A 52,217-nucleotide genomic window follows, 5' to 3' on the forward strand; every position below is an offset into this window, starting at 1 on the left:
GTCTTACTTCGTCACGCTGGAGACGACGCCTGCACCGACGGTGCGGCCGCCTTCGCGGATGGCGAAGCGCAGGCCCTGGTCCATGGCAATCGGCGCGATGAGCTCGACTTCCATTTTGACGTTGTCGCCTGGCAGAACCATTTCCTTGTCCGCTGGAAGCTTCACAACACCCGTCACGTCCGTCGTACGGAAGTAGAATTGTGGACGGTAGTTGGTGAAGAATGGCGTGTGACGGCCACCCTCTTCCTTGGTCAGGATGTAGGCTTCTGCCTCGAACGTCGTGTGCGGCGTGATTGAACCTGGCTTACACAGCACCTGGCCACGCTCGACGCCTTCACGGTCGATACCGCGGATCAGCGCGCCGATATTGTCGCCGGCCTGGCCCTGGTCGAGCAGCTTGCGGAACATCTCGACGCCGGTAACCGTCGTCTTCTGCGTGTCGCGGATGCCGACAATCTCGACTTCCTCGCCAACCTTGATGATGCCCTGCTCCACACGGCCGGTCACAACCGTACCGCGGCCGGAGATCGAGAACACGTCCTCGACCGGCATCAGGAACGGCTTGTCCAGCGGACGCTCTGGCGTCGGGATGTACTCGTCGACAGCGGCCATCAGCTCGATGATCTTGTCCTTGCCGATGTTCGCGTCGCGGCCTTCAACAGCGGCCAGCGCAGAACCGGCAACGATCGGAATGTCGTCGCCCGGGAAGTCGTAGGAGGACAGAAGCTCACGAACTTCCATCTCGACGAGCTCGAGAAGCTCTTCATCATCGACCTGGTCGACCTTGTTCAGGAACACAACAAGCGCAGGAACGCCAACCTGGCGGGCCAGCAGGATGTGCTCGCGCGTCTGCGGCATCGGGCCGTCAGCAGCGTTCACAACCAGGATCGCGCCGTCCATCTGCGCCGCACCCGTGATCATGTTCTTCACATAGTCAGCGTGACCCGGGCAGTCGACGTGCGCATAGTGACGGTTCTCAGTCTCATACTCGACGTGCGCGGTGTTGATGGTGATGCCGCGGGCCTTCTCTTCTGGCGCATTGTCGATGTCCGCATAGGACTTCGCCGCACCGCCATAGGTCTCCGCCATCGTCATCGTGATCGCTGCCGTCAACGTCGTCTTGCCGTGGTCAACGTGGCCGATCGTGCCAATGTTCACGTGCGGCTTGTTCCGCTCAAACTTCTCCTTGGCCATGGGAGGCCTCCTCTAGCTATGTCCGGCCCGCCGGACGGGGTTCAGGTTCCTTTTACCAGCGGGCCTTTGATTCCCGTTGAAGCGGGCGACATACACACGCGCGCGCGAGCTTTCAAGCACCCATGACAATTCCAGCGCAGACGGAGGGTAACGGACTTGACAGCGAGCCGGTGCGCGTGTCCCTGCGCAGGCATGACATCAGGCCCTCAATTCCACACCTTCAGCGACCGCGAGACCTTTGAAGCCGATGCGGCGCATTGGATCCGGCAGAGGATGGAAAACGCATTGTCCCGCCGTGGGCGGGCAAGTCTCTTCTGTTCTGGCGGCTCGACACCGGGGCCGATTTACCGGTCCCTTTCGGGCGCGGAATTGGACTGGGCGAACGTCACGATTGGCCTTGCCGATGAGCGATGGGTGCCCGAAACGCATGAGGCATCAAACGCAGCCCTCATCCGGCGGACGCTGTTAAGGGACAAGGCCGGGAAAGCCCGCTTCCTTCCGATGATGACAGGCGGCGAGTCCGCCTTTGGCAGCGAAGCGGCGCTTCACAAGGACTATGGCGCCCCTGCCCGCACCATCGACGTTCTCGTTCTGGGGATGGGTCCGGATGGACACACTCTGTCCTGGTTCGCTGATGCGAAAGGTCTCGGCGCGGCCACCGACCCGGGCAATATGCTGAGCGTGGCACCCATTGACGCACCGAGAACCGAGGTCACAGGCGAAATTACCGAACGTATGACACTGACCTATCCGGCGGTAGCGCATGCGCGGCACATTCTGCTCCTCATGACGGGGGACGGCAAACGCGCCGTCTATGAGCGCGGCGATCCGGCCCTTCCCGTAAACCTGATGCGCAAGGCCGCTGGCGACGCGCTCACCGTTTTCTACCGATCCTGAGAGGTTACTTGCATGGACCTGAAGTCTCACGCTGACCGGCTGCGCTCCAGAACGCTCAAATCCGTTGTCGAGGCAGGTCGAACCATTTCCGAATTCGACGCATGCGGCTGGAATATCAATGTGTCCCGGCAATTCCTTGACGCGGACGCGGAAACCGCCCTGGCAAAGCTTGCCTCCCAGAAGGATCTGCCTGGCGCCGTGGAAAGACTGTTCACCGGCAAGACAGTGAACCCATCGGAAGGACGCGCAGCGCTCCACTGGGCACTTCGAGCGCAAGAGACGGAATTTGCAGACGCAGAGCGTGTTCGCAAATCGTCAGAAGCCGCTGAAGCCCTAGCCAGTGATATCGCCAACGGTCGCAAGACCGCAGCAAACGGCCACCCCTTCAAGGCCATCGTCCACATCGGTATTGGCGGGTCGGATTTCGGCCCACGGCTCATCGCCGACGCTTTCCATGACAGCCGACTTCCAGACGTCGAGCTGCGCTACTGTGCCAATCTTGATCCACTGGACCTTGAACTGGCGCTTGCCGGGCTCGACCCTGCCGAGACGCTTGTGGTGGGGGTATCCAAATCCTTTGGTACCGAAGAGACGCTATACAACCTCACACGCGCGAGAGACTGGGTGCGCGCTGGTGTGCCAGCCGACTGGGCAAAGCACTTCGTTCTCGTCACAGCCAATCCCGAGCGCGCAACAGCCTGGCTCAACGGTGCGAAGGGGCTGATCCTGGACCTGCCGGAAAGCGTTGGCGGACGTTTCTCGATCTGGTCGGCTGGGTCGGTTGCCTGTTCGATCACACTGTCCAGCGATGTCATGAAGGGCTTCCGGCGCGGCGCAGCCGAAATGGATGCCCATGTCCAGACTGCGCCAGTTCACGAAAATGCCGCGATTCAGCTCGCCATGCTCGATTACTGGAACGCCTCCTTCATGGGTTTTGGGGCCCGCGCCCTGCTTGCCTATTCGCGGCGGCTGCGCCTCCTGCCAGCCTATCTGCAACAGCTGGAAATGGAATCGAATGGCAAGTCGGTGGGCCCGGCCGGGGCGGGCGTCGGCGGCGCGACGACCCCCCTTCTCTGGGGCGGCGAGGGGACGATTGGCCAGCATTCCTATCATCAATGGCTGCACCAGAGCCCGTCCATTGTCGCTGCAGAATTCATTCTGGCGCCGGGTTCGCGAACCGATGAAGCGGGCGTGACGGGGCTCACGGCACACGCGCTTGCTCAGGCCGAAGTGCTGGCCAATGGGCGCACACTGGAAGAAGTGCAGAAGGAAGAGCCGGACCTGCCGGCGGAGATCGCGGCGCAGAAGGTTCATGCGGGCGGGCGCCCGTCGACCTTCATTTCGACATCCGAGCTGACACCGGAAAAGCTGGGCTCGCTTATTGCCCTTTATGAGCATCGCACCTATCTCGCCGGCGTGCTGTGGGGCCTCAACAGCTTTGACCAGTGGGGCGTGGAACGGGGCAAGACGATGGCGAGCCGCCTGAAGCCTGACGGCGAGGGATCAAAGGATGCGGTTACCAATCATCTGATCAAGCGGCTCCAAACATAAAAAGCGCCCTTCAACCGAAGGGCGCTTTCAAATTCACTTTCAAGGCTGAAGGCCTAGCTGATCTTGTCGACCTGGGCATAGTCGAGATCGACCGGGGTTGCGCGGCCGAAGATGGAAACCGACACTTTCAGGCGACCAGCTGCTTCATCGACTTCCTCGACGCCGCCCTCGAAGCCCTGGAATGCGCCTTCATTGACGCGGACCTGTTCGCCGATCTCAAACGTCACCTGCGGACGCACGCGCTCTGCAGCCGGCTCGTCGGAGGTGCCGAGGATACGGTCGACTTCACGCTGTGGAACGGGGAGCGGACGCTTGCCGCCGTCACCGCCGAGAAAGCCTGAGACTTTCGGCGTGTCGCGAACGAGGTGATAGACGTCGTCAGTCAGTTCAGCCTTGAGCAGGACGTAGCCCGGAAAATAGCGCTTTTCGACCGTCTTCTTCTTGCCACGAACCACTTCAACGACTTCTTCCGTCGGCACTTCGATCTCTTCGATCAGGCTCGACAGGTTTTTCATTTCAGCCTGGTCGCGAATCGCCTGCGCGACCTTTTTCTCGAAGTTCGAGTAGGCGTGAACAATGTACCATTTGGCAGCGGCCATGTTGTGGCTCTCCTTGAAAATCTATGCGCCGAGACCAGTGATCAGGCGAATGAGGACCGCGATGATCTGGTCGGTAAAGAACAGGAAGAGCGCGACGATGATCGACATGATCACAACCATGATCGTCGCCTGAACCGTCTCACTGGGCGAGGTCCATGTCACTTTGCGGCCTTCGGCTTCGACCTGCCGGGCAAAAGTGATCGGGTCCACGCTTTTTTTCTTGTCCTTATCGGCCATCCATCAAATCCTGAATATCGGGGGTTTAAGCGGTCAGGGACGCTTTCGCCAGTGCCTTACTCCGCATTGCGCCCATTGTGAAGCCATCTGGGTGCAGGAAGTCGCATTCGCAAGCAGGCCTGGGCAGATAAATGTGCTCGCTAGCGACCTGACCATTCTGCGCAAGGGCGGCCGGCTATGTCGGTCCGGATGGCGAAGAGGCTGCCCGCGAAAGGCTGCATGTCGAGCTGGAAGGCCGTCAGGCCGGTGCGCGCCGTGGTGACGTAGAGCGTCTTCAGATCCCTGTCGCCAAAACAGCATCCGGTGATACGGCTGACCGGCAGCTTGATCGCGCGGTCAATCGCCCCTTCGGGTGTATATCTCACGATACGCGCGCCATCCCATTCGGCATTCCACAGATGACCTTCGCTATCGACGGTCGATCCGTCGGGATAGCCCGCGCCGGAGCTCGTCGTAGTGAATATCCGCCGGTTTGTTAGCCGTGCCCCCTCCTCGACATCGAAGGCGTGGATTTCCTGTTCGGTGGTATCGCAAGTGTAGAATACCGATCCATCCGGTGAAAAGCAGGCCGTGCTCGGGATGACGATGGGCTTCACATTGAGCGGATGGATCGAACGGTCGGGTGCGAGCCGGTACCAGGCGCTTCGTGCGTCAGCTTCATGGCCGTCCATGGTCGCAAACCAGAAACTGCCATCCGGCGCGACACCGCCGGCATTGATACGGTTGCCCGGCGCTTCATTCTCAAGCGTGATGAGCCTCGTATACTCTTCGGTGGACGGATCGAAAAAGCCGACTTCCACTTCGCCGGCCATCAGCAGCTCGCCTTGCGACAGCGCAATGACGCTGGCCTTGAGCGGCAAGTCGTATCGGCGCGCATTGCCCGTCTTCGGATTATAGCGGTGCAGCTTGGCGCGGTTGGGGTCGACCCACCAGAGGAGGCCTTCAGAGGGGCTCCAGACGGGGCTCTGCCCAAGAAGGCAGCTCGTCGGCGCGACACATTGAGGCTCGAACAGGTGCATCTCACTTCCTTAGGCGGTTGCCGGACAAAGAAAAAGCCAGCCCATAAAACGGACTGGCTTTGCGCACTAGGGCGATTTCGTCACCGATCAGTGAAAATCGACTGAGGTGCGTTCGCCAATGTCAGGCTTCTGGTCCTTGTGATTGGCCTTTGCGATTTCCCAGGCGAAGGTGATCGGGTTCTTGTCTGACGCCCAGATGGACCCGTTTTTCGGGCGGAAGCAGAGCATTGTGAGGTCTGGATCGGTCTTGTCGCCTTCGAACCATGCAGCAATGACAGAGCTCCAGAACTGATCGATTTTCTGCGGGTTGTGGTCGACGGTGAGGTCGCCAAGCAGGCAGGCCTGATAGTCCTTCTCGACAATGCAGAGATGGACTTCGCCGCCATCCTGGCCGAGCGCCTTCACGAGATCGGAAGACTTGTTCGTGTAGAACCAGACAGTGCCCGCTTCCTTGTCGACCTGCGGCGCCATGGGCTGCATGTGCTGGTGATGAACGGGCGAGCCAAGCATTACGGCGCGAACGTCATCAAGATGCTCGAAGAGCTGCTCTTTTGGGTTTTGCTTGAGTTTGTCGAGATTTGCCATTGGGGTTCTCCTTCTGAGAATCATGAGTTTGAGTGTGGGGAAGCAGGGCTGGGCTCACTCGGGGCGAGCGGCAAGCCAAACAGCGTGAACCAGACCGGGCACGTAGCCGAGAACGGTCAGCAGGATGTTGAAGACGAACTGCTTGCCGATACCGCGCGAGAGGGCCACCCCAAGCGGTGGCAGAAGAATCGACAGCAGGATGGTGATCAGCCCACCAGATGAGGGGGCGGTATCAGAATGTGTGGTCATGTAACTGGCTCCTTGAAAGAAAACGGGGCGGTGCCTGAAGACATCCGCCCCGCTCGATTTTCGGGTCTGTTGCGTCCCTATAGTACGCTTCGGCCTCTCAGGGCGCGTGCCACAAAGCTCAGGACGAGCAGTGCGAGGAACACAAAGAAGAGGATCTGCGCGATACCGGCAGATGCGCCTGCGATACCACCAAAGCCAAATATTGCGGCGATGATCGCCAGGACGAAAAATGTAAGTGCCCAACCAAGCATGATAAACTCCTACGGTTAGTTTGTTTCTACGGCCTTTCACCGATGCCTAACCAACGGACGCCCAGCGCTTCAGGTTCCTGAAATTATTCTGGGAACCATTTACCTTATTGGCTCGTTTACCTCTCTCTGTAAGCAAGTCAGGAGCACTCCATGAAAAAGAACATCTTTCTTGTTGCCGGCCTAAGCCTGATGGCCATGCTGGCCGCAGCATGCAACACGGTTGAAGGCGTCGGCGAAGACGTTGAAGCAACCGGAGGCGCCATTGACGAGGCCGCTGAGGATGCTGGCGCGAATTAAAAGCGCCGGGGTCAGGATTCAGAAAAGCGCAGCCTGATCGCTGCGCTTTTTTTGTGTCATACGTCCAGACAAATTGGGCACCGGCTGTGGCGCGACAAGGCTGTGATGGCCCCTATTCTGCGAGACCCTGTATCGGGTCGCTCGGAATGTATGTGAGGAGACAGACTGCTGGCTTCATCGCCACTGATGTTGCCTTGCGCTTGCCGGACATCAGGCATGACCAGAATGCGACGCATGCCACGCCCAGCATTGAAAACACGACATCGAGACGGGAGAGGCCACCCAGCCTGCGGAAAATCTGCCCCACATCACCAATCGGCCCGGTGGCAGGGTAAAATGCTGGTTTACAGGGTCTTAATGCGGTCGTCATGAAAATGATACGCGCCGCCAGATGGAGGAGTTCCGGAACGGGAACAAAAAAATTGGCCTGACGTTGAATTGTCACACACACAGACAAGGAAAACCGGAGTCCCATGGCCAGATCGCACGGTCCCTCAATCAAGGATGACGAAACATATGAAGCTCTCCGTGATGATGGCTATTCGAAGGGCACTGCAGCGCGCATTGCGAATGCGAAGGCCAATCCGGATATGCACCCCTCGAAGAAGGGTGGAAAATCACCGCCCTATGAATCGTGGACGAAGGACGATCTTTATGACAGGGCGGCTGAACTCGGCATCGAAGGTCGCTCATCCATGAACAAGGATGACCTGATCAAGGCGCTGCGAGACAGTCGATGAGCGGGATCGCAGCTTTGATCAACCCGCATTCCGGCAGCGTGCCGCCGGACGCCGCAGCAAAATTGACCGGCGCGATGGAAGCCCTTGGCAAACCGTGCGACATCAATGTTCTGGGAGACGAGGATTTCACCCAGGCGATTGCTGACTGCATCGCCTCCGAGCCCGATATGATCATAGTGTGGAGCGGTGACGGAACGGTCGCCTGTACCCTCGAACACGCCGGCTCTGACGGACCCCCTATCCTGCCACTTCCGGGCGGCACGATGAACCTGTTTCACAAGCAGATACACGGCGGCGCCTGCGCTTGGGACGAATGCCTGTACAGGGCGCTCAGTGAGGGAAAGATCATCGACGTCCCCGCCGGCTGTGCAGGAGAGAGGCGGTTCTATGTTGCCGCAATGGTGGGCAGTCTAACAGACCTTGCCACGCCGCGCGAAGCGATACGGGAAGGCAAAATCCTGAAAGCATTTGAAACGCTTGCCGGCAGCGATATCCTCGACCTGCGAACCAATATGAGTTTCAGACTGCTCGACGAACATTCGAGGTCGGTCGAGGGATTTGCGACGGCAACAGCGCTATTCGTCGGGCACTCTGGCGATGACCTGCTCGAATATGCTTTCATCGATCCCGACAATCCGCTCGAGCTTGCAGCATCGGGGATCGGCGCGCTCTTTTCGGACTGGAGGGACGCAGCCGGTGTGCAGACCCTACAGGCGCGCGAAGTGATCATTGAAGAGGAAAAGGGATACGAGCTGAGAGTGACGCTGGACGGAGAACCGGTCCGGCTAAAGTCCGGAACCAGGTTCAGCCGAATTGCGAAAGCCGGCAAGGCCATCTCAGCCCAGATCGAATGACCAGAATTATCCAGGTTGCCGACATTCATTTCGGCACAGAAGACCCGACTGCGCTGGAGGCTTTTCAGTACGCCGCTGAAGCGATTGGCGCCGATGCCATGGCGGTATGCGGGGACCTTACCCAACGCGGAAAGCGGTCGGAATTCCGGGCCGCGCGACAATGGCTGGATAGCTTTTCCATGCCGAAAGTTGTTGTGGCCGGAAATCACGACACGCCCCTGCTCAACCTCTATGAGCGCGTCGTCTCGCCTTTCGAACGGCATGATCGCCATTTCGAGGACGTGTCCGGACCTGCCGTCCTTGACCGCGTCAAACTGGTCGGACTCAACACCTCACGCGGGTGGCAGACACGCGGGAACTGGGCCGAGGGTTCGGTTGACCTTGAAGACCTCGAAGAGGCAATTTCGGACATTGCACCACTTGATGGCAAGTACGGCTTCCTGGTCTGCCATCACCCCTTCCTGTCACCCCCGGATGCCCCGATGAGAACGGCAACGCGCCGTGGCCGCCGGGCGAGCCGGAGGCTGGCGCAAAGCGGGATCAACTTTCTGCTGACAGGCCATGTGCACTCGCCTTCTGTGACGGTGGTGGACCACAAGAAGCAGTCCTATGTCGCAGTCTCTGCTGGCACCTTGTCGACGCGCCTGCGCAACCATCCGGCAAGCTTCAACCTGATCGATGTGTCGGGCGATATGTGTCAGGTCACAGTCTTCACCCTACAGGGGGACCATTTCGTGCCGGCAAAGCCGCATGCGCTTACGCCCGAGGCAACAGCTTCGGACACGCATGTCGAAATTGACAGCGAAGCCGGCTAGAAATTGCCAACCTTCTTTTCTGCGGTTTCCTTCGGCATTCGCAGCTCTACCACAAAGCCTTCGCCTGGTTTGGATGTCTGGCTCAACGTGCCCCGCAACTGCTTGGCAAAGGCAGTCATCAGGCGTGATCCGAGCCCCGTCGACCCATTGTTGTCGGCGTCACTCTGCTCGGCGCCAAATCCATCATCGATAATCTGCAAGACTATCTCGTCGCCAGCCTCCTGAAGGCGGACCGTGATGGTCCCGCCATCGTCGCCAAAGGCATATTTCATCGCATTGGTAACAGCTTCCAGAATGAAGAGCGCTACCGGGATCGCGTCGTCGGCGGGACGGTCGATATCTGCAATGTCGCTCTGGATATCTACACCGCTCTCCCCCATGCCGAGTGCACCGGCAAGGTGAGACAGCAGCGCCTCGAGGAAAGGCTGCATGTGCACGGTTTCAAGACGCTCATGCTGGTAAAGCGTCTGATGCACAATCGAGAGCGCATCAATGCGGTGACGGGCAGCAGAGATGACTTCCCGAGCATTCGGGTCTTCGACCTGTCGTCTCTGCAGGTTGAGGAAGCTCGCCACGATCTGAAGATTGTTTTTAACCCGGTGGTGGATCTCTTTGACCGCAGCGTCCCGAGTGGCGATTGCGCTGCGCAACTTGGCATCGCGTTCCGCGATCCGGTTAGCCATGCCATCGAAAGTTGTAGCAAAATTGGCGATTTCGTCCGGCGCGTTCTCGAACTCATCGCCAATGCGGAAATTGTAGTGCCCCTCACCATAAATGAGCGCGAGTCGTCGAAGCCGCGCCAGCCATTTCAGGACCAGCCCGTCGACGGCCAGCCAGGCGGCGACCAGTGCGAGGCTAAAGGAGAGGAGCGGAATACCCACCGTCTCGATCGGCTCCAACGTAAATTCGCTGAACAGTCCAGGCGATGGACGCGAAATGATGGCATACATCCTGTCATCGACAATGGCGCGAACGACCACGTCGAGCGATCCGAGGTCATCGTCCTGCGCGACGAAAAGCTCGCCATCGTCGTCACCGGTTGCGAGGCGGATCCATTCCAGTGGAAGTTCGACAAAGCGTGAGCTGCCAAAGATCTGACCTTCGCCATCAGAAATTGCGAGCTCAACATCATCCGGAAGGTTAGTGAGCTGGAGGGTGCGGATAATGCCTTCCGTCTGTAATGCAAAACTGATGGCACCGGCATATTCGCCGTCAACGTCATTGACGCGACGCAGGGTAGAGAAGACCCAGGCCTGGCTATGTGGGCCATAGAAGGCGTCGGTACGAACCGACATCTGACCTTGCCTGAGCTGCTCCATGGCGGCTGGCTGCACAGTCGATCCGCCAACCTCGCCGAGAGCGATACACTCGGTGACGTTCTCTTCGTTGAAGTAGGCAACGTTGGAAAGCTGCGGCATGCGTGGTGCGATGTCCTCGAAAACGCGCTTGCACCGACCGGCAACAATATCGGCAGAATAAATCTGCTGAAGCGTATCGACTGTGGACAGGACCTGCTCAATCTCGTCGAGCGCGCGATCAGCAATTTCGACCAGCATGTTTCGCCGGTCGGCCCTTGAGTCCTGCGCATTAAGATAGGTCCGAAATCCCGCAAAGATCAGGATCGGAGTCAACGCCATCGCGATCGTGAACAACAATCGCAGACGAAGCGAGCCGCGGTGCAGGGGCTGGTGATTTTCAGGCGTCTGCCGGGAGGTCACGCGATAACTCGTCGGCCTGTCTCATGATGTCCTCGAAAGCATCGGCGGCGCTGAGGGAATCATTGCCGGTGAGCCCTGACATCTTGCTCTCGAGGATTTCGGTGATGGCTTTGCGGGCGCGACTGACGCGGCTCTTGATCGTGCCGATGGCACAACCGCAGATCTCGGCCGTCTCTTCATAGGACAGGCCACCCGCGCCAACGAGAATGAGCGCTTCACGCTGGTCTTCTGGCAGTTCATCCAGCGCATTGCGCAGGGATAGAAGCTCAATCGCGGAAGATGGATTGTCGTTCGACACCAGCGTCGCTTCCGCAACTTCAGGATCGAGCTGCTGACGGCGCCAGCTTCTGCGCTTCTCCGAATAGAAGAGGTTGCGGAGGATCGTGAACGTCCACGCCTTTAGATTCGTGCCGGCCTGATAGCTCGCCCGCGCTTTCCACGCCTTCAGCATGGCTTCCTGGGCAAGGTCATCGGCAGCCGTCGCATTCCCGCAAAGGCTGCGTGCGAACGCTCGAAGGTGGGGGATGAGTTCAGCAAGTTCAGTCTTGAATGCCTGATCATCCATGGTCGGCTTGGTCAAAACTGTCTCTATTTCTGCTTGGAGGATTTGTCGGCCTGTTCAAGAAGGCTCAAGAACTCATCAGGCACAGGCTCATTGGTGACGTCGTCGTACAAACGGCGAAGCTGATCGCCGATGCGCTTTTGCCGAATCTTCTTGGATCGGCTCGCATCTGCATCAGGCTTTTTGGACTGACTCATTTGGCTCGCTTTATAATTCATGGAATTCCGCATCATCGATAATATGCTGGTATAACGCATGGTAGCGGGAAAGTTCCGGGGTTTGAAAAAAATAACTGCAGAAGCTTGCAACCTTTCACGAGAAGACAAGTTATTGGTGTAACGAAAATTACGAGGGTAATTATGAGTCTTGTCGAACAATTTGGTCCACACCTGCCATACTTGCGCCGATATGCGAGGGCGCTGACAGGTAGTCAGGAGAGCGGCGATTCGTATATCCGCGCATCACTAACAGCTTTGGCAGAAGACCCCAGCCAGGTCAGCAAAGAGCTTCCGCCGCGCCAGGCCCTCTACAGGTTTTTCCATGTGATCTGGGGCTCGACGGGTGCTCGCCTAGAGCGGGCCGATGACGCGGGCTCCTCTCCGGAGAAGCGCCTTCAGGCTCTGGCCCCGGTCGAACGCCAAGCCTTTCTCCTGACCGCACTGGAAGGTTTTCAGGTTTCGGAAGCTGCGACAATTCTCGGCAAGACGGTGCAGCAAGTCGAAGAGCTGATCTCCAAGGCACATGCTGATATTGAAGCGACACTTTCAACCAAAGTCCTGATCATCGAGGACGAGCCAGTAATCGCCGCCGACCTCGAAAGCTTGGTCGAGGAGCTCGGTCACGATGTTACGGGTAATGCCACAACGCACACCGAAGCTGTCGCAATGGCGCGGGCCAATCCGCCCGGTCTAATCCTTTGCGATATCCAACTCGCCGACAATTCTTCCGGCATCGACGCCGCTCACGAAATCCTCGAAGAGCTGGATGTGCCGATCATCTTCATTACGGCCTTCCCGGAGAGACTGCTGACCGGCGAGCGTCCCGAACCGACCTACCTCATCCCGAAGCCGTTCCAGGAAAACACCGTGAAGGCAGCGATCGGTCAGGCACTCTTCTTCCACCCCTCAGACCGGCCGGTCGCCGCAGAGTAGCAGGCACGGGAACTGACCTTCCGCTGCAGCGTTGCAGCTCAAGGAAGGCCACTCATGTCACAGTTACTCGAACAAGCAGTCGGACGACTGGACCGGGTCGTCGATGCCGACCCGGATCTCAAGGACATTCGAAAGCTGTTATCGCTCCCGCACGAAGTGATCGAGCGGGAGCTGACCATCCGGCGCGACGACGGGCACCGCCAACACGCCAGAGCCTGGCGCTGTCGCTATAACAATCTTAAAGGCCCTACCAAAGGCGGCGTGCGCTTTGCAGCGAGCGCCAATTCAGATGACGTGTCCCGTCTCGGCTTCCTGATGACGCTGAAATGTGCCCTGCTCGACCTGCCTTTTGGTGGTGCGAAAGGTGCTGTGCAAATTGAAGCAGACGATCTCACGGACAAGGAACGCTACCAGCTCGCCGAAACGTATGGCGAAGTGTTCGCGGATGTCCTGCGGCCCGACAATGATATCGCGATGCCCGATACGGCCACAACATGTCACGATATGGAAGCCATGGTTGCCGGCCTCCGCCACAGGGCCAATGGCATGGCGAGAGGCGCAGTCACCGGCAAGCCTGAAGACATTGGTGGCATCGCACTCCGCAAGGGCGCGACCGGACGCGGCGCGTGGTATATTCTCGACAAGCTTTCGGATGATGCCGGGCTCGATGTTTGCTCGGCGCGCATTTCTGTTCAGGGCATGGGCAAGGCCGGTGCAGCCTTTGCCCGCTGCGCACGCGAGGCCGGGGCAACAGTGATCGCCATGTCGGACAGTTCAGGCACGCTTTTCGATGAGGACGGCCTTGATGTCGAACAGGTACTGCGGACCAAAGCCGATGGCGATCTCGATTATGTCGAAGACGCGGACGCGATCATCAGCCTGCCCACGGACATTCTCTGCCTCGCGGCGGTGTCTGACACAGTTTCGGAGTCGAATGCGACGGAACTTAACGCACAGTTTGTCCTCGAAATCGCAAATGCGGCCATTTCAGCTTCTGCGGACGAGATTCTCAGGAACCGGGACATCAGGGTCGGACCGGACATTCTCTTCAACTCGGGCGGCATTGTTGCGTCCTATCTGGAATGGCTCGTGTTTCAGAAAGGGCGTACGGATTCGAGGCAAGAGCAGGAAATGCAATGGTCTGATCGCCTTCTGACGTCGGCCCACTCCCTCGCCGCGACCGCGGAAGAATGCGAAGGAGACTGGCGGCTAGCGGCGTATCTCTATGCTCTGCGGGACCTGAACGCGATCGCTGTTGCCCAGGGCCTGTTCGACAGCTGAAGGCAGCCCTTCGAACTGTCAGCCCGACTTTTTATCGACATACTTTGCTGATGAACCCCCCTTCATTGCGAGGTTACCCACATCCTGCTTGAGTTCGACCTCCGCGGGCAAGTATCCGGCGGACTGGTCGGCCGCACCAAGTCTTTCGAAGGCTTGGCGTAAGGAAGGTCCTGCCTGACCTTCGACGAGATCCTTCAACTTTGACCTCAGACTGTCTTCTGGTTTGCCGTCTCTGGTCATGTCTCACTGGTCCAGTCGGCGTCATCGAGCAGGTCAATTGCGGTGACGAGGCTGTTTTCGAGAAGCGATGCGGGACGTCCAGACAGGATCGCCGCGCCTCGCGGTGTCATATTTTCCACGAGTAGTAACGCGATGGCGACACGCTCAACATAACTGAGCTGATTGACGCGCTCGCCAAGCGACCCGTCACGGGTCCCTGCCCTGTTCAGGATAACCACGACTCCCTTGCGGTGAACCGCATCATCAAACGCATCGAAGCCGAGCTTGAAGATGTCGCTTGCAGTGATCAGGGAGTTCCCCGGCCGGATCGCAGAGCGGGCTCTTACAAACGCATTTTCGAGAACACTGTCTGCGACTTTCTGATCGCCGGTCAAAATCCGCCCCATACGCCTGAGGCGTCTGAGAAGCGGTTCGTGGTCGCTGTATGGGGGGATCGTCAGCTGCAAATCAAATCCTGAAACCTGATGTCGTTACCAAGCCTGTGACGGAGCGACGCTAATCTGCATCAAGCGCCGTCGCCGGCGCCGTGTGATTTGACGAAAGGCCGTGCGTCAGAAGATTCAGCTTTTTGAGGTGAAGATAGTCGGTATCGAAATGGGAGAGGCGTGCCAGGCGGGCGCGGTCCAGCAGTTTTATAGATCCGCGCTCTTCTGCGATCAGACCGGAGCGGCGCATGGCCGACATGGTCCGTGAGACATGGACCGGTGTCAGGCCAAGCGCATCGGCGATATCTGCCCGAGTGACCGGCATGACCAGTTCATCGGTCTCCTCGCCCGTTGCACCCGCATACCGGCGGTGCAGCTCCAGAAGCATGTGGCCAATCCGTTCGCGCGCAGAGCGGCGTCCGATCCGCACAATCTGTTCCCGCAGGATCGATTCCTCCTGTACAGCCGCCCACCAGAACGCTGCGGCGATGCGAGTGGAATCGCGCAACATCCGCACAAATGGACGAGCCGGAATGACAGTGACGTCGCAATCGGTAATCGCGGTCACCGTATGGTCAGCCTGCAGGTCTGCCAGGGACTGCAGATCAAAAACATCGCCCGGAAGCATGAAGTTCACGATCTGACGGCGGCCATCCTCCAGTAATCTGTAGCGCAGTGCCCACCCGGTCTGAAGAATGAAGATCTCATTGGCATCCTGGCCGGCGACGATCAGGTCCTCACCAGCCTCAAAGGTCTCCGTGCGTTGATCGAGCTCCTTGATAGGCAACCAGGCATCGTCTGCGAGACGCACATACTGAGACAGTTTATTTCTGAACACTTGCATAACGTTCCAAAGCTCCAGGCGCGCGGAAGTTCCTATTTTTCCGCCCTGCTCTGAAAAGTCTGGAACTCCTTGACCGGTGTCGCCGTTGATTAGGCGAAGTGAAATTAATGGAGAGCAGAATGGCTATCACGACTACCACCACGAAGAAAAACGGTGCTGCCGACATTAAGCAGGCCGCAGAAGCAGCAAAGCACGACTACGAGTCCCTCAAGTCGGACATCGCCCAGCTGCGGGACGACATGAAGTCGCTCGCAGGCAATTCGGGCAAGTACATCAAGGGCAAGTCGGCCAAGAGCCTTGACCAGGGTGTTGAGCACTCGAAGGAATATCTTGAAAAGGCGAAGACCGAAGCATCAAAGGGCAAGGATTATCTTGAAGAGAAAGTCCGCGCCAACCCGCTGACCGCGGTCGGTGTTGCTTTCGGTACGGGTGTGCTTCTCGCAGCCCTTCGTCGTCGATAGGACCGTTTGGCGATGGATGTAGCCAAACTTAGAATAGTCGCGAGTGTCGGTGCAGCCTTTTTCGGCTTCATCGGCACTTCTGCGCTTTGCGTCGCAGGTGCGCTCGCCCTCGCGCCTGTCATCGGCCTGATGTGGGCAACCTTCACCATGGCGTGTCTGATGCTCACGCTTGGATGCATCTGCGCAGTCATCTTCATAAAACCTGGAAAATCCACCGAGGAAGAACTCGACCAGTTCGAGAATGCCACAGCGGACATGTTGGCCGAACTGCCGTTCGATACGATTGCATCGCTGGTGGAGAAGCGGCCGCTGGCTGCTGCAACGGCTGCGCTCGCTGCCGGCTATTTCATTGTCAGTAATCCGGAGCAGGCAGCCAAAGGCTTGCAAAAACTTGCCGATGAACTGATTTAATTCGGTGATGCAAACGCTGCCGGCTAATGCTATTGACGAGCCCTGCGCCAATGATGCGGAGGGCTCGTTGTGTTAAGAGCGGCCTTCCTTCTCGTCTCTGCCCTGACCACCGGCGTCACGCTGGGCCGAAAGGCCATCGACAGCGCCGTTAAGCGCAAGAAACAATCGCTGATCGAGCAGGCCGCACAGGATGCCAGACAGCGCATTCGCGGCCATGCCGAGATTTATCTGCGCGATAGCATTACACAGTTCGTACAGTCCGTATTCATCAAGGCACTTTTGCTGATCGCGGCCTGGTTTTTCTACCGCATCGGGCTGTACCCTCACCCGGTCTTTTCGGGGATCGTGCTGGTTCTTCTTGCCCTCTTTCTCGTTCGTGATGCGATCGTCTTCTTCCCGACCGGGCGGTTGATCGTGGTCAAACTCCACGATCATGGCTGGCGGCCGAAAAAAGCCATTGGGGAAACGATTGCCGCCCGTGTGTTCGAGCAGGTGCTGGATGAGGCCGGTGAGATAAAGACGGGCCGAGCGACGCACATCATGCTGGCGCTCGCCGGCCACAAGATGGACGACCTCACTCAGGATGTGGCGCGGAAAGTGTCAGAAATCGCGCGCGAAACGAGCTGGCATGATCTGCGCCCCTTCATGCTGGCCGCGGCGGGCAAATTTCTCACGCTTTCAGCGCTTTACTCTGCGTTCGTCTTCATCCTGCTGCGCACGGGCTGATTCGCGCTGACCACGCGGGAACTATTACGTAATCGTAAACAATAATCAGCTTGCCCGGAACCGACATCCCGATTCGGCGTTTTCTGTTTGTAGTTCAGCAGAAAGCGAAGGGAGCAATCCCATGCAAACACGTATCAGGGCGCTTATTGTAACAATGGCGATTTTTTCAGGCGCTATGGCCGCAAATGCCGACCCGGCTGAACTTACCGAAGTGGAGCTCACGCAAGTGACCGAGGCCTGCGAATTTGGTCTCCCACTGATCCCGGTCTCTTCGGATTATGGCTATGATACGGGCGAATTCGCTTTGCCGATTTCCGAGCGCGATGGCGAAGTACACTCAGCCCTGATCATCAGCGCTGCAGCGCTTCAAGACATCCCCGAATGCAAGGCTGAGATCGACGCTTTGGTCCGCAACGACCAGCGCACCGACGACCGCATCTCATAGATCCGAGATGGCTGGTGCGGGCGGCCGGGCTTGAACCGGCAAGGCCATACGGCCGAGGGATTTTAAGTCCCTTGCGTTTACCAATTTCGCCACGCCCGCCATGACACGAACCGCCTCTTATGAATTAATCGGCATCTTCGCAAGTCAGCCGGGTCCTAGCTGACCCGCTCAAAGATGGCTGCTAGCCCCTGTCCCCCACCGATACACATTGTCTCGAGGCCGTACCGGGCTTCCTGTCGCTGCAATTCATACAGCATGGTTGTAAGGATGCGCACGCCGGTACATCCGACCGGGTGTCCGAGCGAAATTCCCGATCCGTTCGGGTTGAGGCGGTCATAATCGCCCTCTTCGAAACCGAGCGCCTTTGTGCAGGCGAGCACTTGGGAGGCGAAGGCCTCGTTGAGCTCTATGACATCGATGTCCGAGAGCTTGAGGCCTGCGCGGTCGAGCGCCTTGGTCGATGACGGCACCGGGCCGATGCCCATGACGCCCGGGCCCACACCTGCCACAGACCAGCTGACAAGCCGGGCAAGGGGCGTGAGGCCGTATTTCTCTGCTGCTTCGCGCGTACAGATGATGCAGGCTGCTGCGCCGTCATTCTGGCCCGATGCATTGCCAGCCGTGACGGTTGCTTCCGGGTCGATCTTGCCGCGGATAGCCCGCAGCGTCGACAGCTTCTCGTAGTTGGAATCGGGTCGGATATGCTCGTCCTTGTCGACGACTGTCTCTGTCTTTCGGGACTTCACTGTCACCGGTACGATTTCGCCATCGAACTTGCCTGACGCCTGGGCCGCGGCAGCTTTCTTGTGAGAGTTCACGGCGAAACGGTCCTGCGCTTCGCGCGAAATCTCGTAATCGCGGCGCAGGTTTTCAGCGGTCTCGATCATACCACCCGGGACCGGGAAATTCTTGCCGCCCGCCGTATAGCGACCGCGTGAGAGGCCATCATGCAGTGTCAGGCCGTCGCCTTTCAGGTCCCATCGCATGTCGATGGAAAAGAAGGGCGCGTTCGACATGGATTCAGCGCCGCCAGCGATCACAAGATCACTCGCGCCAGTACCGACTTGCATGATGCCGTAGATCACGGCCTGCAGCCCCGAACCGCAGCGACGGTCGATCTGAAGGCCAGCGGTCTCGATCGTCAGCCCAGCATCGAGCGCCACCATCCGGCCGAATGCTGGGGCTTCCATGGAAGGATAACACTGGGCGAACAGGCAGTCTTCGACAGCTTCGGCGGGAAGTTTCGTCCGGGCCATGAGCTCCTTGATGACAATTGTTGCCAGCTCATGCGCATGCAGGCTTTTAAAACTACCTCCAAATGCACCGACTGCCGTGCGAAGCGGCGAACAGATGACAACATCTCTCATTGCGGAACTCCCTCCATTGATTGAAGCGGAATACACTCAATTGATGTCGGGGTGACAAGTGGCAGGTGGTCGCGGATACCAGAAAACCTAACCTGCGATCGCAATGAATTTTCCATTGTGATAGGTGACCGACCGGATCCTGACCTGCTGCATGGCTGTATCATTGGAGTTTGGTGGCCTGACCCAGGCTATCTTGCCCTCACCCGTCTCTCCATTCGCAACCAGAGCCACCCGTCCGAGCGGCGTGCCGGACACAGTCTGGACCTGGGTGCCCGGCCGTATGTAGTCGCGTTGGGTGGATATGGTTGCTGTCTGATTTGCTGTTTCCACCGACCGTCTGGCACTCTTCAGCTGAGATTGGCCATATGATCGGGTTGCATACGCAACGGTGGAGACCTCGTCAGCATAGTCGTAGGCCGGTCCGGTATCGGAAGGCAGTCTGATCTCTCCCGGCTGACGCACCGGCCCACCGAGGAGTTCTTCGCCTGAAGGACGAATGACTTGCGTTTCGTTCTGCCATGTTTCGTCACTATAAACGCCCTGAGTAGACGTCTCACCGGACGTTTGTCCAAGGACGGGAGCTGCAATAGCGATCGCAGCAAGCGAGACGGCGGCAAATCGGGTGGACATGAAAGCTCCATGGTTCAGTCTACTGCTGAACCAACGAGACTTCCCATGACCAGTTCCCTGTGCCTACTGAGGCGCGACCGCTGGCTCGAGCTGCGGAGCGATATCCGGTTTGCCCGGCGGCGGTGGTGGTCCTTCGACGGGGGCTGCGGGCCTGACTTCGCGAAGCTGCTGCACGCGAATGCGCTCTCTCGTTTCCTTTTCGCGGTCGACATTGGCGCGCAGGTCATCAATGGCGGTACGCGGACCAAATCGGCCCTCAGCGACGAAGGATGAGTCGACTTCGGACGAGTAAGCACCCGTCGCGCCATCTTCATTGCTGGTCGCAATCTGCGACCAGCCCGGGAAGGCACATAGCAAAGGCATTGTGAAAATAGAGAGACGGCGGACGGAGGTGAGGCGTGGGGACATTTCGGAGGCTCCTGACATTCTGTTCCGGACGAGGAGCCGAACTTCCTGAACACCCTCAGCTCCCAGCTGGAAGCTTACCGCAAATCAACCTTGCTGTCCCCTGCCCCGCTCTGTGACCGCTTTACGCGCTGCCTCGACGCTATCTGCCGTGACTCCTGCAGCATGTTCTGCAGATCGCGTGATCTCAAGCTTCATTGCATCACCAAAGTTTAATGCAAAACCGTCATCAATCACCTTCTTGTACTTCTTCAGCATGGCTGGATCGCAGCTCGCCATGTCATGACCAAGCTTGATTGCGGCTGGCACCAGTTCGTCCGCCTTGTAGACGCGGTTGACGAGGCCCCAGCGTTCGGCCGTTTCGGCATCGAGGAAATTACCGGTGAAAGAGAGCTCCTTGGCGCGGCTTGTGCCGATCATGCGGGACAGTTTCTGGCTCAGTCCCCAGCCCGGCATGATGCCGACGCGCGCATGCGTATCGGCGAATTTGGCATTCTCAGAGGCCAGCAGCACGTCGCACATCAAGGCAAGTTCGAAGCCGCCGGTAATAGCGAATCCGTTGATTGCGCCAATGATCGGCCAGGGGAATGCTGCGAGCCCCTTGGCGAGATCGATCGATCCGCCATCTGCGCCGAGCGCAAAGCCGGTCTGTCCCGCCTCCTTCAGGTCGACGCCTGCGGTGAAGGCGCGGCCAGCACCGGTCAGCACGACTGCACGAACATCTCCGTCTTCTGCAAGTGTCTGAAAAGTCTTCACGATCTCGCTGCGCAGGGCACGGCTGAGCGCGTTCAGCGCGTCTGGGCGATTGAGCGTTACAACCGCGACGGGGCCGTCCTTCTCGACGAGCACGATGGGGTCTGACATGTATTGCCTCCGGGAAATTATCTGAAAGTCAGGATTGAAGGGATTTGACGAGCCAGCGCGCAAGAGCGAACGCAGCAAAGCCAATCGCGATGATGGCGGCCAGCATGAACAGGCCATATTTTGCAGGTGTCAGGACGTCCTTGAGGTTCAGCAGGTCTATCGAACCATAAAGTGCGAGGGCCTGAACCGTATTCTCCACCAGATCGATGACTGCCGCCGAAAGCGCCGGCAGCATGACCCAGCCGCGCAGCTTTTCAGGCGCAAACCGACCCGCGAGCCCCGCAAAGAAACTGCCGTAGGCGAACGGGTAGAGCGTGTCGTTTACGACAGTGCCGAGAAAATGAATGTAGCGCTGTTCAATCGTCATTTCGGCGAGTCTGGCACGTGCCGCCTCGCCGCTGAGAAGCGTGTCGAGCAGCGGCCCATCGATGCTTTGCATGACGGGCATGAAGCTCAGCCCGACGAGTATCATTGTCACGAATGACACGATGATCACCGGCGTCCGGGTCAGGAAAGCGGTGACCGCGCTCACGTCGCCTCGCCCTCCAGGATTTCTGGCTCCTGCCCGACGCTCCGTATCAGGTCTACCAGTTGCGTCTGCGCACGTGCGAGCTTTGCTTCGTCGCTGGATCGAGCGACGAGCGCGACGCCGTGATCGGTGGGCGAGCGGAACCAGGGATAGGAGCCGAGACTGACGCCATCTGTCTCGCGCGCGAGTAGACCCAACTTTTCGGCAATGTCGCCCTCACGCAAGCCCGCCGACCGGACCGTCACGCTCTTGACAATAATGCCCTGTTTCAGCCGGTGACCGATATCGCCCAGCATGCCCTGCACGATGGAGGGCACACCGGCCAGCGTGAACACATTGCCCGTCTGGAAGCCTGGAGCGCCTGAAACCGGATTGGTGATCGGCTTCGCCCCTTCAGGGAGACGGGCCATTCTCTGGCGCGCCTCGGTAAACTCGGTGTTCATGGCGTCATAGCGCGCCTGAAGCATCGCAAACACTTCAGGATGGTGTCCGATGCCGACACCAAATGCTGCCGCGATGGCGTCCGCAGTAATGTCGTCATGAGTCGGTCCGATACCGCCAGTCGTGAAGACGTAAGTGTAGCGCGCGCGCAATTCATTGACCGCTTCCACGATGCGGGACTGGTCGTCCGGCACGATTCGGACTTCCTCGACCGGAATGCCGTATGGGCCGAGAAAGCTCGCAATCTGCTGCGTATTGATATCACGCGTGCGTCCGGACAGGAGCTCATCACCGATGAGGCAGATTGCGGCGGTCACTTTTTCGTCTGTCATTACCGCAAACTGCTACTGCCCGTCTCAATCATCAAGCGCTTCGTAGACCAGACGCATCGATTCGCCGCGAAAATCAGCCTCTTCGCCGGGAAGGGCGCCAAAGCGCTGAATCATGCCGATGAAGAAGAGATTGTATTCCGGGTCGATCCAGAACCATGTGCCCGCCGCACCGCCCCAATAGTAAGTTCCGGTTCCAGCTGGGCTCTTCATCGCCACAGGATCGGTAATGATACCGAAATCGAGACCAAACTTGTGGCGCTCGCCTGCGTCCGGATCCCGGCGCGTGCCATCAAAGCCCGTGCCTGCACCTTCGGGAAGCTGGTCAGTGACCATCAGCGTGATCGTGTCTTCATTGATCACGCGGTTTCCGCTAAGCGTGCCGCCATTGAGCAGCATCTGACAGAAACGGGCGTAGTCATCGATGGTGGATACAAGTCCGCCTCCGCCCGATTCCAAGGCAATGGTGGATTTCCGGAACTGGGTGGATTCGGTCGTGGACGGGACGAAACGGCCTGCCGGCTCATAATAAGCCATCAGGTCTGCCAGCCGGTCATAGTCTTCCTCGGCGACGTAGAAACTGGTGTCATCCATGTTCAGCGGGGTGAACAAATTGGTTTCGAGATATTCGCCGAACGGCATGCCGGACAGCTGTTCTACGAGATAGCCCTGGATATCGACCGCAATTGAATAATACCAGGTCTTGCCCGGCTGATAGAGCAATGGCACGCCAGCGATCTTGTCGATCAGCGTATCGAGGTCCGGGGAGCGAAGGATTTGCTGCTGTCGGTACTGTTCATTTGCAAAGTCCTGCCCACCAAGCCCATATGCAAATCCGGCCGTATGGCTCATCAATTCGCGCATCGTCGCCGGGCGTTCGAGGCCCTCGAGAACAGGCGTGCCGTCCTCATTCGTTCCGGCGAGGACCTTTAAATCTTCGAACTCCGGAATGTATTTCGTGATTGGGTCATCCAGTTGGAAAGCGCCATCCTCATAGAGCTGCATGAGCGCGACACCGGTGATCGGCTTGGTCATCGAGTAGATGCGATACAACGTGCCAGGTTGGGTCGGCGTGCCCTCCTCGAAATCGCGGACGCCGTACTGGCCGTACTGAACCACTGCCCCGTCCTTCACGAGCAGGGTCTGCATGCCGATCACATGCCCGTCATCAACATAGGCCTGCATGGCCGTTGCGAGCGCATCGAGGCCGGCTGGATCGAAATCGCTCGCATCCTCAACCGCACCCAGCGGTGGCCAGGCCAGTGACGCTACCTCTTCCTCGACGGTAGCGGGCGCGCTGGCGCAAGCCGCCACCAGTATGGCGAGTGCGGCTGCGCATGACAGGAAATATGTTCTTTTATTGTATTGGGCCATCAGACCAGCCTCCCCTTTTATGTATATTTGACTACAATTATCTCCTGATCGCTTACGGGCAAGATTGATTTCAAAAGAAAGTTGACCGCCCGCATGCCGGGACGTGTAGAAAGACAATCGAGGGGAACGCTCATCACTTGGAAATTCTGTCGACGTCACGTTTTGCAAGGACTGTCGGCGTCCTCGCTACTATTCACAGGATGCATTCATATGACTGACACTCGCACCGAACCGACACTTCGCACCATCAAGGTGAACGGCATAAACATGCGCATCGCCGAGATGGGCCAAGGTCCTCTCGTCATCCTGGCACATGGCTGGCCGGAAAGCTGGTATTCCTGGCGCCATCAGATCAAGGCGCTGGCTGACGCCGGCTATCATGCGGTTGCACCCGACATGCGCGGCTATGGCGGCACCGACGCCCCCTCCGCCATAGCTGACTACGATATTCATCACCTCGCCGGTGATGTTGTCAGCATCATCGACGCCATGGGTGAGGAAAAGGCGCATCTGATCGGGCATGACTGGGGTGCCGTCGTCTCCTGGAATGCTGTCCACATGTATCCTGATCGCTTCCGGTCCCTGTCAGCCCTCTCGGTACCATATGGTGGACGAGGTTCGGCAGCGCCCACAACCATTCTGAAAAAGATCTACGGCGATAATTTCTATTACATGCTCTACTTCCAGGAGCCGGGTGTTGCCGAGGCCGAGTTTGACGCGGATCCGCGCGCTATATTGAGCCGCCTCTATCGCTCGCCTGACAGTCCAAGCCTGCCGCCCACGCTGACCGATCCGAAAATGTCGGCCGGCGGGTGGGTCCCGCGGCTCGGAGAACTGAAAGACCGCCCCGATTGGCTGAGTGCAGCAGATCTCGACTATTACGTGCAGCAGTTCCAGGCAGCAGGCTTTCGCGGCGGCATAAATTATTACCGCAATCTGGATCGTAACTGGGAAACGACCGCCGATCTCGAGGGCGTCACAATCGACATTCCGGTAAAGTTCATTGCCGGTGAACAGGATGTCGTTCTCGGCGGGCGCACGGCCGAACAGCTTGATGCGACCATGCGCAATGTGTGCACCGATTTCAGGGGTGTCACGCTTCTGCCGAATACGGGCCATTGGGTCCAGCAGGAGGAAGCCGATGCGGTGAATGAAGCCCTGGTGTCTTTCATTGGATCGATCCGGACACAATAATCGCAGCCTTTGGCGGTCGATGCAGAAACCCGCTGCTGCCGTGTACGTTAGTTGATTGACAACCCAATCAAGGAGGCCTCATGAAACGCCACGCAACCGCCCACTGGTCCGGATCACTCGGTGACGGCAAGGGAACAATCGACACGCAAAGCGGCGCGCTTTCGAGCCATGGCTACAGCTTCAAGGCCCGGTTCGAGGACGAAAGCGGCAAGTCAGGGACGAATCCGGAAGAGCTTCTCGCCGCCGCGCATGCCGGATGTTTTGCAATGCAGCTGTCCCATTTCCTCGCCGAAAACGGCACGCCGGCCGAAGATCTCGACGCAAGGGCCGTCGTCACTGTTGAGAAGGGCGACAATGGTTTCGAAGTGAAGTCGTCGGCGCTTTCACTGACCGGAAAGGTGCCGGGCATCGACGAGGCCAAGTTCAAGGAACTTGCGACTAAGGCCAAGGAAGGCTGCCCGATCTCCAAGGCGCTCGGCGCGATCGACATTACGCTGGACGCAAAGCTCGCCTGACGGGCCAGTTGATAATGACAGGGAGAGCGGAGCCCTGCGGGCTCCGCTTTTTCTATGGCTCAAAATATGGCCGGTCGCCCGTAATCGTTACACGTTCCATGATGCGAACATCGGGATAATAGTCACTCGCCGCATAATGCTGACAGGCGCGGTTGTCCCAGAACGCGATGGAGCCGGGGGCCCAGCGGAACCGGCACTGATATTCCGGCAGCGCCGCCTGAGCATAGAGATGCTGGAGCAGCCAGTCGCTCTCTTTCTCCGAAAGCCCTTGAATGTGACTCGTGAAGGCGGTGTTGACGTAGATCAGCCGCTGGCCCGTTTCTGGATGGGTGCGGATGACCGGATGTTCCTGAGGCGGATACCTGTCGTGCAGCTCTTTCGGATCCTTTCCGAGACGGCGGGCGAAAACACGGGCAATGTCATGCACTGCCGTGAGCCCGCAGCAGAATTCTTTCATCTTGTCGGAAAGCCCCTCATAGGCTGCCACCATATCGGAGAAGAGCGTATCGCCACCCACATCGGGAAGTTCGATGGCCCGCAGGATCGATCCCAGTGACGGCTCTGGCCGCCATGTGACGTCAGAGTGCCAGGCATTCTCCTGCCCCTTATTGGTCGCATTATGTGCGATACGCAGAACTTCCCGGTCGTCCTGATCTTTCGGTGTCGCCGGATGGATTTCCAGCTCACCGAAATTGCGGGCAAACTCGATATGGTTCCTGCGGGTAATCTGTTGGTCCCGGAAGAAAATGACCTTGTGCTTCAACAGCGCCGCACGGATGTCGGCAATCAGAGCATCATCGAGGGGCCCGCCAAGATCGATGCCATGAAGCTCCGCCCCAATCTGCGGTGTCAATGGCTTCGCCTCAAAGCGCGCAAATGCCTCGGTGCCTACATGAAGATTCATCCGCTCTCCTCCCGATCATTAATTTTTCCGGAGCTTACTCACAATTGCAGGAAGCGCCAATTCAAGTGCCGGTCGAATGTGGAACCCTCGGCCAAGTCTTTCTGTTGATGGGATTAGCGATGAAATGGAGGTCTGATATGGCACCCGAAATTCTCTATGGTGTCGGCGCCCTGATCCTCTTGGTTGTGCTAATCTGGGCCGTCCTGCGTGGCAGGCTGAAATCGAAGCGAGCACAGGCAATCAGCGAAGAAGCGACCCGCGAACAATACGAGGAACCGGAACGCTACGACCAGGACCGTCAGGATGCGCTCGAGGAAATGGCCAGGACCGCCGAAGAGCAGAAACGGCGGAACGATTAAGGCCAGATTCAGTCCTGACCAGCATACACGCTGGAAAAACGAGGCCATCATTGCCATACTTATGGCAACCAAACGCGGAATTGGACCGCCAGCGCCCTTGAAAGTAGGATCATGACTGAAGCTGACCTCCTCATGCCGATGCGGACCGGAGAAATCCGGATACATGACGAAGCTGGTTTTGCCGGCATGCGCAAAGCCGGACGGCTGGTGGCGGAATGTCTCGACATGCTGGTTCCAGAAGTCCAACCCGGCGTGACAACTGTCCAACTCGACGACCTGATTCGAGAATTCGTTTACGATCACGGCGCCCAGTCGGCGACGATCGGCTATCGCGGCTATCGCCACGCATCGTGCATTTCGCTCAACCATGTCATCTGCCATGGCATTCCGGGCGACCGTCCCCTCAAGGAAGGCGATATCGCCAATATCGACGTGACGGTAATTGTCGACGGATGGCATGGCGACCATTCGCGGATGTACGCGGCCGGAACACCGAAACGCAAAGCCGAACGCCTGATGGACGTGACTTATGACGCGCTCATGGCCGGTATTGCAGCCGTTAAACCCGGCAACCGTTTCGGCGACATTGGCGCGGCCATCTCGGCGGTTGCTGCCAAGAACCGCTTGTCCGTGGTCGAGGACTTCTGCGGACACGGCCTCGGCCAACTGTTTCATGACGAACCCAATGTCGTCCATTCAGCACGCGCCGGCACAGGCCCGGAACTGAAGCCCGGCATGTTCTTCACGATCGAGCCGATGCTGAATATTGGCCGCAAGGATGCGGCCATCCTGCCAGATGGCTGGACCGCCGTGACCCGTGACCGCCAGCTCTCCGCCCAGTATGAGCACTCGGTCGGCGTCACCGAAGACGGTGTCGAAATCTTCACGGCGTCACCGAAGGGCTGGCACAAGCCACACGCCGTGACGGCCTAGGACCCGCCCCTATTCCGGTGCTGGCGGTGCGTAGTAAGGGGCTGCCGCCGCTGGCATCTGCTCCATTGAAATCTTGATCCCGTGCTCGGCTGCAAGTTGCCCGATCACCGCCCCGGCAGCTTCCGGGCCTTCCGGTCTTGCTTCGGCTAGGCGCGGACTGACACTCTGCATGAAGGCTTCAAAGGAGCTTCCGGTTGTCATCATCAGCAGCTGCGTCTCGCTATCTGATCCATTCCAGAACATGTGCGCATTGCCACGCTTCAGCGCTGCAAAATCCCCTTCGCTGAGGCGCAGCGTTTCTCCGTTGGACAGCACGTCGAGTGTCCCTGACAGTATATAGAAATATTCATCCTCATGAGTGTGCGTATGGGGCGGCGAACCCGGGCTTTCCGGCGGCAGGATGAACTCGTAAATGGTCACGTCGCCGGACGCCTCTTCGCTCGATAGAAGGAGCCTGATCGGATGAAACGGGTTCTCCACATCCGCCCCCGTGCCCGCCGCGACCACTTTGTCAGCCGTTTGCGCAGGCGATTCTACGTCCCCGGCATCGTGTGCCAGCGCAACGCCGACGAGTCCAAACGTGATCGCCGTCAAAGTCGCAATCTGAATTTTCATGATGTCTTTCCCTCCACTCAGCCCGGCGAAAACTATTACCCGCTCGATCACCGAGTACAAGCTTGACCACATTTCAAGACTGGAACATAGTAAGAACACCATGTCAGTTCGGGAGCGAGCATGCGACACTTTTCGGAAGCACCACTGCTCGGGCTTTCGTCGTCCGAAACGGTCACCGTAAAGGCCAAGCCGCACTGGCAAGGCCACCGCGACCGGCTGCGCACCAAGCTCATTGAACGGGGGGCTGATGCCCTTGAAGACTACGAACTGCTGGAAACACTACTGTTCGCCTTCATTCCGCGCCGGGACGTCAAGCCTGTCGCAAAGGCTCTGATTGCTCGTTTCGGAGCGCTAAGCGCAATCCTCGCCGCCCGGCCGGCAGAGCTGACGAGAGTTGCCGGCGTCGGTGAAACCGTCGCGGCCTATCTGAAGGCAACCGCCGAGATTGGGGCGCGCGCGAGCCGGGAAACCCTGCAGGCCCGCACCGTTATTTCCAGCTGGTCTGCCCTCCAGGCTTATGTGAAACAGCAATTGCAGCATGAAGGCCGGGAACAGTTCCGGGTCCTGTTTCTGGACCGGAAAAACCAGCTGATCGCAGATGAAATCATGGGGCATGGCACCGTAGATCACGCGCCAGTCTATCCTCGCGAAATCGCAAGGCGTGCGCTTGAGCTTCAAGCATCCAGCCTGATCCTCGTTCACAATCATCCATCGGGCGATCCGACGCCATCGCGCGCCGATATCGATATGACGCGGGAGATCATGGATGCGCTCGATGCCCTGGATATTACTGTTCATGACCACCTGATCGCGGCACGCTCCGGCGTGCTCAGCTTTCGCTCGCAAGGCCTCCTGTAAAAGCTTCACAGGAGAGCTGACCTGAAAGAGTAGCATTCGCGGCAAAAAGATCGTATTGGCGCGCCATCGATGCGCTGCGTGAAAAGCACGTATCAGTCCGCCAGCACTGAGCGGTCAGCCAGATATCGCCGAAAGCCCTCTTCATGATCGACCACAATGCCATTGCGCCTTCGCTGGGCCAGGCCCTTTCCGCGCGTGGATATCAGACGCTGACCCCCGTGCAGGAAGCGATGCTTTCGGACGATCATGGCGGACAGGACCTGCTCGTCTCGGCCCAGACGGGCTCAGGCAAGACCGTTGCTTTCGGAATCGCCATGTCTTCGTCCATCCTGAGCGATGGACGCATGATCGACCGGTCTGACACACCCCTCGCCCTGATCGTTGCGCCGACGCGCGAACTGGCTGTCCAGGTCAGCCGCGAACTTGAATGGCTCTATGCCAATGCTGGTGCACGCATCGTGTCCTGCGTGGGCGGCATGGATCCGCGCGAAGAACGGCGTGCCCTGGCGCGCGGCGCGCACATCGTCGTGGGCACGCCCGGCCGTCTGGTGGACCACATCAATCGCGGCGGGCTTATCCTCGATGACCTGCGTGTGGTGGTGATGGATGAGGCAGACGAAATGCTCGACATGGGCTTTCGCGATGAGCTTGAGACGATCCTGAAGGCGGCACCCGAAGACCGCCGCACGCTGCTCTTCTCTGCGACCGTGTCGAAGCAGATTGCGCGCCTTGCCGCGAGCTTCCAGCGCGACGCAATCCGCGTGAACACCATCTCTGACGAGGGGTCTCACCGCGACATTGAGTATGTCGCCCACACCATCGCCCCTTCGGACGCAGAAAACGCCATCATGAATGTGCTACGCTTTCATGAGGCGAAGAATGCGCTCGTCTTCTGCAAGACACGGGCGAATGTGAACCACCTGCTCGCGCGCTTCCACAATCGCGGCATGAACGTTGTCGCGATGTCCGGCGAACTCAGCCAGAAAGAACGCATGCACGCCTTGCAGGCGCTGCGCGACGGCAGGGCGAATGTCTGCGTTGCAACGGATGTCGCCGCGCGCGGGCTCGACCTCCCGGACCTCGATCTGGTCATCCACGCCGACCTGCCTTCGGATCAGGAAAGCCTGCTGCACCGCAGCGGTCGCACCGGCCGCGCCGGCCGGAAAGGTGTCAGCGTCCTCATCGTTCCGTTCAAGGCGCGGCGCCGGATCGAGAGGCTTCTCGGCGATGCAAAGGTCGAGGCAAGCTGGGTTGATGCGCCGGGCGCCGACGATATTGAACGCCGCGACGATGAGCGCCTGCTGAACCATCCCACCCTTCTCGAAACCGCAGGTGATGTCGATCTGGCCATGGCCCATGCGCTCATCGAGCGTCATGGAGCCGAGCAGGTTGCTGCAGCGTTCGTGGCGGCGCACCGGGCAAAGCGCTCGGCACCGGACGAGTTGATGCCGGTTCCCGAACCAGCCACGACAAGGCAGCGAGGCGAGCGCAACGCCCCGCGAGAACCGCGCGCGCCGCGTGAGAAGCGAGCGCCGAGAGATGACTTTTCCGATGGCGTCTGGATCAATGTATCGGTCGGGCGCAAATCAGGTGCCGAACCGCGTTGGTTGCTGCCCATGTTGTGCAAGTCTGGCGGGCTTGACCGCAGCCAGATCGGCGCAATCCGGATCGAAGACGCCCATACGAGGGTCGAGCTTCATCCAGATAGCGTAGAGCCCTTCTTTGCGACAATCGGCCCTGACGGACGGATTGAGAAATCCATCACGGCCTGGAAGGAAGGTAGTGCACCGCCCGGGAAATCGAACCCGTCGACCGCCCGCATTGTAAGCAAGCCTGCCAAGGCGTCGCACAGGAAGGGTGGCAAACCAAAACAGGACCGGGACGAGTGGTCCCCTGATTCTGATGCACCGCGCGAGCATCAGGGCGCGCCAAAGTCGCGCAGAGACAAGCCGCCATCTGATCGACTGAAGAAGGCGAAACCGAAAAAGCGTGACCGCCGCTTCGACGCTTCTGCGAGCAAGCCGCCAAAACGAAAAAAACCAAAACGCCCAAAAGCGTGACACGTCAGCGCCGCGTGGCGAGTCATCACGCTCGGTTAGGCGCGCTAGCTCCCATTCCGAATTTGTGAACGCGCTGGACACTGGCATGTGCCGTGTCCAGTATCGCGCAAAACAGATTAGGGAGTGAATGGCATGAGATGGATGGGTGCACTAGTGGGGGCATCGCTGGCGGCTTGCAGTGTCGGCGCACAGGAAACCGAAAACTGGTATCCGTCAAAATATGGCGCAGATGACCGACTCGGTGCCTTGAACAATCTCTCGCCCGAAAAGACGGCCGAAGCCGCCAAACTGATCACCACCGGCAAGACCTACTCTCTCGGCATGGTGACCGGGCGCTCGACACCTGCCTATGGCCCGCGCGAATATGATGTCACCATCCTGCAGCTTTCGGATGGATCTGGCACGCCACTTGGCACGAACAGGGCCACAGGAAATGACGATATCGTCGATGTCTGGGTCGGGATTGGCAGCCAACTCGACGGGCTCGGCCATATGGGCATTGATCATCATTATTATAATGGCGTGGGCGTTGCTGACTTTGTAACCACTGCGGGCCTCACCCAGTTTGGAACGCACGCCCTGCCCCCGATTGCGACACGCGGCGTCCTGCTTGACATGACCAAGCTCACGGGAACGGATCCCGTCGCCGACGGGACAGCGTTCAATCGCGCCGAGATCGACGCAGCCGCAGCCGCTGCAGGTGTCACAATCGAAACCGGGGATGTGGTGATCTTCCACACCGGCTACATGGCGGCGAATTCAGGCAATGATGCTCTCAAACAGACCGAGCCGGGAATTGGCGTGGAGGGTGCGCAGTATCTTGCTGATCTCGGCGTGGTCGCGGTCGGCGCTGACACCTGGGCTGTCGAGGCCATCCCGTTTGAGGACGAAACCCGGCCCTTCGATGTACACCTGACCCTGCTGGCCAAGAACGGCGTGTACATCCTGGAGAACATGGTCACCGAAGAACTCGCCGCGGACGGGGTCACGGAGTTCTTCTTTTCGCTCGGCGTGCCAAGACTGGAAGGCACAGTTCAGGCCATTATCAATCCGGTGGCTATTCGATAAGAGGAATCGGTGGAGACTGCTGTATTCGCTGCGCCTGTCCTGTCTGTTGCTGTTTGCAGGAAAGGGTTGCCAGCGGGGTCATGATAGTCAACAACACCGAATTGGGGCGTCCAGCAGAGGCGTACAGGAGGAGATTGCCAGAATGAGCGATGCAACCGCTGCGCAGCATCAGGGGCACATTACGGGCTTTGGATCGAAGGGTTATCGATTCTACGTCCTGATATCCCTCATGCTGATTTACACGCTGAACTTTATCGACCGGACACTTATCACGGTCGTGGCTCAGCCGATCATCAACGAATTCAGCCTGTCGGACAGCCAATTCGGCTTCCTTTCAGGCCCACCGTTTGCGCTGTTCTATGCCATCATGGGCATTCCGATTGCCATGTGGGCAGACCGCTCCAACCGGGTGATGGTGATCACGCTTTGCATTATCATCTGGTCCGTCATGACCGCGCTGTGCGGCGTTGCGGCGGGCTTTATCTGGCTCTTGATCTTCCGGATCGGCGTTGCTGTTGGCGAGGCTGGCTGTACGCCGCCCGCCAACTCGATCATCACCGATTATTTCCCGATCAAAAGCCGGGCGAATGCCATCGGAATCTACTCCATGGGCGTGACGCTCGGGGGCGTGCTTGCGCAGGTCTTCGGCGGCATGATCGCCGGCATCCAGGGCGAGGATTTCGGCGCCTGGCTGAATTCGATCGGGCTTGGCGGCCTTTTCCCTGGCATCGACTGGTCAACGGTCGGAGGCTGGCGCATTGCCTTCGTTGTGGTTGGCGCGCCGGGCGTCATCATTGCCGCTATCCTCTGGTTCACAGTCAAGGAACCGCCGCGCGGCTACACTGAAGTGCCCAGCAGCCGGATAGTCGAGAAGGCAGGTATCTTCGAAGCGTTCAGGGAATTCGGAGCCAAGAAGACCTTCTGGTGGGGGTCCTTCGGAGCTGCGCTCGTTGCCTTTGTCGGCTATGGTCTGCAGACCTTCCAGGCACCGTTTCTCCAGCGCGTCTATGATATCGGCGTGCGCGACGCCGCAGTGTATTATGGTGCACCTCTGGCGGCAATTGCAGCTGCGGGCACGTTCGCAGGCGGGTTTCTGTCCGAGAAACTGTCTGACCGCTTCCCGGCCGTTGTGGCATGGCTTCCGTCCGTGGGCCTGCTGATCGCGGTGCCGCTTTATGTCTCGGCATTCTTTGCGCCGAACATTGGTATGACATTCGGGCTGTGGCTGGCGGCAGCTTTCTGCCACTACTCCTATCTCGGTGCGCAGTATTCCATCGGCACATCGATCGTCAGTCCGCGGTCGCGCGCGACGACGATTGCTGTCCTGCTACTCCTTGTCAGCCTCATCGGTAACGGTATCGGCCCGCTGTTCGTGGGCATGATGTCGGACATGTTCATGAACAATGAAATCGCGTCGGCAGGACTGACCGAAGCCTTCAGGACGTTCAATCCAGCGCTTTGCGCTGGGGTTGATCCAACCGACTCTAGCGGAGCGGCTCTTTGTGATGCGTATGGCAATGGACTTCGCAAATCGATGGCCGCGACCGCCTGCTTCTTCCTGGCGGCAGCGCTCTGCTTCTTCATGGCAGGCCGTTACTTCATGAAGGACCGCTGGACGTCGAATACGTAGAAATCACTTCACAATAGCGACTTCAACATCCCGGATCATGACAAAGTGGTCCGGGATTTTTCTTGCACATTACTTCACATGTGACATTTTTCAGGTTCATGGTCGATTTGCTCTGGTCGGAACGTCGCTGATTTGCTTTGGTGCAATCAAACAAGCAGCGCGGCCCGTAAATGGGCTAGACGCGTGCGACATACGGAGGAATGAGATGGCATCTGTAGAACAGGATGCGGCAGCGCCGGCTGCCGTCAACACGGGTTTCGGCACGAAAGGCTATCGGGCCTATGTGCTGAGTGCTCTGCTGCTGGTCTACATTTTCAACTTCATCGACCGAACCATCATCAATATCCTCACAGAGCCGATCAAGCTGGAATTCGGCGTTGAGGACTGGCAGATGGGCCTGCTTGGTGGACCTGCATTCGCCTTCCTCTACACCTTCCTGGGGATACCGTTGGCACGAGCTGCCGAGCGCTATAACCGCGTCCTCATCATCGTGGTGTCGGTCGCACTCTGGTCGCTATTCACCGCATTGTGCGGCTTTGCGATGTCATTCTTCATTCTGTTCCTGTTCCGCGTCGGCGTCAGTATTGGCGAGGCTGGCTGCACGCCGCCAGCACAGTCGATCATCGCAGACTATTTCACGCCGAAATCACGAGCGACTGCCGTCTCAATCTACGCTCTTGGCGTACCGCTGGGTGGCATGCTCGCCTCGTTCTTTGGCGGCCAGATCGCAGGCCTGAGCGGTGCTGATTTTGGCGCCTGGATTTCGTCTATCGGGCTGGGCGGGCTATTTTCAGGTGTCGACTGGTCGAATGTCTCCGGCTGGAGAATCGCCTTCGTCGTGGTCGGCGTACCTGGCCTTCTGGTCGCGCTGCTCGTCCGCTTCACCGTAACGGAGCCGCCGCGAGGATACACCGATCCGGCGAAGCTGCAAAACCTCGAAAGAGCGAGCTTCGGCGAAGCGCTCAAGGTTCTGATGTCCAAGCCGACTTACTGGCACGTCGTTGCTGGCGCAACGCTCGCTTCCTTTGTCGGATATGGCGTGGCCCAGTTCACGACTTCCTTCCTCATCCGCACGCACGAACTGACGATCCAATCGGCGTCGCTGCTCTTCGGCATCGTGATTGGCCTGATGGCCGCGATTGGCGTTTTCCTATCTGGCTATCTCGCGGACCGTCTCTCGGTACGCCACCCCAATGCGCTGTCCTGGCTTCCCGCTGTCGGCATGGGGCTCTCAGTGCCGCTCTACGCGATGGGGTACCTTGCAGACAATCTCTGGCTTGCGATGCCGCCCCTTATGGCGGCTGCTACGCTTCACTATTTCTATCTTGGCCCGATGTACGCCATCGCAGGCGGCGTGGTGGACAGCCGCATGCGCGCAACATCGGTCGCGATTACGCTCTTCGTGGTGAACCTGCTCGGCTACGGGCTTGGACCACCCCTGATTGGTATCCTTTCCACATTCTTCAAGACGATGTTCATCAACGGTGCTGGCCTCGGCCTGACACTGGAGGCTTGCAAGGATCTCGCAACGCTTGCCGAGAATCAGGCCGCTGCCTGTACCAGCGCCGATGCGCGCGGCCTCCAATGGTCGATCATCGTCTTCATTTGTGGATACGGTTGGGCGGCGCTTCACTATCTGCTGGCAGGGCGCACCCTGCAGCGGGACATGGTGGCAAACGCCTAGTCGCGAATTCCGGACGGGCGCTCACCGGCTGTGGGCGGTCGTATCCTGTCTCCGGCGAGCGCGCTCCGCGAAGCATTTGCGCAGCCTTGGCAAGCGCAAGCTTGAACCGGCAAGAATGAGGGAGAACGACTGATGGCGATAGCTGGAACGACTTCCGAAGGAGCGGCGACTGGCGCAGCGTCGGGGACCGGGAATCCCGGCTATTCCACTGCCGGTTACCGGGCTTACATCCTCGGCTCGCTGCTTCTTGTTTATGTTTTCAATTTCATTGACCGGGCAATTCTCGCGATCCTGAACGATCCGATCAAGGAGAGCCTCAGGCTGGAAGACTGGCATATGGGCCTGCTCGGAGGCCTGGCGTTTGCCATGTTGTACACGACCCTGGGCATCCCCATTGCGCGTGTCGCTGAACGGGTAAACCGCAAATGGATCATCATTTTTTCTCTCGTTCTGTGGAGCGCGATGACAGTGCTCTGCGGCCTTGCGACGAGTTTTGTGATGCTGTTCGTCCTGCGCATATGCGTGGGTATCGGCGAAGCGGGCTGCACGCCTCCTGCCCAGTCAATGATCGCTGACTATTTCAAACCATCAAGCCGGGCCACAGCCGTTTCAATCTACGCTCTCGGCGTTCCGCTCGGCGCGATGATTGCCGGCGTGGCGGGCGGCTGGATCAATGATTACGTCACGGGCCAGGGCGTGTATGCCATGTTTGGAAGCTGGGGCTGGAGCTGGGCACAAGGACTTGTGGACTGGCAAAGCCTCGAAGGCTGGAGACTCGCCTTCATTCTGGTCGGTTTTCCAGGCGTTATTCTCGCCGGTATTCTCTTGCTCACCATGAAGGAGCCGCCGCGCGGTTACACAGATCCACCGCAGGCCGTGAAGCCGGAACCAGCAAGCTTTTCCCAGGTCATGAAAATACTCTGGAACAAGCCAACCTATGTTCACGTCGTGATCGGAGCCTCGCTCGCCGCTTTTGCAGGCTATGGCATTGGGCACTTCGTGCCGGCCTATTTCGTGCGCACGCATGAGCTCTCGCTCAGCCAGGCGGCGATCTATTACAGCCTCATCCTCGGCGTGTGCGGAGCCATTGGTGTGTTCTCATCCGGTTATATTTCGGACCGAATTTCTTCGCGTCACCCGAATGCGCTTTCATGGCTGCCGGCTATCGGCATGGCGACGGCCGTACCGCTCTATGTTTTCGGGTTTCTGCAGGACGTGCTGTGGCTGACCATGCCACCGCTGATGGTCGCTGCGCTGCTTAAGTATTTCTATCTGGGACCCATGTATGCGGTGGCAGGCGGTGTTGTCGACAGCCGGATGAGGGCGACCTCTGTGGCGGTGATGCTTTTTGCGACGAACCTTATCGGTCTCGCCCTCGGCCCGACGGTCTCCGGCCTGCTGTCGAGTGTGATCAAGGGCGGCATCCTGTCGGCTTCGGACCTCGAACTGTCGCTGGAAGCCTGCAAGGTTCCTGCGAACCTCAGCGCCGAAGCGGTCGCCGTCTGCTCGAAAGCCGATAGCACCGGTCTTCAATACGCCATCGTGATCTTCGCCTGTGTCTATGCCTGGGCAGCGCTTCATTATTTGCTGGCCGGTCGCACCCTTCAGCGTGACATGGTCGCAAAGAGCGCATAGACGGCCCTCATGGCGGTCTACACAACAGTTAGCGATGACGCACTCGCGGCGTTTCTGAGCGAGTACGATCTTGGCGTACCCCGGAGCTTCAAGGGCATCGCAGAGGGCGTTGAAAACTCCAATTATTATCTGGAGACAGATCGCGGCCGATACATTCTCACCCTGTTCGAGCGGCGCGCTGACCCAAAGGACCTGCCCTATTTCATCGACCTGAAGCGCCACCTGGCAGCCAAGTCCTATCCCTGTCCGGCGCCCGTCGCAGGCAAGGATGGTGAGGCGCTGCGGAAGCTCGAAGGCCGGCCGGCCGTCATCGTGACCTTTCTCGACGGTCTGTCGCCACAGTCACCGAATGCGCGTCAGTGCCGGTCTCTTGGTGCCGGCCTCGCTCGGATGCACGCAGCTCTGGCCGATTTCGACCTCCGCCGGCCAAATTCACTCGGCCCGGCAAGCTGGCCGGGTTTGTGGCGCGGGCGTGCCGAGACGGCCGACAGTCTGCAGGAGGGGCTCGCTCTGCGAATCCGTGACGACCTGAAGGCGATTGCAGCGGCGAAGCCGCAGAGCCTGCAGATCCCCCGCGGCACCATCCATGCCGATCTCTTTCCGGACAATGCATTTTTCCTGGGCGACGAATTTACCGGTGCCATTGATTTCTATTTCGCCTGCAGCGACGTGCTCGCTTATGACATTGCCGTCTGCCTAAATTCATGGGCCTTCGAGAATGGCAGCGAGTACAATTTCTCGAAAGGCGCAGCCCTGATTGCGGGGTATGAGTCCGTGCGCCCCCTCGAACAGGCGGAACGGAACGCCTTGCCAGTATTGTGTCTCGGCGCTGCGATGCGATTCTTCCTGACCCGTCTGGTCGACTGGACCGACACGCCAGCCGACGCGCTGGTACGTCCTAAAAACCCGCTTGAATATGCCGACAAGCTCGCCTTTCACCGCAAGGCCGTTTCGGCGGGTGATTACGGAGCCTGAAAATTGCCGCGCTCTCAACCAGACCGCGCCTGATTGCCTCGTTTTAATCTTCGGATTGGCATGTAAAGCTGCGGAATTGGAGAGAGACGATGCCAGAGTTCGGGCCAAACGGGACGATCAGTGCGGCAACAAGCTCACCCGTTCGCGACTATGCGGTCGAAGACGGAGAAACGCCACGCATCCGCCGGGTCGCATTGGCTTGCTTCCTGTGCGGCGTCGCGGCGTCCATCACTGTTTCGCTAATTGCCGCTCTTCTCGCTTTCGTATTTGGTTCAATCATGTCGATCGCCGGTACCCCGCCATCGCAGTTTGGGTCCAATGACGGCTTCATGGCGGGTGCCTTCATCGCCGTCATGATGGCCGCTTTCAACTGGTACCTGTTCTACATCGTCGTTCCTATCACCTGGCTGGTTCTTTTCCTGTCGATAGGAATATTTCCCCGGCGCGGCATTCGTGACCATGGTCCCTATTATCGGTGGGGCGCGATCTGGGGCGGCCTGCTGGTTGGCGGAACGACAGGACTAGTCGGCGGCGGCATGGCAGGCACCGCAGCGATCGGGGCGTTCGTGATCGGTGGATTGATCGGCGCGATCGCAGGACTGATCTGCGCGTCGCTCTTCCTCGCAATCGTTCGACCAAAGCGACAGATCCTGGATATTGTCACAGATGTCTTCTGAGGCCTGCTTGACCGCGACGTCGAACCGGGCGAGCCAGTCGGCATGTCAAAACTGATCGAAATCTGGACGGACGGTGCCTGTAGCGGAAACCCTGGCCCTGGCGGATGGGGCGCGCTGCTGAAGTCGGGCGAACACACCCGCGAAATCCATGGCGGTGAACCCGATACCACCAATAATCGCATGGAGCTGATGGCCGCAATTGAAGCGCTCAACGCGCTCAAAAAGCCCTCGAAGGTGAAGCTTCACACCGATTCCACCTATGTGAAAGATGGACTCACAAAGTGGATTCATGGATGGAAGCGCAATGGCTGGAAGACTGCCAGCAAAAAGCCTGTCAAAAATAAGGATTTATGGCAGATGCTTGAGAAGGCCTGTGAGCGCCACGACATCCAGTGGATCTGGGTAAAGGGCCATGACGGCGACGAAGGCAATGAGCGGGCCGATGAGCTGGCCCGTCTCGGTGCCGCGGAAGCGCGCACCTAATCGTCAGCGCCGCCGCTTCGATCATCTCATTTCCACCGGCGCGCACTGACCATCATTGGCGCGCATGGTGCGGCGTACGCCATCGACGAATCGGCCGGTGGTCTCCAGCTCGGCCTGGGTGACGGCAAATGACGCGGCGTCCGTGTCTTCCACATCGACTTCGATCAGACTTGCTGCGTCCTCGACGTCGACACCGCGTTCGGCCCGAATGTCGGCTATGATCTGGCTGACCTTCAGCACCGTGGTCTGCGCCTCATCGCCAAGGGTTTCGAGATTGGTCGCATAGCATGCACAATAGCTTTCAACCGATGCGCCGACTTCGGTCAGATCGCCTTCCACTTCCGGATCCCCAGCGAGAAGTGCTGTACACGTCGCTGTCGGGTCGCTCGCCTCGCCTGTGCTACACGCTCCGATGAGCGACAAGGCTCCCAAGGTTGTCAGTATCTTGATGTGAGCCATGTCGCCCCCTCCTCTGCTCTGTCTATTCAGCCGCAACGGCTGTTGCGGTGCCGAGAAACCCCCGAAGGCGGTTTTCGATGATATCATGAGCTTCGGCCATGATCCGGTCGATCAGTTCCTTGCAGGTCGGAATGTCGTGAATGAGCCCCGCAACCATGCCGCAGGACCAGGCCCCCGCATCCATATCACCTTCCTTCATGATCTTCGGATAAACACCGGCGACTTCCTCGATAATATCCTCGAACTTGATATTAGAGCCAAGACGCTTTTCCTTCTCAAGCAGGCGCTCGACGCCGGCATTGGTTAGCACGCGTTCGGTGTTGCGCAGTGGGCGCATGACGAGACGCGTGTCTAGCTCGGACGCGGACACAATGGCCTGCTTCACATTCTCATGCACGGGCGCTTCCTTGGTTGCGATGAAGCGGGTGCCCATATTCATGCCAGACGCGCCCATGGCGAGCGACGCAACGAGACTCCGGCCGTCGGCCTGGCCACCAGAGGACACAAAAGGGATCTCAAGTTCGTCAGCGGCGCGGGGCAGAAGGATCATGTTGGGCACATCGTCTTCGCCTGGATGGCCACCACATTCGAAACCATCGACAGACACCGCATCACATCCGATCGATTGCGCCTTGAGTGCATGGCGGACGGCCGTGCACTTATGGATTACCTTGATGCCATTGTCCTTCAGGACAGGAAGAACCTGGGCCGGGTTGTTACCTGCAGTCTCAACCGCTTTCACGCCGCCCTCGATGATCGCCTTGATATATCCAGGATAATCCGGCGGGTTGACCGATGGCAGGAAGGTGAGGTTCACGCCGAACGGCTTGTCCGTCATGTCCCGGCACCGGGCGATTTCATTGGCAAGGTCTGCCGGTGTCTTCTGCGTCAGGGCGGTGATGATGCCGAGCCCGCCGGCATTGGACACTGCTGCAGCCATTTCCGCAAACCCGACATAGTGCATGCCGCCCTGGATAATCGGGTGCTGAATGCCAAACATCTCGGTGATAGGCGTCTTCATGGAAAATCTCCTCCAAATCGTTGAAAATACAATGCCAAGGGAACGCCCCTGAGAGCAAGTGTTCCGGCGGGGAAACATCCACGCAACCACTGCAGTCTTGAGAAACAGTGCTGATTGGATCACGATATCCGGCCAAGCAAGGAGGAGCCCGCACCATGAAGATATTCGTTCATGGCGTTCCTGATACGCCAGCCATGTGGGAGCCCCTGCTGGGCGAGTTGGCGCTAGATGAGGGAATGGTACGCGCACCTTCCCTCCCCAGCTTCACAGCACCCGCACCCAAAGGCTTTTCCTGCACAAAAGACGCATATGTCGACTGGCTGATCAGCGAAATGGAGGCAGCAGGCGCACCTGTCGACCTTGTTGGGCACGACTGGGGCGCACTGCTCGTAATCAGGGCCGCGTGCCTGAGGCCTGACCTCGTGCGCAGCTGGGCCGTGGCCAATGCCTTGCCGCAAAAGGACTATAGATGGCACCGCACGGCGCGTATCTGGCAGACGCCACTGCTCGGCGAAGCCTTCATGTCACTCACCAGTCCGGCTCGTCTCGCAGAGGCCCTCGCTGAGGCCGGCCTACCCGCGACACTTGCCCGAAAGGAGGCCTCGTACTGGACGCCACACATGCGTCGGGCAATCCTGAAACTCTATCGCTCTGCAAAAAATGCCGCTGATGAATGGTCAAAGGATCTCGACCGCCTCCCGAGAAACGGTCTTGTGTTCTGGGGCGACAAGGACCCGTTTGTACCGGTCGCGACGGCTGAGAAATTCTGCGCCGAAACAGGCATCCCACTCCACCGCCATGCAGATGCAGGCCACTGGTCAATCGTCGAAAAGGCCGACCAATTCGCCGCACTGCTGAAGCACTTGTGGTCACCGAGCGCCTGACCACAAAGAAAAACCCGCCACGGCAAGACCGGGCGGGTTCTCAATTCTTTCAAGGCGTACGGTCTTATTCTTCGTCCATTGCCTCAAGCTCAGCTTCGTGACGGGCACGGTCTTTCGCGCCTTTTGCATCTTCATCGCGGTCAACAAGTTCGATGACAGCAACCGGAGCATTGTCACCGTGACGGAAGCCGGCTTTGAGGACACGGGTGTAACCACCATTACGGTCCTTGTAGCGGTCGCCGAAGACGTCGAACAGCTTCTGGACGGCATCCTTGTTGCGAACCTGCGCAATCGCGCGGCGACGAGAGGCAAGGTCGCCCTTCTTCGCCAGGGTCACAAGCTTGTCCATGATCGGCTTGAGTTCCTTCGCCTTCGGAAGGGTCGTCACGATCTGCTCATGCTCAATGAGCGACGCTGCCATGTTCGCGAACATCGCCTTGCGATGCGATGTCGTGCGGTTCAGCTTGCGATGTGCAATTGCGTGGGCCATTTCGGTCTCCTGCGCGCCCTCCCGGGCGGACGGTTAGAGGTGGTCGTCGTATTTCTTGGCAAGTGCCTCGATGTCTTCTGGTGGCCAGTCCGGCACTTCCATGCCGAGGTGCAGCCCCATGCCAGCGAGCACTTCCTTGATCTCGTTCAGCGACTTGCGGCCGAAGTTCGGAGTGCGGAGCATTTCCGCTTCGGACTTCTGGATGAGGTCGCCAATGTACACAATGTTGTCGTTCTTCAGGCAGTTTGCCGAACGAACAGACAATTCCAACTCGTCGACCTTCTTGAGAAGAACCGGGTTGAAGCCGAGATCGGTTTCTTCGCTTGAGGAAGCGGATTCGGTTTCAGGCTCATCGAAGGTGATGAAGAGTTGCAGCTGGTCCTGAAGGATGCGGGCCGCGTAAGCCACGGCATCTTCCGGTGTGATGGAGCCATCGGTCTCGACCGTCAGCGTGAGCTTGTCATAGTCGAGGACGGTGCCCTCACGGGTATCTTCAACGGCATATCCGACGCGGCGGACCGGCGAATAGATTGCATCAACCGGCACGAAGCCAATCGGGGCGTCTTCCGGACGGCTCTGATCGGCAGGCACATAGCCCTTACCGGTTGCAACGGTGAATTCCATGCGCACAGACGCGCCCTCATCAAGGGTGCAGATAACCAGGTCCGGGTTGAGGATCTTCACATCGCCCGAGGTCTCGATCTGTCCAGCTTTCACTTCGCCCTTGCCGTCGGCCTTCAGGATCATGCGCTTCGGTGTATCCGAAACCATGTCGATGGCGATCTGCTTGAGATTCAGGACGATTGTCGTGACGTCTTCGCGAACGCCTGGAATGGACGAGAATTCGTGAACGACACCATCAATCTGGACGCCCGTGATCGCTGCACCTTGCAGAGAGGACAGGAGAACGCGGCGAAGCGCGTTGCCAAGGGTCGTGCCGAAGCCGCGCTCAAGCGGCTCGATGACGAGTTTGGCATGACGGCGCGGATCACGGCCTGCTTCCACCTTCGGGCGGTTCGGGCGGATCAGTTCTTTCCAGTTACGGTCATTCACGCTGGTCGCGGTATCGGCCATTCACGGCCTCCTTAGTCTGTTAATGGATAAAGCTTGGGCCTAGACGCGGCGGCGTTTTGGCGGGCGGCATCCATTGTGCGGAATTGGTGTGGTGTCACGGATCGATGTGATGGTCAGGCCGGCAGCCTGCAGCGCGCGAAGGGCGCTCTCACGGCCCGAACCGGGACCACGAACATTGACTTCTACGGTTTGAAGGCCGTGCTCCTGCGCTTTCTTCGCCGCATCCTCAGCAGCCACCTGGGCAGCATAAGGGGTCGATTTGCGCGAGCCCTTAAACCCCATGGCACCGGCCGAAGACCAGGAAATCGTATTTCCCTGAGCGTCGGAAATTGTCACCATGGTGTTGTTGAAGCTCGAGTTCACATGGACAACGCCGGAAGAGATATTCTTGCGGGCGCGGCGGCGAACGCGGGTCGTATCACGAGCCATATCAGTCTGGTCCTACTTCTTCTTACCGGCAATCGGCTTTGCCGGACCCTTGCGGGTGCGAGCGTTGGTGTGAGTGCGCTGACCACGAACCGGAAGGCGCTTGCGGTGGCGCAGACCACGGTAGCAGCCAAGGTCCATGAGACGCTTGATGTTCATCGAGACTTCGCGGCGAAGGTCACCTTCCACCATATAGTCGGAATCGATGGTTTCGCGGATCTGGATCACTTCAGCGTCGGTGAGGTCGGCCACGCGGCGGTGCGACTCGATACCAATCTTCTCAGTGATCTCGCGGGCTTTGGCCGGACCAATCCCGTGAATGTAACGAAGCGCAATTTCAACGCGCTTGTTCGTTGGAATGTTTACACCTGCAATACGGGCCACGGGCCTCATCTCCTAAACTGCGAAAAACGGGCTCGGCGCGAAACGAAAACCAACGCTTCGCGCGCGCGAACCCGACCTCTTAACGAAGTGCGTCGTTATAGACCTGCAAATCGCCGCGTCAACTGGTGAAATGCGGCTTTATGCGGTCTCTTTCAGCGCCTTCTCGACGCCTTGTGTAACCTCATCAATCGACGCCATTCCGTCGACTTCGCGAAGGATGCCTCGTTCCGCATAAAGCGGAATGAGAGGTGCGGTATCCTGATTATACTTATCAAGGCGCGCAGCAAAAGTCTCCGGGTTGTCGTCCTTGCGTCCCTGCTCCTCAAAGCGCTTGGTCACCCGCTTCAGCAGTTGGGCTTCGTCGACGACCAGCCGGATCACGCGGTCGACTTGCGACCCACGGGTTTTCAGCAGATTGTCGAGCGCGTGCGCCTGACCAACCGTGCGCGGAAATCCGTCATAGATGAAGCCTGGCGCATCGGTATGGATGCCGAGCTGCTCATCAATCAGATCGATGACGATTTCATCTGACACCAGGCCGCCCTCGTCCATGATCTTTGCAACGCGATTGCCAAGCTCAGATCCTGATGCGCGCGCTGCGCGCAGCATGTCGCCCGTCGAAAGCTGAATGTAGCCGTGTTCCTCGACAAGGCGTTTTGCCTGCGTGCCCTTTCCGGCCGCCGGTGGTCCGAAGAGTATCAAATTCATCGTCTGCGCTTACCTCCCAGCCGCGATTTCTTGATCAGCCCTTCATATTGATGCGCGATCAAGTGGGACTGGATCTGTGTCACTGTATCCATCGTAACGGATACAACGATGAGAAGCGATGTGCCACCAATATAGAAAGGAATTTCCGGAACGTATCGCCGCAGCACTTCTGGAAGCAGACAGACGAAGACCAGATAGATGGCGCCGATCGTGGTGAGGCGCGTCAGCACATAATCGAAATAGGCAGCCGTGTTCTTGCCCGGACGGATGCCAGGGACGAAGCCGCCATACTTGCGCAGATTGTCTGCGGTTTCCTGCGGGTTGAACATGATCGAAGTGTAGAAGAAGCAGAAGAATGCGACCAGCACACCGTAAGTGATGATGTAGGTCCAGCTGCCCGGCGAGAAGTGAAGGGCCAGCCACTGGATGATGCCAGGGCCCTGCTCGACGCCGGTACCTGGGGCCATCGTATTACCACCGGTCAGGCCGACAGCCGTCATCGGCAGCATCAGGATCGCGATGGCGAAAATTGGCGGGATGACACCCGACGTATTGAGCTTCAGCGGCATGAACGAGCTCTGGCCCTGCTGCATCTGATTGCCGACCTGGCGCTTCGGATACTGGATCAGGACGCGGCGCTGCGAGCGCTCGATGAAGACAATGAAAAGGACGAGCGCAATGACGAGTAGAAGGACAAGCGCCACGAAGACGACATTGACGCCCTGCTCACGGCCGCCGGCAAAGAGGTTCACAATCGCCTTCGGCATTTCGGCAATGATGCCTGCGAAGATGATCAGCGAGATGCCGTTGCCGATACCGCGCGCGGTGATCTGTTCACCCATCCACATCAGGAACATTGTGCCGCCAACGAACGTCGTCACAGCGGTCAATACAAAGAACCAGGTCGCAATGCCTTCATACGCCACGCCCGAAAGGCCCATGGCGATGCCAAAGCCCTGGAAGAAGGCGAATCCGACAGTGAGATAGCGCGTATACTGGTTGATCTGCTTGCGGCCCGACTCGCCCTCTTTCTTCAGCTTTTCAAGCGAAGGCACAGCGCTTGTCATCATCTGCACGATGATGGACGCCGTAATGTAAGGCATCACGTTGAGCGCAAACACACTCATCCGCTCGACGGCGCCGCCAGCGAACATGTTCAGCGAGCCGAGCATGCCGCCCTGCTGCTGCTGGAAGAATTGTGCAAACTGATTGGGGTCAACGCCAGGAACGGGAATGAACGTTCCAAGACGATAGAGAACGAGAATGAAGAGCGTGAACAGGATTCGGGCCTGAAGATCCTTCGCTTTCGCGAAGGTGCCGAAATTCATGTTTCGCGCCATTTGCTCTGCGGCTGTGGCCAAGTGCCCCTCCTACCGGAAATGAAATCGCCGCCAATACATCGGCGGCGAAATGCTGTTTGTGAAGGTGTGCGAACGAAAAAGCCGCAGATTACTCTGCTTTTTCCGCCGCCACCGGCCCCGTCACAGTAACCTTGCCGCCGGCCTTCTCGATCGCTTCGATCGCGGCCTTGCTGGCGCCCGTGACAGTGATGTTTGCCTTCTTCGGCGCTTCACCCTTTGCGAGGAGACGAACACCGTCCTTCACGCGGCGGATGACACCGGATGCAACCAGCGTCTCTTCGGTGATATCGCCAGCCTTGAGCTTGCCAGCTTCGATCGCCTTGGTGAGACGTCCAAGATTGACCCAGGCATGGTCCTTCGAGTTGCGGGCAGTGAAGCCACGCTTCGGCAGACGCATATAGATTGGCATCTGGCCGCCTTCGAAGCCATTCAGGGCAACGCCCGAACGAGCCTTCTGGCCTTTGACACCGCGACCGCCAGTCTTGCCCTTGCCGGAGCCGACGCCGCGGCCCACGCGATGGCGGTTCTGGGTCGATCCCGCATTTGGGGAGAGTTCGTTGAGTTTCATCGGTCTATTCCTGACTGGCGCTGAAAAGGGTCGCCCCTATACGCCTACTCTTCTACGACTTCAATAAGGTGAGACACCTTGGCAATCATGCCACGCACGGCCGGGGTGTCTTCAAGCTGACGCTCACGGCCGATCTTGTTGAGACCGAGGCCGACAAGCGTTTGACGCTGCTCTGGCTTGCGACGGATCGGGCTGCCTGTCTGGCGAACCGTGACCGTATCTGACTTCTTCTTTGCCATGATCAGAACCCTTTTCTAAATCAGGCGGTTTCGGAAATGCCGGCTTCGGACGCACCATCGGTGCGGCGGCCAACAATATCCTGGACCTTGAGGCCACGCTTGGACGCAACGGAGCGCGGGCTTGCCTGCTCCTTGAGCGCCGCGAAGGTTGCGCGAACCATGTTGTACGGGTTGGACGAGCCGGTCGACTTGCCAACGACGTCCTGAATGCCGAGCACTTCCATGACAGCGCGCATCGGGCCGCCAGCGATCACGCCGGTGCCGGGAGGCGCTGCGCGAAGGATGACCTTGCCTGCACCCCAACGGCCCTTGCCGTCATGATGCAGCGTTCGGCCCTCGCGAAGCGCAACACGAACCATGTTGCGTTTTGCGTCTTCGGTTGCCTTGCGGATCGCTTCAGGCACTTCGCGGGCCTTGCCCTTGCCGAAGCCTGCGCGGCCCTTCTGGTCACCAACGACGACCAGTGCAGCAAAGCCGAAATTCTTACCGCCCTTCACCGTCTTGGCGACGCGGTTGATGCCGACGAGCTTGTCGACAAATTCGCTCTGCTCTTCCTGGCGGTCGTCGCGACGTCCGCGTCCGCGGCCGCGACCTCTGCCCTGTTCTTCTGCCATATTGGCCTCCTAGAACTTCAGACCGCCCTCGCGGGCGGCGTCTGCCAGGGCTTTAACCCGGCCGTGGAACATGTAGCTGCCGCGATCGAAAACGACGTCTTCGACGCCGGCTTTCTTGGCGCGCTCTGCGATGAGCTCACCGATGCGCTGGGCAGCTGCGGTATCGCTCGTGGACTTCAGCTTGGTGCGAAGGTCTTTCTCGAGCGTTGAGGCTGCAGCAACCGTCAGACCCTTCTCATCATCGATGATCTGGGCGGAAATATTCTTGTGCGAGCGGGCAACCGAAAGACGCGGCTTGCCAGAGGCGAGCTTGCGGAGCTTCGTGCGGGTGCGCTGCGCGCGACGGATGGATTTTTCGCGTGTCGTCTTCATGGCGGTTACTTCTTCTTGCCTTCCTTGCGGCGGACATATTCGCCCTGGTAACGCACGCCCTTGCCCTTGAACGGCTCTGGCTTACGGAACTGGCGAATCTCGGCAGCAGCCTGGCCGACAGCCTGCTTGTCTGCGCCCGAAACGATGACTTCAGTCGGCTTGGGGGCTTCAATCTTGATGCCTTCCGGTGCCTTGAAGATCACGTCATGCGAATAACCGAGCGACAGTTTCAGGTCATTGCCCTGCATCTGTGCGCGATAACCAACGCCGACGAGTTCCAGCGTCTTCGAGAAGCCTGTGGCGGCACCGTTGATGACGTTGGCAGCGTTCGCACGAGCCGTGCCCCACTGGGTGCGGACTTTTGGGTCCAGCGCCTCAGCGAAGGTCATCTTCTTGCGACCCTTCTCGTCATTTGCCTTGATGCGCTCATTCGCTTCTTTCACGAAGTTCTCGCGTGGCATGATCTGGACTTCGCCGTCCTTGATCTCGGCCGACATCAGGTCGGACACGGTGAAGGCGAGGTTGCCTTTCGGGCCCTTGGCTTCGATCGTATTGCCGTTCAGCGTAACGGTCGTGCCGTTCGGGACCGGAATTGGGAGTTTTCCAATACGGGACATATCAGTTCATCCTCGTCCTAGAATACCCGGCAAAGGATCTCGCCACCCACATTCTCATTGCGTGCAACGGCGTCGGAAATGACCCCCTTGGACGTTGAGAGAATGGAGATGCCCAGTCCGTTGCGGACCAGCGGCAGATCATTCACCGACGAATAAACCCGGCGACCTGGCTTCGAGACCCGGCGGATCTCGGAGATGACAGGTGCGCCATCATAATACTTGAGCTCGATCTCGACATTGTTGTGACCGTCTTTTTCGACTTCCGTGTAGCCACGGATGTAGCCTTCAGACTGGAGCACGTCGAGGACGCGGATCCGCAGTTTGGAAGACGGCGAGACAACCTTCGTCATGCCACGCATCTGCGCATTGCGGATACGGGTCAGGAGATCGCCAAGGGGATCGGAAATGTTCATCTTGGTCCTCCTTTCCTACCAGCTTGACTTCACGAGGCCCGGCACCATGCCGAGCGAGCCGAGTTCGCGAAGTGCGATACGCGACATTTTCATCTTGCGATAATAACCACGCGGACGGCCTGTGACCTGGCAGCGGTTACGAACGCGGTTCGGTGCGGAGTTGCGCGGAAGCTCAGCCAGTTTCAGGCGAGCCTGAAAGCGCTCTTCCAGTGGAACATCTTCATCCACCGCAATCGCTTTCAGCTTCGCGCGACGAGCCGCATACTTGGCGACCATCTTGCGACGCTTCTCGTTCTTCTCAATTGCGCTTTTCTTAGCCATATCGTTTCGTCCTCAAGCGCTAGTTCCGGAACGGGAAGCCGCAATGCGCGAGCAGCGCCTTGGCTTCTTCGTTCGTTTTAGCGGTGGTGCAGACAATGATGTCCATACCGCGAATGTCTTCCACGTCGTCATAGTTGATTTCCGGGAACACGATCTGCTCTTTCAGGCCCATGGCGAAGTTGCCACGACCATCGAAGCTCTTGCCGTTCAGACCGCGGAAGTCCTTCACGCGTGGCAAGGCCATGTTGGTCAGACGGTCGAGAAACTCGAACATCCGGTCACGGCGTAGCGTAACCTTGGCACCGATGACCATACCGTCGCGCAGCTTGAAGCCTGCGATGGACTTACGGGCCTTGGTCGGCACCGGCTTCTGACCAGCGATCTTCTCGAGCTCGGCAAGCGCGGTCTTGATCTTCTTGGAGTCAGCGACAGCTTCGCCGACACCCATGTTGATCACGACCTTGTCGAGCTTCGGGACCTGCATGTCATTGGAGTAGTTGAACTGCTCCTGGAGCTTGGCCCGGATCTCTTTAGCGTACTTCGTCTTCAGACGGGGTTCGTAATTCTTGGACATCAGATCGACTCGCCAGAACGTTTGGCATAGCGCGTCTTGCGGCCATGCTCGTCTACCTTGAAACCGACGCGGGTCGGCTTGCCATCACGCGGGTCCATGATCGCCACATTGGAGACATGGATCGGCGCTTCGAACGTCTTGATGCCACCTGGGTCCATCTGACCCGGCTTCTGGTGGCGCTTCACAACGTTCACACCCTGAACAACAACACGGTTCTCAGCGGGAAGCACTTTCAGCACTTCGCCCTGGGCGCCCTTGTTGCGGCCCGTCGTGACAATCACGCGGTCACCTTTTTTCACTTTGGCAGCCATGGTTACAGCACCTCCGGAGCCAGAGAGACGATCTTCATGTGGTTCTTGGCGCGAAGCTCGCGCGGAACCGGTCCGAAGATACGGGTACCGATCGGCTCACCATTATTGTTCACCAGCACAGCGGCATTGGTGTCGAAACGGATGGTCGAACCGTCGGGGCGGTTAATGTCTTTCGAGACGCGGACGACGACAGCGCGGCGTACATCGCCTTTCTTTACGCGGCCGGTTGGAATCGCTTCCTTGATCGACACGACGATGATATCGCCCACGGACGCATAGCGGCGGCCTGCACCACCCAGCACCTTGATGCACTGGACACGGCGTGCGCCGGAATTGTCCGCAACGCGGAGGTTGGATTGCATCTGGATCATGAGTCAGCCCCTTCTCCAGCAACCAGTTCCCACGTCTTCAGTTTCGAGCGCGGTGGGCACTCCTGAATGGTGACGCGCTGACCTTCGACGGCAACATTGCCCTCGTCGTGAGCGTGGTATTTCTTCGAGCGGCGCACGATCTTCTTCATCACAGGATGGAGGAAGGTGCGGTCAACGCGGACCACAGCCGTCTTGTCCTGCTTGGTGGACACCACAACGCCTTCCATTACGCGTTTCGGCATGACTCTCTCCTACGCCTCTGCTTCCGCTTTGGCCTGTTCGCTGAGGAGCGTCTTGACGCGAGCGATGTCGCGGCGGACTTCCTTCATTCGGGCCGTTTTTTCCAGTTGGCCAGTGGCCTGCTGGAAGCGGAGGTTGAACTGTTCTTTCTTGAGCTGGACGAGCTGATCCTTCAGCTGGTCGGTGCTCTTGGAACGCAAATCAGCGATTTTCATCTCTAGATCCCCTCAATGCGCTTGATGATCTTGGTCTTGACCGGCAGCTTTGCGGCGCCGAGCTTCAGAGCCTGAATGGCGACAGCATCCGGAACACCATCGATCTCGAACAGGATACGGCCAGGAGCAACGCGGGCGACCCAACGGTCTACCGAGCCCTTACCCTTACCCATACGAACTTCGATCGGCTTCGCCGTGACCGGCGTGTCCGGGAATACGCGGATCCAGACCTTGCCCTGACGCTTCATTTCGCGGGTCACAGCACGGCGGGTCGCTTCGATCTGACGAGCGGTCACCCGCTCTGGCTCGAGCGCCTTGAGGCCGAAGCTGCCAAAGTTCAGCGTGTAGCCGCCCTTGGCGTTGCCCGTGATCCGGCCCTTGAAGGCCTTACGGTATTTTGTGCGTTTTGGCTGCAGCATCGGTTAAGCTCCTGCGCCTTGCGGGCCGGAAGCCGGTCCACGCTGGTTGGTCGAACGGGCACGGGCCTGACCGGAATCTTCGGCCTTCTTGTCCTGTGCCATCGGGTCATGTTCCATGATCTCGCCTTTGTAGATCCAGACCTTCACGCCAATGATGCCGTAGGTCGTCTCTGCTTCGGCGGTGCCATAGTCGATGTCGGCGCGAAGCGTGTGCAGCGGCACGGAGCCTTCTGCATACTGCTCGGTGCGCGCAATCTCTGCGCCGCCGAGACGGCCGGAAACCATGACACGAATACCAAGCGCGCCGAGGCGCATGGAGTTCTGGATCGCGCGCTTCATGGCGCGGCGGAACGAACCGCGGCGCTCGAGCTGGCGAGCAATGTCTTCGGCAACCAGGGTCGCGTCGATCTCAGGCTTCCGGATCTCTACGAGGTTCACGCGAACTTCGTCTTCCGTCATCTTTGAGAGCTTCTTGCGAAGCACTTCGATATCCGCACCCTTCTTGCCGATCACGAGGCCCGGACGGGCGGTGTGGATCGTGACGATGCACTTCTTGTGCGGGCGCTCGATGACGATGCGGGAGATACCAGCCTGCTTCAGCTGATCCTTGATCGTGTTGCGAATTTTCAGGTCTTCGTGAACCAGGCGGCCATAGTCTGCCGTGTCGGCATACCAGCGGCTGTCCCAGGTCCGGTTGATACCGAGACGCAGACCAACGGGGTTAATCTTCTGGCCCATTATGCGGCCTCCGCTTCAACAGATGTGTCGCGCAGCACGATGGTCAGCTGCGAGAAGGGTTTCATGATGCGAGCCGCGCGGCCACGTGCACGAGCGCGGATACGCTTCATGACGAGATTCTTGCCGACATGGGCTTCAGCGACGACCAGGCTGTCGATGTCAAGATTGTGGTTGTTCTCGGCGTTCGACATGGCCGACCAGAGTACCTTGTAGACGTCCTGGGCGGCACGCTTGCGCGAGAATTTCATCTCGTTCAGCGCGCGCTGGATCGGCATGCCGCGGATCTGCTGAGCCAAGAGGTTCAGCTTCTGCGGGCT

Annotated in this window: 70 protein-coding genes and 1 tRNA gene (1 of these 71 running past the window's edge); 26 read left to right on the forward strand and 45 right to left on the reverse strand. The window is 58.7% G+C overall.

The features are described 5' to 3' along the window. Positions 1-3 precede the first annotated feature (3 nt). Entirely contained in the window at positions 4-1,194 is a 1,191-nt protein-coding gene (gene tuf, locus B8746_RS13640) for an elongation factor Tu (RefSeq protein ID WP_084391653.1), read from the reverse strand. 192 nt (positions 1,195-1,386) lie between these two features. Here tuf and pgl point away from each other — a divergent pair, with 192 nt between their 5' ends. Together pgl and B8746_RS13650 are read left to right on the forward strand one after the other, a co-directional pair. Then, the gene (pgl, locus tag B8746_RS13645; RefSeq protein WP_084394264.1) at positions 1,387-2,091 is read left to right on the forward strand and encodes a 6-phosphogluconolactonase; all 705 of its coding nucleotides are present in this window, start codon (positions 1,387-1,389) and stop codon (positions 2,089-2,091) included. 12 nt (positions 2,092-2,103) lie between these two features. Continuing rightward, on the forward strand, positions 2,104-3,642 hold the full coding sequence (locus tag B8746_RS13650) for a glucose-6-phosphate isomerase (RefSeq protein WP_084394265.1): 1,539 nt from the start codon (positions 2,104-2,106) through the stop codon (positions 3,640-3,642). Between the two features lie 53 nt (positions 3,643-3,695). Here the strand turns inward: B8746_RS13650 and nusG are convergent, their stop codons facing one another. From nusG to B8746_RS13680, 6 genes are all read right to left on the reverse strand, one after another. Further along, positions 3,696-4,241: a transcription termination/antitermination protein NusG gene (nusG, locus tag B8746_RS13655; protein WP_084394266.1), complete on the reverse strand. Its 546-nt coding sequence runs from the start codon at positions 4,239-4,241 to the stop codon at positions 3,696-3,698. Positions 4,242-4,262: 21 nt separating this feature from the next. Next, positions 4,263-4,478 carry a preprotein translocase subunit SecE gene (secE, locus tag B8746_RS13660; RefSeq protein ID WP_084394267.1) on the reverse strand — a complete coding sequence of 72 codons (216 nt, stop codon included), beginning with the start codon at positions 4,476-4,478 and terminating at the stop codon, positions 4,263-4,265. Between the two features lie 140 nt (positions 4,479-4,618). Next, positions 4,619-5,497 (reverse strand): SMP-30/gluconolactonase/LRE family protein, encoded by an 879-nt coding sequence (locus B8746_RS13665; protein WP_084394268.1) that lies wholly within the window; start codon positions 5,495-5,497, stop codon positions 4,619-4,621. An 87-nt stretch (positions 5,498-5,584) separates the two neighbouring features. Continuing rightward, complete coding sequence (locus B8746_RS13670; RefSeq protein ID WP_084394269.1) at positions 5,585-6,082, reverse strand: pyridoxamine 5'-phosphate oxidase family protein; 498 nt, start codon at positions 6,080-6,082, stop codon at positions 5,585-5,587. A gap of 54 nt (positions 6,083-6,136) precedes the next feature. Next, positions 6,137-6,331, reverse strand: coding sequence for a YqaE/Pmp3 family membrane protein (locus B8746_RS13675; protein WP_084394270.1), 195 nt, complete (start codon positions 6,329-6,331; stop codon positions 6,137-6,139). Positions 6,332-6,408: 77 nt separating this feature from the next. Next, the gene (locus B8746_RS13680) at positions 6,409-6,582 is read right to left on the reverse strand and encodes a DUF1328 domain-containing protein (protein ID WP_084394271.1); all 174 of its coding nucleotides are present in this window, start codon (positions 6,580-6,582) and stop codon (positions 6,409-6,411) included. 150 nt (positions 6,583-6,732) lie between these two features. Here B8746_RS13680 and B8746_RS13685 point away from each other — a divergent pair, with 150 nt between their 5' ends. From B8746_RS13685 to B8746_RS13705, 4 genes are all read left to right on the forward strand, one after another. Beyond that, entirely contained in the window at positions 6,733-6,879 is a 147-nt protein-coding gene (locus tag B8746_RS13685; RefSeq protein WP_084394272.1) for an entericidin A/B family lipoprotein, read from the forward strand. 473 nt (positions 6,880-7,352) lie between these two features. Next, complete coding sequence (locus tag B8746_RS13695) at positions 7,353-7,619, forward strand: DUF7218 family protein (RefSeq protein WP_084394274.1); 267 nt, start codon at positions 7,353-7,355, stop codon at positions 7,617-7,619. Then, positions 7,616-8,473 carry a diacylglycerol/lipid kinase family protein gene (locus B8746_RS13700; RefSeq protein ID WP_084394275.1) on the forward strand — a complete coding sequence of 286 codons (858 nt, stop codon included), beginning with the start codon at positions 7,616-7,618 and terminating at the stop codon, positions 8,471-8,473. Before B8746_RS13695 ends, B8746_RS13700 begins: the two co-directional genes overlap by 4 nt. Then, the gene (locus B8746_RS13705) at positions 8,470-9,288 is read left to right on the forward strand and encodes a metallophosphoesterase family protein (RefSeq protein WP_084394276.1); all 819 of its coding nucleotides are present in this window, start codon (positions 8,470-8,472) and stop codon (positions 9,286-9,288) included. Before B8746_RS13700 ends, B8746_RS13705 begins: the two co-directional genes overlap by 4 nt. On the opposite strand, the gene B8746_RS13710 is transcribed toward B8746_RS13705, so the two are convergent. Genes B8746_RS13710 through B8746_RS13720 form a run of 3 tightly spaced genes read right to left on the reverse strand, consistent with a single transcriptional unit; the run spans position 9,285 to position 11,786 of the window. Beyond that, positions 9,285-11,006 (reverse strand): histidine kinase dimerization/phosphoacceptor domain -containing protein, encoded by a 1,722-nt coding sequence (locus tag B8746_RS13710; protein WP_084394277.1) that lies wholly within the window; start codon positions 11,004-11,006, stop codon positions 9,285-9,287. The two genes, B8746_RS13705 and B8746_RS13710, sit on opposite strands and share 4 nt — an antisense overlap. Beyond that, complete coding sequence (locus tag B8746_RS13715; protein ID WP_084394278.1) at positions 10,984-11,571, reverse strand: sigma-70 family RNA polymerase sigma factor; 588 nt, start codon at positions 11,569-11,571, stop codon at positions 10,984-10,986. The genes B8746_RS13710 and B8746_RS13715 overlap by 23 nt, the downstream gene beginning before the upstream one ends. A 23-nt stretch (positions 11,572-11,594) precedes the next feature. After that, the gene (locus B8746_RS13720) at positions 11,595-11,786 is read right to left on the reverse strand and encodes a NepR family anti-sigma factor (protein ID WP_084394279.1); all 192 of its coding nucleotides are present in this window, start codon (positions 11,784-11,786) and stop codon (positions 11,595-11,597) included. A 141-nt stretch (positions 11,787-11,927) separates the two neighbouring features. Between B8746_RS13720 and B8746_RS13725 the strand changes: the two genes are divergently transcribed. Both B8746_RS13725 and B8746_RS13730 read left to right on the forward strand, forming a co-directional pair. Continuing rightward, a complete protein-coding gene (locus B8746_RS13725; RefSeq protein WP_084394280.1) occupies positions 11,928-12,719 on the forward strand; it encodes a response regulator in 792 nt (263 codons plus the stop codon). 54 nt (positions 12,720-12,773) lie between these two features. After that, a complete protein-coding gene (locus tag B8746_RS13730; protein WP_084394281.1) occupies positions 12,774-14,000 on the forward strand; it encodes a Glu/Leu/Phe/Val family dehydrogenase in 1,227 nt (408 codons plus the stop codon). A 236-nt stretch (positions 14,001-14,236) separates the two neighbouring features. Here B8746_RS13730 and B8746_RS13740 read toward each other — a convergent pair whose 3' ends face one another. Together B8746_RS13740 and B8746_RS13745 are read right to left on the reverse strand one after the other, a co-directional pair. Beyond that, positions 14,237-14,686, reverse strand: a complete 450-nt coding sequence (locus tag B8746_RS13740; protein WP_143434605.1) for a hypothetical protein — start codon at positions 14,684-14,686, stop codon at positions 14,237-14,239. 49 nt (positions 14,687-14,735) lie between these two features. Then, complete coding sequence (locus tag B8746_RS13745) at positions 14,736-15,509, reverse strand: Crp/Fnr family transcriptional regulator (protein ID WP_084394284.1); 774 nt, start codon at positions 15,507-15,509, stop codon at positions 14,736-14,738. 119 nt (positions 15,510-15,628) lie between these two features. Here B8746_RS13745 and B8746_RS13750 point away from each other — a divergent pair, with 119 nt between their 5' ends. The 4 genes from B8746_RS13750 (at position 15,629) to B8746_RS13765 (ending at position 17,552) form a co-directional block, all read left to right on the forward strand. After that, positions 15,629-15,970 (forward strand): ElaB/YgaM/YqjD family protein, encoded by a 342-nt coding sequence (locus B8746_RS13750; RefSeq protein ID WP_084394285.1) that lies wholly within the window; start codon positions 15,629-15,631, stop codon positions 15,968-15,970. 12 nt (positions 15,971-15,982) lie between these two features. After that, positions 15,983-16,381, forward strand: a complete 399-nt coding sequence (locus B8746_RS13755) for a hypothetical protein (protein ID WP_084394286.1) — start codon at positions 15,983-15,985, stop codon at positions 16,379-16,381. Between the two features lie 69 nt (positions 16,382-16,450). Further along, positions 16,451-17,107, forward strand: a complete 657-nt coding sequence (locus tag B8746_RS13760; RefSeq protein WP_084394287.1) for a hypothetical protein — start codon at positions 16,451-16,453, stop codon at positions 17,105-17,107. Positions 17,108-17,228: 121 nt separating this feature from the next. After that, positions 17,229-17,552, forward strand: a complete 324-nt coding sequence (locus tag B8746_RS13765; RefSeq protein WP_143434607.1) for a hypothetical protein — start codon at positions 17,229-17,231, stop codon at positions 17,550-17,552. A gap of 12 nt (positions 17,553-17,564) precedes the next feature. Here the strand turns inward: B8746_RS13765 and B8746_RS13770 are convergent. The 8 genes from B8746_RS13770 to B8746_RS13805 form a co-directional block, all read right to left on the reverse strand. Next, positions 17,565-17,651, reverse strand: a tRNA-Leu gene (locus B8746_RS13770). Positions 17,652-17,707: 56 nt separating this feature from the next. After that, entirely contained in the window at positions 17,708-18,919 is a 1,212-nt protein-coding gene (locus tag B8746_RS13775) for an acetyl-CoA C-acetyltransferase (RefSeq protein ID WP_084394289.1), read from the reverse strand. A gap of 87 nt (positions 18,920-19,006) precedes the next feature. Continuing rightward, positions 19,007-19,549: a hypothetical protein gene (locus B8746_RS13780; RefSeq protein ID WP_084394290.1), complete on the reverse strand. Its 543-nt coding sequence runs from the start codon at positions 19,547-19,549 to the stop codon at positions 19,007-19,009. Positions 19,550-19,612: 63 nt separating this feature from the next. Further along, positions 19,613-19,957 carry a hypothetical protein gene (locus tag B8746_RS13785; RefSeq protein WP_084394291.1) on the reverse strand — a complete coding sequence of 115 codons (345 nt, stop codon included), beginning with the start codon at positions 19,955-19,957 and terminating at the stop codon, positions 19,613-19,615. Between the two features lie 84 nt (positions 19,958-20,041). Then, entirely contained in the window at positions 20,042-20,818 is a 777-nt protein-coding gene (locus B8746_RS13790; protein ID WP_084394292.1) for an enoyl-CoA hydratase, read from the reverse strand. 28 nt (positions 20,819-20,846) lie between these two features. Continuing rightward, positions 20,847-21,350, reverse strand: coding sequence for a hypothetical protein (locus B8746_RS13795; protein WP_084394293.1), 504 nt, complete (start codon positions 21,348-21,350; stop codon positions 20,847-20,849). Further along, a complete protein-coding gene (locus tag B8746_RS13800) occupies positions 21,347-22,120 on the reverse strand; it encodes a competence/damage-inducible protein A (RefSeq protein WP_084394294.1) in 774 nt (257 codons plus the stop codon). Before B8746_RS13800 ends, B8746_RS13795 begins: the two co-directional genes overlap by 4 nt. A gap of 24 nt (positions 22,121-22,144) precedes the next feature. After that, positions 22,145-23,491 carry a serine hydrolase domain-containing protein gene (locus tag B8746_RS13805; RefSeq protein ID WP_084394295.1) on the reverse strand — a complete coding sequence of 449 codons (1,347 nt, stop codon included), beginning with the start codon at positions 23,489-23,491 and terminating at the stop codon, positions 22,145-22,147. A gap of 210 nt (positions 23,492-23,701) precedes the next feature. Between B8746_RS13805 and B8746_RS13810 the strand changes: the two genes are divergently transcribed. Beyond that, positions 23,702-24,685, forward strand: coding sequence for an alpha/beta fold hydrolase (locus tag B8746_RS13810; RefSeq protein WP_084394296.1), 984 nt, complete (start codon positions 23,702-23,704; stop codon positions 24,683-24,685). Positions 24,686-24,765: 80 nt separating this feature from the next. Next, on the forward strand, positions 24,766-25,200 hold the full coding sequence (locus tag B8746_RS13815) for an OsmC family protein (RefSeq protein WP_084394297.1): 435 nt from the start codon (positions 24,766-24,768) through the stop codon (positions 25,198-25,200). A 52-nt stretch (positions 25,201-25,252) separates the two neighbouring features. On the opposite strand, the gene B8746_RS13820 is transcribed toward B8746_RS13815, so the two are convergent. Then, positions 25,253-26,104 carry a TauD/TfdA dioxygenase family protein gene (locus B8746_RS13820; protein ID WP_084394298.1) on the reverse strand — a complete coding sequence of 284 codons (852 nt, stop codon included), beginning with the start codon at positions 26,102-26,104 and terminating at the stop codon, positions 25,253-25,255. 137 nt (positions 26,105-26,241) lie between these two features. Here B8746_RS13820 and B8746_RS13825 point away from each other — a divergent pair, with 137 nt between their 5' ends. Then, positions 26,242-26,463, forward strand: coding sequence for a hypothetical protein (locus B8746_RS13825; RefSeq protein ID WP_084394299.1), 222 nt, complete (start codon positions 26,242-26,244; stop codon positions 26,461-26,463). A gap of 111 nt (positions 26,464-26,574) precedes the next feature. Further along, entirely contained in the window at positions 26,575-27,396 is an 822-nt protein-coding gene (gene map / locus B8746_RS13830) for a type I methionyl aminopeptidase (protein WP_084394300.1), read from the forward strand. Between the two features lie 9 nt (positions 27,397-27,405). On the opposite strand, the gene B8746_RS13835 is transcribed toward map, so the two are convergent. Beyond that, on the reverse strand, positions 27,406-28,011 hold the full coding sequence (locus B8746_RS13835) for a cupin domain-containing protein (RefSeq protein ID WP_158084641.1): 606 nt from the start codon (positions 28,009-28,011) through the stop codon (positions 27,406-27,408). 120 nt (positions 28,012-28,131) lie between these two features. Here B8746_RS13835 and radC point away from each other — a divergent pair, with 120 nt between their 5' ends. The 9 genes from radC (at position 28,132) to rnhA (ending at position 39,081) form a co-directional block, all read left to right on the forward strand. Continuing rightward, positions 28,132-28,869 (forward strand): RadC family protein, encoded by a 738-nt coding sequence (gene radC, locus B8746_RS13840; RefSeq protein WP_084394302.1) that lies wholly within the window; start codon positions 28,132-28,134, stop codon positions 28,867-28,869. Positions 28,870-29,012: 143 nt separating this feature from the next. Next, positions 29,013-30,929 (forward strand): DEAD/DEAH box helicase, encoded by a 1,917-nt coding sequence (locus B8746_RS13845; protein WP_084394303.1) that lies wholly within the window; start codon positions 29,013-29,015, stop codon positions 30,927-30,929. Between the two features lie 141 nt (positions 30,930-31,070). Next, positions 31,071-31,997 (forward strand): cyclase family protein, encoded by a 927-nt coding sequence (locus B8746_RS13850; protein WP_084394304.1) that lies wholly within the window; start codon positions 31,071-31,073, stop codon positions 31,995-31,997. Between the two features lie 142 nt (positions 31,998-32,139). After that, positions 32,140-33,627, forward strand: a complete 1,488-nt coding sequence (locus tag B8746_RS13855) for a spinster family MFS transporter (protein ID WP_084394305.1) — start codon at positions 32,140-32,142, stop codon at positions 33,625-33,627. 205 nt (positions 33,628-33,832) lie between these two features. Then, entirely contained in the window at positions 33,833-35,311 is a 1,479-nt protein-coding gene (locus B8746_RS13860; protein ID WP_084394306.1) for a spinster family MFS transporter, read from the forward strand. 132 nt (positions 35,312-35,443) lie between these two features. After that, complete coding sequence (locus B8746_RS13865; RefSeq protein ID WP_084394307.1) at positions 35,444-36,946, forward strand: spinster family MFS transporter; 1,503 nt, start codon at positions 35,444-35,446, stop codon at positions 36,944-36,946. Positions 36,947-36,955: 9 nt separating this feature from the next. After that, positions 36,956-37,921 carry a homoserine kinase gene (gene thrB, locus B8746_RS13870; RefSeq protein WP_084394308.1) on the forward strand — a complete coding sequence of 322 codons (966 nt, stop codon included), beginning with the start codon at positions 36,956-36,958 and terminating at the stop codon, positions 37,919-37,921. An 89-nt stretch (positions 37,922-38,010) separates the two neighbouring features. Next, the gene (locus B8746_RS13875) at positions 38,011-38,598 is read left to right on the forward strand and encodes a hypothetical protein (RefSeq protein WP_084394309.1); all 588 of its coding nucleotides are present in this window, start codon (positions 38,011-38,013) and stop codon (positions 38,596-38,598) included. A 42-nt stretch (positions 38,599-38,640) separates the two neighbouring features. Further along, positions 38,641-39,081: a ribonuclease HI gene (gene rnhA / locus B8746_RS13880; RefSeq protein WP_084394310.1), complete on the forward strand. Its 441-nt coding sequence runs from the start codon at positions 38,641-38,643 to the stop codon at positions 39,079-39,081. 21 nt (positions 39,082-39,102) lie between these two features. Here the strand turns inward: rnhA and B8746_RS13885 are convergent, their stop codons facing one another. Together B8746_RS13885 and B8746_RS13890 are read right to left on the reverse strand one after the other, a co-directional pair. Then, complete coding sequence (locus B8746_RS13885) at positions 39,103-39,540, reverse strand: hypothetical protein (protein WP_084394311.1); 438 nt, start codon at positions 39,538-39,540, stop codon at positions 39,103-39,105. Positions 39,541-39,562: 22 nt separating this feature from the next. Then, the gene (locus tag B8746_RS13890) at positions 39,563-40,561 is read right to left on the reverse strand and encodes an NAD(P)H-dependent flavin oxidoreductase (protein ID WP_084394312.1); all 999 of its coding nucleotides are present in this window, start codon (positions 40,559-40,561) and stop codon (positions 39,563-39,565) included. A gap of 155 nt (positions 40,562-40,716) precedes the next feature. Here B8746_RS13890 and B8746_RS13895 point away from each other — a divergent pair, with 155 nt between their 5' ends. Next, the gene (locus B8746_RS13895) at positions 40,717-41,445 is read left to right on the forward strand and encodes an alpha/beta fold hydrolase (RefSeq protein WP_084394313.1); all 729 of its coding nucleotides are present in this window, start codon (positions 40,717-40,719) and stop codon (positions 41,443-41,445) included. Positions 41,446-41,509: 64 nt separating this feature from the next. On the opposite strand, the gene rplQ is transcribed toward B8746_RS13895, so the two are convergent. The 21 genes from rplQ to rplV all read right to left on the reverse strand — a co-directional run. Beyond that, positions 41,510-41,935, reverse strand: coding sequence for a 50S ribosomal protein L17 (gene rplQ / locus B8746_RS13900; RefSeq protein WP_084394314.1), 426 nt, complete (start codon positions 41,933-41,935; stop codon positions 41,510-41,512). A 33-nt stretch (positions 41,936-41,968) separates the two neighbouring features. Further along, entirely contained in the window at positions 41,969-42,988 is a 1,020-nt protein-coding gene (locus B8746_RS13905; protein WP_084394340.1) for a DNA-directed RNA polymerase subunit alpha, read from the reverse strand. 60 nt (positions 42,989-43,048) lie between these two features. Then, positions 43,049-43,438: a 30S ribosomal protein S11 gene (gene rpsK, locus B8746_RS13910; protein ID WP_084394315.1), complete on the reverse strand. Its 390-nt coding sequence runs from the start codon at positions 43,436-43,438 to the stop codon at positions 43,049-43,051. Between the two features lie 12 nt (positions 43,439-43,450). Beyond that, positions 43,451-43,828: a 30S ribosomal protein S13 gene (rpsM, locus tag B8746_RS13915; RefSeq protein ID WP_370237684.1), complete on the reverse strand. Its 378-nt coding sequence runs from the start codon at positions 43,826-43,828 to the stop codon at positions 43,451-43,453. Between the two features lie 129 nt (positions 43,829-43,957). Continuing rightward, a complete protein-coding gene (locus tag B8746_RS13920; RefSeq protein ID WP_084394317.1) occupies positions 43,958-44,527 on the reverse strand; it encodes an adenylate kinase in 570 nt (189 codons plus the stop codon). Beyond that, entirely contained in the window at positions 44,524-45,888 is a 1,365-nt protein-coding gene (secY, locus tag B8746_RS13925) for a preprotein translocase subunit SecY (protein ID WP_084394318.1), read from the reverse strand. The genes B8746_RS13920 and secY overlap by 4 nt, the downstream gene beginning before the upstream one ends. A gap of 88 nt (positions 45,889-45,976) precedes the next feature. Beyond that, positions 45,977-46,456 (reverse strand): 50S ribosomal protein L15, encoded by a 480-nt coding sequence (gene rplO / locus B8746_RS13930; RefSeq protein ID WP_084394319.1) that lies wholly within the window; start codon positions 46,454-46,456, stop codon positions 45,977-45,979. Positions 46,457-46,500: 44 nt separating this feature from the next. Beyond that, positions 46,501-46,695 carry a 50S ribosomal protein L30 gene (rpmD, locus tag B8746_RS13935; protein WP_084394320.1) on the reverse strand — a complete coding sequence of 65 codons (195 nt, stop codon included), beginning with the start codon at positions 46,693-46,695 and terminating at the stop codon, positions 46,501-46,503. A gap of 20 nt (positions 46,696-46,715) precedes the next feature. Further along, positions 46,716-47,309: a 30S ribosomal protein S5 gene (gene rpsE / locus B8746_RS13940; protein WP_084394321.1), complete on the reverse strand. Its 594-nt coding sequence runs from the start codon at positions 47,307-47,309 to the stop codon at positions 46,716-46,718. A gap of 9 nt (positions 47,310-47,318) precedes the next feature. Beyond that, entirely contained in the window at positions 47,319-47,681 is a 363-nt protein-coding gene (gene rplR / locus B8746_RS13945) for a 50S ribosomal protein L18 (RefSeq protein WP_084394322.1), read from the reverse strand. Between the two features lie 5 nt (positions 47,682-47,686). Next, on the reverse strand, positions 47,687-48,298 hold the full coding sequence (gene rplF, locus B8746_RS13950; RefSeq protein ID WP_084394323.1) for a 50S ribosomal protein L6: 612 nt from the start codon (positions 48,296-48,298) through the stop codon (positions 47,687-47,689). 17 nt (positions 48,299-48,315) lie between these two features. Continuing rightward, on the reverse strand, positions 48,316-48,711 hold the full coding sequence (gene rpsH, locus B8746_RS13955; RefSeq protein ID WP_084394324.1) for a 30S ribosomal protein S8: 396 nt from the start codon (positions 48,709-48,711) through the stop codon (positions 48,316-48,318). A gap of 15 nt (positions 48,712-48,726) precedes the next feature. Beyond that, positions 48,727-49,032 (reverse strand): 30S ribosomal protein S14, encoded by a 306-nt coding sequence (gene rpsN, locus B8746_RS13960; RefSeq protein ID WP_084394325.1) that lies wholly within the window; start codon positions 49,030-49,032, stop codon positions 48,727-48,729. 19 nt (positions 49,033-49,051) lie between these two features. Then, a complete protein-coding gene (gene rplE, locus B8746_RS13965) occupies positions 49,052-49,606 on the reverse strand; it encodes a 50S ribosomal protein L5 (protein WP_084394326.1) in 555 nt (184 codons plus the stop codon). Continuing rightward, positions 49,606-49,917, reverse strand: a complete 312-nt coding sequence (rplX, locus tag B8746_RS13970) for a 50S ribosomal protein L24 (protein WP_084394327.1) — start codon at positions 49,915-49,917, stop codon at positions 49,606-49,608. The genes rplE and rplX overlap by 1 nt, the downstream gene beginning before the upstream one ends. 2 nt (positions 49,918-49,919) lie before the next feature. Beyond that, positions 49,920-50,288: a 50S ribosomal protein L14 gene (gene rplN / locus B8746_RS13975; RefSeq protein WP_084394328.1), complete on the reverse strand. Its 369-nt coding sequence runs from the start codon at positions 50,286-50,288 to the stop codon at positions 49,920-49,922. Further along, positions 50,285-50,530: a 30S ribosomal protein S17 gene (gene rpsQ, locus B8746_RS13980; RefSeq protein ID WP_084394329.1), complete on the reverse strand. Its 246-nt coding sequence runs from the start codon at positions 50,528-50,530 to the stop codon at positions 50,285-50,287. Before rpsQ ends, rplN begins: the two co-directional genes overlap by 4 nt. A 9-nt stretch (positions 50,531-50,539) precedes the next feature. Then, positions 50,540-50,743, reverse strand: a complete 204-nt coding sequence (rpmC, locus tag B8746_RS13985) for a 50S ribosomal protein L29 (RefSeq protein ID WP_084394330.1) — start codon at positions 50,741-50,743, stop codon at positions 50,540-50,542. Between the two features lie 2 nt (positions 50,744-50,745). After that, the gene (gene rplP / locus B8746_RS13990; protein ID WP_084394331.1) at positions 50,746-51,162 is read right to left on the reverse strand and encodes a 50S ribosomal protein L16; all 417 of its coding nucleotides are present in this window, start codon (positions 51,160-51,162) and stop codon (positions 50,746-50,748) included. Between the two features lie 3 nt (positions 51,163-51,165). Next, positions 51,166-51,900: a 30S ribosomal protein S3 gene (rpsC, locus tag B8746_RS13995; RefSeq protein ID WP_084394332.1), complete on the reverse strand. Its 735-nt coding sequence runs from the start codon at positions 51,898-51,900 to the stop codon at positions 51,166-51,168. Continuing rightward, on the reverse strand, positions 51,900-52,217 hold the 3' portion of the coding sequence (gene rplV / locus B8746_RS14000) for a 50S ribosomal protein L22 (protein WP_084394333.1). It continues 72 nt past the right edge of the window; only the last 318 of its 390 coding nucleotides appear in the window; its start codon lies off the right edge, out of view — the gene reads right to left on this strand; it ends in the stop codon at positions 51,900-51,902. Before rplV ends, rpsC begins: the two co-directional genes overlap by 1 nt.

It is taken from the genome of Henriciella pelagia, assembly GCF_002088945.1.
Lineage (GTDB): Bacteria > Pseudomonadota > Alphaproteobacteria > Caulobacterales > Hyphomonadaceae > Henriciella > Henriciella pelagia.

What these genes read in the sequence shown, in the direction of transcription:
- tuf (WP_084391653.1), bottom strand. Translation starts at nt 1,194, where the DNA reads ATGGCCAAGGAGAAGTTTGAGCGGAACAAGCCGCACGTGAACATTGGC.
- B8746_RS13895 (WP_084394313.1), top strand. Translation starts at nt 40,717, where the DNA reads ATGAAGATATTCGTTCATGGCGTTCCTGATACGCCAGCCATGTGGGAG.
- B8746_RS13680 (WP_084394271.1), bottom strand. Translation starts at nt 6,582, where the DNA reads ATGCTTGGTTGGGCACTTACATTTTTCGTCCTGGCGATCATCGCCGCA.
- B8746_RS13685 (WP_084394272.1), top strand. Translation starts at nt 6,733, where the DNA reads ATGAAAAAGAACATCTTTCTTGTTGCCGGCCTAAGCCTGATGGCCATG.
- B8746_RS13780 (WP_084394290.1), bottom strand. Translation starts at nt 19,549, where the DNA reads ATGTCCACCCGATTTGCCGCCGTCTCGCTTGCTGCGATCGCTATTGCA.
- rplR (WP_084394322.1), bottom strand. Translation starts at nt 47,681, where the DNA reads ATGAAGACGACACGCGAAAAATCCATCCGTCGCGCGCAGCGCACCCGC.
- B8746_RS13675 (WP_084394270.1), bottom strand. Translation starts at nt 6,331, where the DNA reads ATGACCACACATTCTGATACCGCCCCCTCATCTGGTGGGCTGATCACC.
- rplO (WP_084394319.1), bottom strand. Translation starts at nt 46,456, where the DNA reads ATGAAACTCAACGAACTCTCCCCAAATGCGGGATCGACCCAGAACCGC.
- thrB (WP_084394308.1), top strand. Translation starts at nt 36,956, where the DNA reads ATGGCGGTCTACACAACAGTTAGCGATGACGCACTCGCGGCGTTTCTG.
- rpsH (WP_084394324.1), bottom strand. Translation starts at nt 48,711, where the DNA reads ATGAACATTTCCGATCCCCTTGGCGATCTCCTGACCCGTATCCGCAAT.
- B8746_RS13815 (WP_084394297.1), top strand. Translation starts at nt 24,766, where the DNA reads ATGAAACGCCACGCAACCGCCCACTGGTCCGGATCACTCGGTGACGGC.
- B8746_RS13875 (WP_084394309.1), top strand. Translation starts at nt 38,011, where the DNA reads ATGCCAGAGTTCGGGCCAAACGGGACGATCAGTGCGGCAACAAGCTCA.
- rpsM (WP_370237684.1), bottom strand. Translation starts at nt 43,828, where the DNA reads ATGAGGCCCGTGGCCCGTATTGCAGGTGTAAACATTCCAACGAACAAG.
- secE (WP_084394267.1), bottom strand. Translation starts at nt 4,478, where the DNA reads ATGGCCGATAAGGACAAGAAAAAAAGCGTGGACCCGATCACTTTTGCC.
- rnhA (WP_084394310.1), top strand. Translation starts at nt 38,641, where the DNA reads ATGTCAAAACTGATCGAAATCTGGACGGACGGTGCCTGTAGCGGAAAC.
- B8746_RS13790 (WP_084394292.1), bottom strand. Translation starts at nt 20,818, where the DNA reads ATGTCAGACCCCATCGTGCTCGTCGAGAAGGACGGCCCCGTCGCGGTT.
- rplQ (WP_084394314.1), bottom strand. Translation starts at nt 41,935, where the DNA reads ATGGCCCACGCAATTGCACATCGCAAGCTGAACCGCACGACATCGCAT.
- B8746_RS13745 (WP_084394284.1), bottom strand. Translation starts at nt 15,509, where the DNA reads ATGCAAGTGTTCAGAAATAAACTGTCTCAGTATGTGCGTCTCGCAGAC.
- B8746_RS13860 (WP_084394306.1), top strand. Translation starts at nt 33,833, where the DNA reads ATGGCATCTGTAGAACAGGATGCGGCAGCGCCGGCTGCCGTCAACACG.
- B8746_RS13695 (WP_084394274.1), top strand. Translation starts at nt 7,353, where the DNA reads ATGGCCAGATCGCACGGTCCCTCAATCAAGGATGACGAAACATATGAA.
- nusG (WP_084394266.1), bottom strand. Translation starts at nt 4,241, where the DNA reads ATGGCCGCTGCCAAATGGTACATTGTTCACGCCTACTCGAACTTCGAG.
- B8746_RS13665 (WP_084394268.1), bottom strand. Translation starts at nt 5,497, where the DNA reads ATGCACCTGTTCGAGCCTCAATGTGTCGCGCCGACGAGCTGCCTTCTT.
- rplE (WP_084394326.1), bottom strand. Translation starts at nt 49,606, where the DNA reads ATGTCCAAGAATTACGAACCCCGTCTGAAGACGAAGTACGCTAAAGAG.
- rplP (WP_084394331.1), bottom strand. Translation starts at nt 51,162, where the DNA reads ATGCTGCAGCCAAAACGCACAAAATACCGTAAGGCCTTCAAGGGCCGG.
- map (WP_084394300.1), top strand. Translation starts at nt 26,575, where the DNA reads ATGACTGAAGCTGACCTCCTCATGCCGATGCGGACCGGAGAAATCCGG.
- B8746_RS13715 (WP_084394278.1), bottom strand. Translation starts at nt 11,571, where the DNA reads ATGGATGATCAGGCATTCAAGACTGAACTTGCTGAACTCATCCCCCAC.
- B8746_RS13920 (WP_084394317.1), bottom strand. Translation starts at nt 44,527, where the DNA reads ATGAATTTGATACTCTTCGGACCACCGGCGGCCGGAAAGGGCACGCAG.
- B8746_RS13835 (WP_158084641.1), bottom strand. Translation starts at nt 28,011, where the DNA reads ATGAAAATTCAGATTGCGACTTTGACGGCGATCACGTTTGGACTCGTC.
- B8746_RS13725 (WP_084394280.1), top strand. Translation starts at nt 11,928, where the DNA reads ATGAGTCTTGTCGAACAATTTGGTCCACACCTGCCATACTTGCGCCGA.
- B8746_RS13670 (WP_084394269.1), bottom strand. Translation starts at nt 6,082, where the DNA reads ATGGCAAATCTCGACAAACTCAAGCAAAACCCAAAAGAGCAGCTCTTC.
- B8746_RS13750 (WP_084394285.1), top strand. Translation starts at nt 15,629, where the DNA reads ATGGCTATCACGACTACCACCACGAAGAAAAACGGTGCTGCCGACATT.
- rpsK (WP_084394315.1), bottom strand. Translation starts at nt 43,438, where the DNA reads ATGGCTCGTGATACGACCCGCGTTCGCCGCCGCGCCCGCAAGAATATC.
- B8746_RS13820 (WP_084394298.1), bottom strand. Translation starts at nt 26,104, where the DNA reads ATGAATCTTCATGTAGGCACCGAGGCATTTGCGCGCTTTGAGGCGAAG.
- rplN (WP_084394328.1), bottom strand. Translation starts at nt 50,288, where the DNA reads ATGATCCAGATGCAATCCAACCTCCGCGTTGCGGACAATTCCGGCGCA.
- B8746_RS13705 (WP_084394276.1), top strand. Translation starts at nt 8,470, where the DNA reads ATGACCAGAATTATCCAGGTTGCCGACATTCATTTCGGCACAGAAGAC.
- pgl (WP_084394264.1), top strand. Translation starts at nt 1,387, where the DNA reads ATGACATCAGGCCCTCAATTCCACACCTTCAGCGACCGCGAGACCTTT.
- rpsQ (WP_084394329.1), bottom strand. Translation starts at nt 50,530, where the DNA reads ATGCCGAAACGCGTAATGGAAGGCGTTGTGGTGTCCACCAAGCAGGAC.
- B8746_RS13650 (WP_084394265.1), top strand. Translation starts at nt 2,104, where the DNA reads ATGGACCTGAAGTCTCACGCTGACCGGCTGCGCTCCAGAACGCTCAAA.
- B8746_RS13810 (WP_084394296.1), top strand. Translation starts at nt 23,702, where the DNA reads ATGACTGACACTCGCACCGAACCGACACTTCGCACCATCAAGGTGAAC.
- rplF (WP_084394323.1), bottom strand. Translation starts at nt 48,298, where the DNA reads ATGTCCCGTATTGGAAAACTCCCAATTCCGGTCCCGAACGGCACGACC.
- B8746_RS13890 (WP_084394312.1), bottom strand. Translation starts at nt 40,561, where the DNA reads ATGAAGACGCCTATCACCGAGATGTTTGGCATTCAGCACCCGATTATC.
- rpmC (WP_084394330.1), bottom strand. Translation starts at nt 50,743, where the DNA reads ATGAAAATCGCTGATTTGCGTTCCAAGAGCACCGACCAGCTGAAGGAT.
- B8746_RS13845 (WP_084394303.1), top strand. Translation starts at nt 29,013, where the DNA reads ATGATCGACCACAATGCCATTGCGCCTTCGCTGGGCCAGGCCCTTTCC.
- B8746_RS13865 (WP_084394307.1), top strand. Translation starts at nt 35,444, where the DNA reads ATGGCGATAGCTGGAACGACTTCCGAAGGAGCGGCGACTGGCGCAGCG.
- B8746_RS13785 (WP_084394291.1), bottom strand. Translation starts at nt 19,957, where the DNA reads ATGTCCCCACGCCTCACCTCCGTCCGCCGTCTCTCTATTTTCACAATG.
- B8746_RS13825 (WP_084394299.1), top strand. Translation starts at nt 26,242, where the DNA reads ATGGCACCCGAAATTCTCTATGGTGTCGGCGCCCTGATCCTCTTGGTT.
- B8746_RS13775 (WP_084394289.1), bottom strand. Translation starts at nt 18,919, where the DNA reads ATGAGAGATGTTGTCATCTGTTCGCCGCTTCGCACGGCAGTCGGTGCA.
- rpsN (WP_084394325.1), bottom strand. Translation starts at nt 49,032, where the DNA reads ATGGCTAAGAAAAGCGCAATTGAGAAGAACGAGAAGCGTCGCAAGATG.
- rpsE (WP_084394321.1), bottom strand. Translation starts at nt 47,309, where the DNA reads ATGGCAGAAGAACAGGGCAGAGGTCGCGGCCGCGGACGCGGACGTCGC.
- B8746_RS13755 (WP_084394286.1), top strand. Translation starts at nt 15,983, where the DNA reads ATGGATGTAGCCAAACTTAGAATAGTCGCGAGTGTCGGTGCAGCCTTT.
- rpsC (WP_084394332.1), bottom strand. Translation starts at nt 51,900, where the DNA reads ATGGGCCAGAAGATTAACCCCGTTGGTCTGCGTCTCGGTATCAACCGG.
- rplX (WP_084394327.1), bottom strand. Translation starts at nt 49,917, where the DNA reads ATGGCTGCCAAAGTGAAAAAAGGTGACCGCGTGATTGTCACGACGGGC.
- B8746_RS13855 (WP_084394305.1), top strand. Translation starts at nt 32,140, where the DNA reads ATGAGCGATGCAACCGCTGCGCAGCATCAGGGGCACATTACGGGCTTT.
- B8746_RS13720 (WP_084394279.1), bottom strand. Translation starts at nt 11,786, where the DNA reads ATGAATTATAAAGCGAGCCAAATGAGTCAGTCCAAAAAGCCTGATGCA.
- B8746_RS13800 (WP_084394294.1), bottom strand. Translation starts at nt 22,120, where the DNA reads ATGACAGACGAAAAAGTGACCGCCGCAATCTGCCTCATCGGTGATGAG.
- B8746_RS13700 (WP_084394275.1), top strand. Translation starts at nt 7,616, where the DNA reads ATGAGCGGGATCGCAGCTTTGATCAACCCGCATTCCGGCAGCGTGCCG.
- B8746_RS13765 (WP_143434607.1), top strand. Translation starts at nt 17,229, where the DNA reads ATGCAAACACGTATCAGGGCGCTTATTGTAACAATGGCGATTTTTTCA.
- B8746_RS13885 (WP_084394311.1), bottom strand. Translation starts at nt 39,540, where the DNA reads ATGGCTCACATCAAGATACTGACAACCTTGGGAGCCTTGTCGCTCATC.
- B8746_RS13850 (WP_084394304.1), top strand. Translation starts at nt 31,071, where the DNA reads ATGGGTGCACTAGTGGGGGCATCGCTGGCGGCTTGCAGTGTCGGCGCA.
- radC (WP_084394302.1), top strand. Translation starts at nt 28,132, where the DNA reads ATGCGACACTTTTCGGAAGCACCACTGCTCGGGCTTTCGTCGTCCGAA.
- B8746_RS13730 (WP_084394281.1), top strand. Translation starts at nt 12,774, where the DNA reads ATGTCACAGTTACTCGAACAAGCAGTCGGACGACTGGACCGGGTCGTC.
- B8746_RS13805 (WP_084394295.1), bottom strand. Translation starts at nt 23,491, where the DNA reads ATGGCCCAATACAATAAAAGAACATATTTCCTGTCATGCGCAGCCGCA.
- rpmD (WP_084394320.1), bottom strand. Translation starts at nt 46,695, where the DNA reads ATGGCAAAGAAGAAGTCAGATACGGTCACGGTTCGCCAGACAGGCAGC.